The organism is Algibacter luteus, assembly GCF_900141715.1.
Lineage (GTDB): Bacteria > Bacteroidota > Bacteroidia > Flavobacteriales > Flavobacteriaceae > Arenitalea > Arenitalea lutea.
The window spans coordinates 449,875-507,545 of the sequence record NZ_FQYK01000003.1; the positions used below are offsets into that span (position 1 = coordinate 449,875).

Consider the following 57,671-nt stretch of genomic DNA (forward strand, 5'->3'; position numbering starts at 1 on the left):
TTCCTCCGTAAGGTAAACTCGCAATTTCTGAAGTTGCAGTAGCAGTTCCTGTTACTGAGTTAATAGGCGCATTTCCTAATAAAATTAATCCTCCCCAATCTCCAGCTTGTGGGTTGGTAGCGTCAGATGTAAATACAATTGGGCAATCGGCAGTTCCATTTGCTATTATCTTTGCACCTTGAGAAATGGCGATATAAACATTTGATCCTGAAGCTAAAGCCTCTATAGTCATGCAGGCAGGAATAGTTAATGTTGTTCCGCTTGCCATGATTAAAGATCCATTTAATTTATAGGTTATGTTCGCGTCTAAAGTTAAATCTTCAGTATATGTTCCAGATAAGAAAATAGTTTGAGGGTCTGTAGATCCGCCACCTGAAGTGTTGTTAGTAACACTGTTATCATTTATAATAATATCTGCAGTGTCGTCAGTAGAGCATGAGAATATCATTGAAACTAATGCTATGCCTAAGATTAATTGTTTTTTCATTGTTATCGTTTTTAATTTAATTTTTTGATTAAGTTTTATATTTAAAATGTGTATTTAAGTTGAAGTCCTATATTCATACCTCGCTTGTAATCGGTAACACCTTTTCCGTTAGCAGATACCACTAGAACATCCCCTAAATTTTGATCCTCTCTAACGTATTGAATGGTTGGATTTAATATGTTTTTAGCACTAAAGTTGATTTCGAAGTTTTCTTTGATGGTATTTTTCCAGATAAAATCTAAGGTCGGTACACTTTTTTCTACGATGTTTCCTAAGTCTCCAGAGCCCAATGCGTCAATACGATCTGAGAAATAAGAGAATACCAAATTGGCAACAGGTTGGTAGTTTTTAAATGTTGGCGAGTAGCTAATATCAGCGTTAAGCAAGAATGGCGATGCACCTTGCAATTCGTCCTCATTTCTATTGAAAGCTAAATCGAAAGTACCATCAATAGTTTCATATAAATCTTGATTGGTTTTCATGTAAGTAGCGTTAACACCAAATGATAAATTTGCGTTATCGTCTTCATCAACCAAAAGGTTTTTTCTTAATTCAATTTCAAAGCCATAAATAGTTGCTTGGTCTCCAGTACGAACATAACGTTGAGTTCCTGTGGCATCACCAACTACAACTAAATTAATTGGGTTGTCTATTTGTTTTGTGAATGCTCCTAAAGAGAAGATTTCATTTTTACTAAAGAACCACTCGTATTTTAAATCGATATTTAAGATGTCTGAATAACCCAAAACATCTGGGTTTCCACCTATTCTTGTAGAAACATCTTCGTAGACAAAGGGTGCAATTTCTTTAAATTCTGGGGTTGAAACTGTTTTACTTGCAGATAAACGCAGGTTTTGGTCATCGTTTAAGGTGTATTTAATGTTTAAACTTGGTAATATAAACGTTTCCTTTGAAGATTTTGAATCTACACCATTGTTACCCAAATTAATAACATCATAAGAAATATTTTGTTCAAAACTTTCCAATCTTACACCAGGTACAAATAACCATTTATCTCCAGCATTAATTTCGGTATCTACATAACCTGCGTAAACATTAAGGCTTCCGTTGTATGTGTTTTCAAAAAGACCTGGTCTGTTGGTGTTTGATAAAGTTGGATAAGGATTTATAACTTTAATTTCGTAAATACCATTTGATGCATCATTTAGATTTAGGTTGTCAAGATTGAAAATCGCATCGAAATTATTAACATCGGTAATTTGGTAATCACCGTCTACAATATCATAACCATATCTTATGTTATTGAATTGTCTCGTTTTATGGCGGCCATTGTACCCTAAATTAAACTTTAGTTTATCGTTAGGTTTGAAGGCTAAATTGAAACGACCATTATACTCATCGTCTTCAATTTTTTGAAAGTATCGTTGGTTATCAAAAACTACATTACTATAAAACGTTGGGTTTGTAGTTGAATCATTATCCAATGCGTATTGATAATTTTCAACACTAAAACGCTTTCTGTCAGGTTGGTCTGAAAACACTTTGTTATATCCAAATCCCCAATCCAAATCGAGCTTACCAGATTTATGGCTTCCTAATAATTGGTTTACAAACATTCTAGTTTGATCGAACTGAATGTTTTGTTGGTAGAAACCTTGATCGGTATTTAAAATAGCATCTCTATTTCTTCCGTTTCCATCAATCCCGTAATAACCTACTTCATCTGAAGAACTATTTATGAAAACTGAATTAAAACTTATGCGATTATCGCTATTTATTTTATAGCCTAAATTTGCCATAGCACTGGTGGTTGTGGCGTATTCGTATTCTTCAGAAGCGTCAAAGGCTTTCTTTTCAACTGTTGTAAAATCTACATTCTTACCAGTTCGGTATTCATAACTATTTTCAAAACTTCCAGTTACAAAAACACTTAATTTTGAGCCATTATTAAAATTGAATGAATTACCTATTGAAGCACCGTATGCTACATTAACAGGAGAATCTACATTAACCGGGTCTACGCCATGCGATAAAATAATTGCAAACGGGTTATGCGCATATCTACCATAATATCCAAAATAACCAGAACCCTCGCTTCGTACAAAGTTTTTGTTTATGGCATTGGTGTTAAATCCAGTTCCAGAAAACATATCTACAGCGAAGCTACCAGTATGTTCTTTTGACGTAATATCCACATTGCCTGCAGCAAAATCTCCGTAAAATTGGGCAGCATAGGCTTTGCTTATGGAAACGTTTTGAATAACATCCGATGAAAATAAATTTAAATCGATATTCTTTTTATTCACATCATTAGAAGGTAATGATAAACCGTTCATAGAAGAATTTAAATATCTATCGCCTAGACCACGCACATAAACATTACTTGAACCTTCTTGCTTTGAAACTCCCGAAATTTTAGCGACTGCGCCAGCAGCGTCACTAACACCTTTTCTTGATAGTTCTTGAGCACCAATACTCTGTTTTATTTCAACAGCTTTCTTTTGCTCTAATAATAAAGCTGTTTCGCTTTCTCTTTTAGTTGTAGTTGTTATTACAACTTCATCCAAAGAAGCGGCACTTGCACTCATCGCTACATTAAGTTCTGTTACTTCTCCAGCAATAATGGAAACGCTTATTTGTTGAGTTTCATAACCTACGAAGCTAAATTCTAAAATGTGAGATCCAACTTCTAAATTTTCAATTTTATAGACCCCATCAAAGTCCGATGTTGTTCCCTTTGTAGTTCCTTTTATTAATACGTTAGCAAAAGCTAAGGGCTCATCATTAAATTCTTTATCTGTTAGTGTTCCAACTAGCGACCCGGTGTTTTGCGCAAACGACATTAAAGTTGAGAACAGTACAAAAAGTAATATAAATTTCTTCATTATTTATTTTAAATTTCTTGGTGCAAAGAAACCATCATACTGTAAAATCTGTGTTACCTTAACTTTAAAGAACAGTCATAAAAGCGTTAGATTAATGTTATCAAATACAATATAAAATCTTGAGTTGTTTACATTGAATTAACATTACTATAAGTCAAAAAAGCAATGTTCTTAACACAAACTGAATTGGTATAATTAAGAGGTACAAAAAAAAGCAACTCTCATTTTACTTGAGAATTGCTTTTTAAATTAAATCTATCGTTTTGAAACGATGATTTTCAACTAACTAATTATTTAATGCTGTTGATTTTGTTTGATTATCAGCACTGGCCATCACAGAAACTAAATCTTCTAACGATATTGTATCGGCTTCTAAAATAATATTTACCGAAGTTGTGTTATGTGATGCTATTGTTATTTTGGTCTCTTTAGTTTGGTATCCTGTAAAACTACTTACTATAGTATATGTGCCTTCGTTTAAGTTTTCAAACTTAAAAAAACCTTTTTCATCACATAATATTTCGGCTCCAGTTTCTTTAATTTTAACCTTAGCAAAAATTAAAGGTTGGTTATTCGATTCAAAATCTAATAAATTACCATTTACTGTACCAGTACTTTGCGCAAACGCAACGGCTGATATTAAAATTAAAGTTATTGTTAAAATGTGTTTCATCAATTATTTTCTAATTCAAGACAAAAATACATCAGTAAGTGGTTTAAGGTGTTACCAAATCATTAAACAACTATGATTAAAATGTTACCTTAATGTTAAGCGATTTTATGTTTAATTTTTAATAGGAAATGTTATCTTGCTTCCTCATAAAATTTCACCATGAACTGGGAACAATTACTATCTTTAAAACGCTTTGGCGACACTAATAAACGCATCAGAAAAGAACAAGACGAAACCCGTTTAGGATTTGAAGTTGATTATGATCGCGTCATTTTTTCTTCAGAATTTAGAAGCCTTCAAGATAAAACCCAAGTCATTCCACTGTCTGATACCGATTTTGTGCACACGCGTTTAACACACAGTTTAGAAGTTAGCGTTGTTGGGCGTTCTTTAGGCAGATTAGTCGGGCAACGCTTGTTGCAAAAACACCCACATTTGCAAAGTGTACATGGGTATCAGGCCAACGATTTTGGAGCCATAGTTGCCGCGGCAGCATTGGCGCACGATATTGGCAACCCGCCCTTCGGTCACTCTGGCGAAAAAGCGATAGGCGAGTTTTTTATTAACGGAGCTGGTAAACAATATAAAAGTGAACTAACCGACAAAGAATACCAAGATTTATGCGATTTTGAAGGAAATGCTAATGGCTTTAGAATCCTTACCGAGAGTAGGGCAGGACGCCAAGGCGGACTCCGACTTAGCTATGCAACACTTGGCGCTTTTACAAAATACCCTAAAGAATCGCTTCCAAAAAAACCAAGTAAGCATATTGCCGATAAAAAATATGGGTTTTTTCAAAGTGAAAAAGAAGGGTTTGTTGAGGTAGCTAAAGAATTGGGTCTGAATAAACGAAGTCAAAAAGCAGAAAGTTATTCAAGGCATCCTTTAGCTTACTTAGTTGAAGCCGCAGACGATATTTGTTACACCATTATCGATTTTGAAGATGGCATTAACCTAGGTCTAATCCAAGAAGAATTCGCGCTAGAGTATCTCATAAATATCGTAAGAGATAAAATAAAAACTGAAAATTATTACGCCCTTACCACCAAACAAGATCGGGTGAGTTATTTGCGAGCCCTAGCCATTGGCACATTAATTAATGAGGCCGTTGATATTTTTATGAAAAATGAAGATGCTATTTTAAATGGCGATTTTGAATGCGCATTACTTGATAAAAGCAAATACGAAGCCCAAATAAACGATATCATTAAAATTAGTGTAGAGAATATTTACCAATCTACCGAGGTGGTCGATAAGGAAATTGCAGGTTACGGCGTCATTAACGCATTACTAAAAACCTACACAACAGCCGTAAACAACAGCTATAATAATACCGCATCAAATTACGACAAACTCATTTTAAAAGGCCTTCCAAAAAGCGTCAAAACCAACAATACTAGTTTATACAATCGCTTATCCAGTGTATGCTATCATGTGTCTTTACTTTCAGATAGCAAAGCCATTTTAGAGTACAAAAAAATAAAAGGGATTAGTTTTTAAAAAAATAAATTGGTGCGCCTGCCTGCCGGCAGGCAGGTTACCACAAGGGTCGGGCTATACGTTACAAGTCCTCGCTTCGTTCCTCGCTGTGGGCTTTTCACTGCTATCCCTAACGCATGGTTAAAATTAAATAATGAGCTTAATTTTTAACCAATTCTAACTCAATTTGCTCTAACGATTTTCCTTTGGTTTCTGGAAGTATTTTTAGCATTACAAAAAATCCAACAAACGCAATCATTCCAAATATAAAAAAGGTCGTTGCATTACCAAGAACAGATAATTCCCATGGGAAAATAAGCTGAACCATAGCACTAATAAAAGAGTTTATAAAGGCAATACAACCAATCATTAATCCTCTATATTTTATTGGAAATAATTCAGACAATAAAACCCACATAACTGGACCTAAAGAAAACGCAAAACAAGCTATAAAACCTAAAATTCCAATTAAAACTAAGGTAGCGTTCATAGATGTAGCTGCCTCTAAAATGGCACCGTCGTTTTTCAAATAAACTTGGTTGCCCAAAGTTAGCTTCATATCGTTTTTAAAGTCAATATCATTATCATATTCCTTATCTGCTAAATGCATTAATTGAGAAGATTCTTCAAACTGAAGTTGCGAAATTTTATCCGAAGTTAATTTATAAGTGGCACCACTAAAACTATAGGCACACAATAATAAACTTGCTGCAATTCCTGCTGTGCCAATTAAAAGTAATGGTCTTCTTCCCATTCTATCAATTAAATACATAGACACAAAAGTGAAAATTACCGAAATAGTACTTAGTAACACTCCAGACGAAAAGGATGCATCAGTACCAATTCCTGTTTGTTTGAAAATAGAAGTGGCATAAAAATAAACCGCGTTTATCCCTGTAATTTGTTGTAGTACACCAACAACTAAACCTACAACAAGTATAAAACGTAATGACCGTTTTAGTAAGTCTTTAATGATTACTTTATCCTTGTTTTTCTCTGCTTTAATAGCATTTTCAATAGTTGTTATTTCCAATGCACTTCGTTCTGGTCCGTGAATTTGATTTAAAACTATTTTTGCTTCGTCAATTTTATTTTTTAGGTATAACCAACGCGGGCTTTTAGGCACCAGAAATAACGCAGCGAAATACAACAAAGCAGGAATTAATTCCACACCCAACATCCAACGCCAAACATTGTCATCAGTTAAAAAAGTGCTTTCTGGTGTATTGTACTTATTAAAAAGGTAATTACTTAAAAAAGCTGCAAAAAACCCAAAAACAATATTTAATTGCTGAATCGCTACCAACTTGCCTCGATTTTCGGCTGGAGATACTTCGGCAATGTACATAGGTGCTAATACAAGTGCAGCACCAAATGCTAAACCACCAATAATACGAGCTATGTAAAGCATTTCGTAAGAGCTTGCAAAGGCCGACATAAGTGCAGACAAAGCATACAAAAAAGCCACTGCAATAAGTATTTTTTTTCTGCCCAAAATATCACTCAACCTACCTGAAATAAGCATTGCAAGCATTGCAGCGAAAGATGGTGAACTTACAACCCAACCTGTTTGCCCTTCAGTTAAGTTAAACTCTGGCGACGCATAAGACATAACTCCGGATATGATACCAGCATCAAAACCAAATAAGAACCCTCCTAATGATACTACAAAAGCTATAAATATTATTTTTTTAGACATAATAAATGGGAAGTTTAGTTGGTTAAATCAAAATTTGCAAAAAACGAAGATATTATTTTCTATCTACAAACTTTGACCGAAAGTTAATAAATTATGGTCTGGGTCAAGTATTGAAAATTCTCGTTGTCTCCATGGTTTCATTTCTAATTTACCATTTGGATGAATCGTGGTATTGTTATCTAATAAAGATTGGTAAAACGCGTCAATAGCATTCGTTCTAATATAAACTTGACCGTAATTCTTTTTAGGATTAAGTTTTTTGAATAAAAAAAAGTGAATCTGTATTTCATCCTTTTCCAACATCAAATAATCCTCATATTCGGTGTTGCCAAAAGCACTAAACCCAAGTTTGTTTATGTAAAATGCTTTAGTAACATTTAAGTTACGCATGGGCAATTTCGGGTTGATATCGGTTAGCATGATATATATCGCATTAAAGCATCAAAATAAGAATTTAATTTTGAATTGCTTTTAAATTAGAAGTATGGATTCAATAGTATGTTTTAAGCTTTCTGCATCTAATCCAATAGATTGCTGTAATACATTCACACCACCATGCTCAATAAATTCATCAGGGACACCTAAAACATTTATGGTGTTTGGGTACTGGTGTATCGCAGCAAATTCTAAAATAGCACTTCCAAAACCACCTTTTATACTATGGTCTTCAACAGTTACCACGATGTCATATGTTTTAAAAATAGAATGTAATAAATGTTCATCTAAAGGTTTTACAAAACGCATATCGTAATGTGAAACATCTAGATTTGCTATAGCTTCTGTAACATTCTTAGCCATTGTACCGATGCTTAAAACGGCAATATTTTTACCTTTTTTGAGCGAAACACCTTTACCAATTTCAATTTTAGAATAGAGTTGTTTCCAGTCTATCGTAACACCACGACCTCTGGGGTAACGTATGGCAATGGGTTGCTTTAAACCCAATTGTGCTGTGTACATAATGTTACGTAACTCTAGTTCATTTCGAGGGGCAAAAATAATGAGGTTCGGTATACAGCGTAAGTAACTCAAATCGAAAACACCATGGTGTGTGGCACCATCTTCACCTACCAATCCTGCACGGTCTAAACAAAAAATAACAGGTAGTTTTTGTAAGGCTACATCGTGGATAATTTGGTCGTAAGCACGCTGTAAAAACGTGGAATAGATATTACAGAATGGTATTAAACCTTGTGTAGACATTCCTGCCGCTAAGGTAACAGCGTGTTGTTCTGCAATACCAACATCAAACGCTCGGTCTGGAATGGCTTCCATCATGTATTTAAGCGAACTTCCTGTTGGCATTGCAGGTGTAATGCCAACAATGTTTTTATTTTGTTCTGCGAGTTCCACAATGGTATGCCCAAAAACATCTTGATATTTAGGCGCTTGAACTTCGTTTGATTTTTCTGCTAAGTCACCTGTTTTGGCATCAAATTTTCCTGGGGCATGATATTTTACTTGGTTTGTTTCAGCTTGTTTTAAGCCTTTTCCTTTGGTTGTAATTACATGAAGAAGTTTTGGTCCATCAACAGTCTTTAGTCGTTCTAATTCCGCAATAACGGTATTTAAATCATGACCATCAATTGGTCCAGAATAATCGAAATTTAAGGCTTCAAAAATATTATCTTGTTTCTGAGTGCCTTTTTTTACATTGGTTAAATATTGTTTTAAGGCACCAACACTTGGGTCTATACCAATAGCATTATCGTTTAGAATAATCAATAAATTAGCCTTGGTAACTCCGGCGTGGTTTAAGCCTTCAAAAGCCATCCCGCTGGCAATACTTGCATCGCCTATTACTGCAATATGGTGTTTGTTTTCACCTTTTAATTGAGAGGCGATTGCCATTCCTAATGCTGCTGAAATGGAGGTTGATGAATGCCCTACACCAAAAGTATCGTACTCACTTTCATCGCGTTTTGGAAAACCACTAATTCCACCAAGTTGTCTATTGGTATGAAAAATGTTTTTTCTACCCGTTAAAATTTTATGCCCGTAGGCTTGATGGCCAACATCCCAAATGAGTTGGTCTATAGGGGTGTTAAACGCATAGTGCAATGCAATGGTGAGTTCCACGACACCTAAACTAGCTCCTAAATGCCCTTCTTTGGTAGCAACAATATTAATGATAAACTCACGTAACTCTTGCGCAAGTTGAGGTAAGTCTGTTTGATTTAAAAGACGGAGTTCTTTAGGCGAGTTGATTGTATTTAATAGACTTTTTTGCACGAGACAAAAGTACAAGAATGAATTTGTATTTTTGCTATTATGATAGAACCTTTTGATGACACCTACTTTATGAAGAAAGCACTGCAGGAAGCTGAAGCCGCTTTTGAAAAAGGAGAAATACCAGTAGGAGCCGTTGTAGTGATTGAGAATAAAATAATTGCACGCGGACATAATTTAACTGAAACCTTAACCGATGTAACAGCTCATGCCGAAATGCAAGCCATAACAGCTGCTGCTAATTTTTTAGGTGGAAAGTATCTTCAAAAATGCACTCTGTACGTCACGTTAGAGCCTTGCCAAATGTGTGCCGGCGCGTTGTATTGGAGCCAGATTTCTAAAATTGTGTATGGCGCAAGAGATTTGGAACGCGGATGTATTAATTTAAAAACGAAGTTACACCCAAAAACTACGATTACTGGTGGTGTTTTAGCTGAAGAAGCCTCAACTTTGATGAAACGATTTTTTGTTGAGAAACGAAATTTAAATTAACGAATAAAGCCCGACCCTTGGGGAACGCCCTAAAACTATAATTTATTACGCTTTTGATTTTCGCGCATTTTATCAAGGTTTTCTTTGGTAAGCATATAATCTTTGAGATTTTTATCTTTCCAACGGTGGTATGAAAATAGCGGAAATACGATTAAAAACAATCCAGCAACACCAAAACCGATGAGTTTTTGTGCATAGTCTACCTGCAATGTAAAACCAAGAATGATACTGGTTAATGCTGCGATGGTGAGTATAAGGATGAGATATTTCATTTACTAAACTATTGTGTAAAATTGATAAGTTGCTGCCTGTATGCCGTTAATAGTTTTGATCGGGATATATAGCCGAAATATTTTCCGTCTTTTGTTACGGGCAAATTCCAAGCACCGCTGGATTTGAATTTATCCATAATAACATTCATATTGTCCTTATCGTAATCAATAATTCCTGCATCGGCATGCATAAGGCTTGCCGCGTCTACTTTGTCGTAGAGGTCCGAATCGAACATCATATGCCTGATGTCATCTAAACGGATGACGCCTAAAAACTCGTGATTATCGTTGACTACAGGAAAATGATTTCTAGAGGATTTAGCCACGGCATTTTTGAGTATTTCGCCAAGTTTCATTTCTGGTTTTAGTATGATGAAATTGGTTTCAATAACCTTGTCGATATCTAAAACCATCAACACGTTTTTGTCTTTGTCGTGGGTCATTAATTCCCCGCGTTCAGCTAACTTTAAGGTGTAAATAGAATGCGATACGTAATATTTTGTAATGGAAAAGGAGATAGCAGAAACTATCATTAAGGGCACAAAAAGTTCATATCCACCTGTAATTTCTGCAATAAGGAAAATGGCAGTTAAAGGTGCATGAAGTACTCCTGCCATTAAGCCCGTCATCCCAATAAGCGTGAAGTTAGATTCTGATACATGAAAATCTAAACCAATATTATTAATAATTTTAGCAAATGCATTACCTAAGGCACTTCCCATAACAAGCGTTGGGATAAAAACTCCACCAACACCACCTGCACCAAACGTAGTGGTCATGGCAATGGCTTTAAAAACAGAGATGCCTAATAAAAGTCCGATAACAATCCAGATGTTTGATAAATCGAGATCAAAAGGCGTTGTGCCTATTGCTGCAAGATGATCGCCTTTCAAAAGGTTGTTCATAATACCGTAACCTTCACCGTAAAGTGGTGGTATGAAATAAAGCATGGTGCCTATGGCTAAACCTCCAATTAAAAGCCTTACGGCCCGACTTTCAAATTGTTTAAAGAAGTTGGTTATAGAGAAAAATACTTTTGAAAAATAAACTGAGGCGAAGGCTGTTACTAAACCTAGTAACGCGTAAAATGCAATATCGTTAACCTCGAACTTATCGGTAAGTTCAAAACGTAATAATACATCGGTTCCAGTAAAAAGATAGGAGGTAACCACCGCAGAAACTGAGGCTAAAAGTAACGGAACAAGCGAGGTAAAAGCAATATCTAAGCTGAAAATTTCGATTGCAAATACAATGGCCGCAATAGGAGCTTTAAACATAGAAGCCATAGCGCCGGCTGCAGCACAACCTATTAAAAGCATACGCGTTTTGGTGTTCATATGAAATAATTGAGCCGCGTTTGATCCTAATGCGGCACCAACACTTACGGCGGGCCCTTGCAGTCCTACCGAACCACCAAACCCAGCTGTTAGGGGCGCTGTAATTAACGATGCGTAAATATTATATCTTGGAATTATACCATTCAGCTTTGAAATGGCATACAGAGTTGAGGATATACCATGACCAATGTGTTTTTTTAACCAAGTTTGCTTGATGATATAAACCAATAAAAGCCCAATTATTGGTAAAATGAAATATAATGTACTTTGGTAATCTTGAAAAATGTATAAGCTAAAGAAATACCTAATATAGTATGTTAAGTTTTTAAGAGTTACAGTTCCAATACCTGCTAAAAAACCTACCAAAATACTCAGTATGTAAACAAATTGACGTTCTGAAATGTGCTTGTATTTCCAGATTAAGAATTTGCGTAGAAGGCTTTTAAAGGTAGTTGGCATACTATAAAATTACTAAAAAATCCCGCCATAGCGGGATTTAAATTTTATGATTTTAAATTAAGTTTTAAACTTAGTTCATTTAATTGGTCATCGTCAATAGGTGCAGGAGCATCAATCATTACATCACGCCCTGAATTGTTTTTTGGGAATGCTATAAAATCGCGTATGGTTTCTTGCCCACCTAAAATAGCAACCAGTCTATCCAAACCAAATGCTAAGCCGCCATGTGGTGGCGCACCGTATTGAAATGCATCCATCAAAAAGCCAAATTGTGCTTTGGCTTCTTCAGGTGTAAAACCTAAATAGTCAAACATTAATGACTGTGTTTCTTTATCGTGAATTCTGATGGATCCACCGCCAATTTCATTTCCGTTTAAAACCAAATCGTAGGCATTGGCTTTTACAGCTCCCGGATCTGTTTTAAGTAATTCTAATTGTCCTGGTTTAGGTGATGTAAACGGGTGATGCATCGCATGGTATCTTTCGGTTTCTTCATCCCACTCTAATAACGGGAAGTCCATTACCCATAGTGGTGCAAATTCTTTAGGGTTTCTTAACCCTAAACGTTCTGCTAATTCCATACGTAAAGCACTTAATTGTGTACGCACTTTATTTTTATCGCCTGAAAGCACACAAATTAAATCACCAGGTTTAGCGTCGGTAACTTCTGCCCATTTTTCTAAATCGTCTTGGTCATAAAACTTATCTACTGAAGATTTAAAAGTTCCATCCTCATTGCAACGGCAATACACCATACCTAAAGCGCCAATTTGTGGTCGTTTTACCCAATCAATTAATTTGTCTATTTCTTTTCGTGTATAACTATTTCCTCCCGGAACAGCAATTCCAACTACCAATTCAGCATTATTAAATACGCCAAAATCTTTGTGCTGGGCTACTTCATTTAGCTCTCCAAATTGCATCCCAAAGCGAATATCTGGTTTGTCGTTACCATACAAACGCATCGCATCATCATAAAGCATTCTTGGGAATTTCTCAACCTCAACTCCGTTTACTTCTTTCAGTAAATGACGCGTTAAACCTTCAAAAGCATTTAAAATATCTTCTTGCTCAATAAACGCCATTTCACAATCTATTTGTGTGAATTCTGGCTGCCTATCGGCTCGTAAATCTTCATCTCTAAAACATTTCACAATCTGGAAATATTTATCCATACCACCCACCATAAGCAATTGCTTAAAGGTTTGTGGCGACTGAGGAAGGGCATAAAACTGACCTGCATTCATTCTAGATGGTACTACAAAATCTCGAGCGCCCTCAGGCGTAGACTTAATTAGATATGGTGTTTCTACCTCAATAAAGCCTTCTTTTGATAAATAGTTTCTAACCTCTTGAGTTACTTTGTGTCTAAAAATTAAACTGTTTTTTACTGGGTTACGACGAATATCTAAATAGCGATATTTCATTCGTAAATCTTCACCACCATCGGTTTTATCTTCAATAGTAAAGGGAGGAAGCATAGCTTCATTTAGAATGTTTAATTCCGAAACTAAAATTTCAATATCTCCAGTTGGGATATTTGGGTTTTTTGAAGCTCTTTCAATTACTTTTCCTTTCACTTGAATAACATACTCGCGTCCTAAGTTTTGGGCTTGTTCTATTAGCTCTTTTGAAGTGCGCTCTTCATCAAAAACCAATTGCGTTATGCCGTAGCGGTCGCGCAAGTCTACCCAAACAATAAATCCTTTATCTCTTGATTTTTGCACCCAACCCGATAGGGTTACTTCTGTATTAACATTTGTAGCTCTTAATTCGCCACAATTATGACTTCTATACATGATTAAATTTTAGATGCGCAAATTTAATGAAATACAACAGAGTATTAATTTTAAATATAGATTTTTTAATACAAACCATACTCAATTATAACCGGTGTGATTTGTTATTCGAATGAGTGCATTCATAATATCATATTTTTTTGAGGCTTCAACAATAATATTCTCAATTTTAATAGCGTATTTATGTCAAATTATTATATGCACGCATAACATTTTTCTAGTAAATTCTGTTTTCATTCCATAAAAAGCATATATTAGCGACAACTAACTCAAAATAATAGTAATTATGATTAAATTTTTAAACTTAAAATCTTTGATTTTATTTATGTTCTTAGGAACCTCAAGTCTTGTCTTTGGTCAGACCGTATCTGGTGTGGTTACTGATGATTCGTCGCAACCTGTCCCTGGTGTTTCAGTAGTTGTTAAAGGAACTACAACGGGAACAACCACCGACTTTGATGGAAAATACAGTTTAAATGCCAACAATGGTGACACTCTTGTGTTTTCGTACGTAGGTTATGAAACTCAGGAGGCTGTGGTTACAGGTAGCACATTAAATGTTACCTTACAATCTGGGGTTGCTCTAGATGCTGTTGTCTTACTAGGTAACAGATCTAAACCTAGAACGATTTTAGATTCTCCAGTACCTATTGATAATATTAGTGCTGAAGAATTAACAAGTGGTGGGCAACCAACTATTGAAGCGATGTTAACGTTTAAAGTGCCATCGTTTAATGCTCAGCCACAAGCTATTTCTGATGCGACAGCGCATTACGACCCAGCAGATTTACGTGGATTAGGACCTAGTAGAACATTAGTTTTGGTAAACGGGAAACGTAAAAACCAAAGTGCACAGGTTTACTTAAACAGAACACCTGGTAAAGGTGAGGTTGGAGTAGATTTAAAAAGTATACCTACAGCAGCTATTGAGCGTGTAGAGATATTACGTGATGGTGCATCGGCACAATACGGTTCAGATGCGATTGCAGGTGTAATTAATATGGTGTTAAAAAAAGACGCTCAGTTTTCGACATTTTCTGCAAAAACAGGAATTACTTCTGAGGGTGATGGTTTTAACTTTGCTACAGATTTCAATACAACCTTAGGATTTGGTGAAGGTGGATTTGTAAACCTTACTTTAGGGTATTATAACCAGAAACTTACTAATAGAGCAGGAACTCCAGGTGTTGCAGATTTACCAAGTGATGCTAGAGATTATGAAATAGAGTGGGCACAGAACAACCCAGATTTAGGAATGCACGTAGGTCAGCCAGATTTAGAAAAAGGCGATGTTTTTGTAAACATGTCGCATCCAGTTGGTGAAAATTCGGAATTTTATTCGTTCCATGGTTATACCTTGCGTACAGGTCGAAGTTTTGCATATTACAGAGCACCTTATTGGAGACGTGATGTTGCAGATGCGAACTTCATTACAACCGATGGAAATTTTCAAGGTTACCAACCAACTTTCGAAGCAAGAATTAAAGATCATATTAATTCTGCTGGTTTAAAAATGGATTTAGGTGAAGGATGGAATGCCGATGCGAGTCTTACATTTGGTAAAAACAGTGTCGATTATACCGTTAATAATTCAGTGAATAGAGATTATTTAGCTGATAATGGTACATCTCCTAGAACGTTTAATCCAGGTGGATATAGTTTAAGCAATGTTATTGGAAATTTAGATTTTTCTAAAGTGTTTTCTGATGTGGTAAGTGGATCATTTGGACTTGAATACAAAAAGGAAAAATTTGAAGCTAGAGAAGGAAATCCATTATCTTACTATGGTGCAGGATCTGATTCTTTCGCAGGTATTAAACCTGAAGAATCTGGAGAATGGGATAGAAACAACTTTGCTGCTTATGCTGGATTAGATTTCGATATCTCTGATGCATTATTATTAGGAGTTGCAGGACGTTATGAAGATTTCTCGGATTTTGGAGATAATTTTTCTTGGAAATTAAACGGGCGTTATAAATTAGGAAGTGCAGGAGCTCTTAGAGCATCTTACAGTACTGGATTTAGAGCACCAACATTACACCAACGTCATTTAACAAATAGCCAGTATATTATTGTTGCGAGTTCACCAGAACCTCTTTTACAAGGAACTTTAGCAAATAATAATCCTGCAGTTGAAGCTTTAGGTGTTCCTAATTTATTTGCAGAAACATCCAGAAACATGTCGGCAGGTATTACATATCAATTTGATAGAAATTTTTCTGCATCTTTAGACTTCTATAGCATTAATGTTGATGATCGTGTTTTATTTTCATCTCAAATTGGAGCAGATGGAGACGATACTACAACTAATCCTGTAGAGCAAATACTTGAAGATAATGGAGTTGTAGCGGTACAATTTTTTATAAACGCAGGTGATACTAAAACAACTGGTGCCGATTTAGTTTTAAATTATAGAAATATGGATTTTGGAGCTGGTAAATTACATGCTAATTTAGCGGCTAACTTTAATAAAACTACAATTGATGCAATTAATACACCAGATGCTTTAGCACAAAACGGATATGATATTTTTGCAAGAATTGAAAAAGGTTTAATTACAAGTGCAAGACCAAGATCCAAAGTAATATTAGGATTAGATTATGAGTCTGATAAAGTAAATGTTGGATTATATAATACTATGTTTGGAAAAGTTACAATAACTTCTCCTAATGGTGCAGAATTTGACCAGGAGTTATCTTCTAAAATTGCAACCGATTTAAGTTTGAGTTATAAATTTACAGATAATTTAAGTCTTACAGGTATAGTAAATAACTTATTTGATGTATATCCAGATGTAACAAAAGCATCAACAGGAACTGCGCAAGCAGGAAGCAGATTTGTTTACTCTTCTGAAGTACAACAACTAGGTCAATTAGGTACAAATTTTAGTATCGGGTTGAACTATAAGTTTTAATTAAACACAAATTTTTTGATATCAAAAAGCCCCAACATATGTTGGGGCTTTTCTTCGCTATTAATTAATCCTTTTAATATTAGAAATAAAAGGATATTGTTAAAACAACCTTAATTACAATTGTTTTATCCTTTCAAATGCTTTTAAATTTTATATTTAATCTGCAATTAACTTTTGATTTGTTGAAACTCGACTTTTAAATAACCACATTTTAAATTTCGTGACAAGATAAAATAAAATTGGGACAACTATCAACGTTAAAAAAGTTGCTACCAAAAGACCATAAATTACAGTCCATGCTAAAGGGCCCCAGAAAATCACATTATCTCCACCCATATAAATATGAGGGTTAAATTCGCTGAACAAAGTAAAGAAATTTATATTTAATCCGGTAGCTAAAGGTATTAATCCTAAAATTGTAGTAATAGCGGTTAATAAAACTGGGCGTAAACGCGCTTTTCCGCCTTTTACAATCGCTTCAACAAGATTGTCTTGTTCTAGATATTGATCTTCGTCCAGATCGTCTTTTACCTTTTGTCGGTCAATAAGTAGTTGTGTGTAATCTAAAAGGACGACACCATTATTAACCACAATTCCAGCTAGAGATATAATACCCATCATGGTCATCATAATTACAAATGAACTACCCGTTGCAACAATGCCTCCAAAAACACCAATTAAACTCAAGAAAATAGCTAACATGATAATTCCAGGTTTTGATATGGAGTTAAATTGAAAAATTAAAATAAAGAAAATTAATCCTAATCCTGTAAAAAACGCACCCATTAGAAAAGCCATTTGCTTATTCTGTTCTTCTATTTGGCCAGTGTAATCAACTTTTACACCTTCTGGTTTTTCTGTAAAACTTTGCATTTCGTGTCTAATATTTGAAACAATGGCTCCAGCATCTGTAAATCCAGGAGCTAAAGCAGAGTATAGGGTTACAACACGCTTTACATCTTTATGTTTTATTGCACTAAATCCAGAGCTATTTGATTGCTTGGTAACCGCAGAAACGGGAACTTCTTTAATTTGACCAGAGGCCATGTCTCTAAAAGTTATTTTCTGATTAAAAATAGCGCTGGTATTATATCTGTTTTCTTCGTTAAAACGCACGTAAATATCATAATCTTCCCCATCATTTTTGTAAACACCTGCTTTTGCACCAAAAATTGAGTTACGAAGTTGTTGTCCAACTTGACCCGAAGTAACGCCTAATTCTCCTGCCTTTTTTCTGTCAATAATAACCTGCATTGATGGTTTCATTTTATTAACATCTATTTTCAGCTCATCAATTCCTTGAATGTTTTTAGTGTTGATAAAATCGCGCATTTTTTCGGCTGTAGCAATTAATTCGCCATAATCTTCACCTTCTAATTCAATATTAATTGGATATCCCGCGGGAGGGCCAACAGCATCTTTTTCAACAGAAATAGCTACACCAGGATACACATCTTTTAAAGCTTCTTGTACTTTTTTAAGAAGTTCTTGACTGTCTGCACCTTCTCTGTATTTATACTCGCGCATGGTGGCTGTAATTTTTCCACGATGTGGCATTTCTGCAGCAGAACCTCCATCGGTTTGAGGATTTCCGGCGCCTTCACCAACTTGCGATACAGCACTTTCAGTAAGAAAATTGTAGCCGTCTTTTATATATTCTGGATCGTTAATGATTTTGTAAACACGCTTTTCAATATCTTTTGTAATAGCATTTGTTTTTTTAATATCTGTACCTTCAGGGTACTCTATATAAACAATGATTTGATTTGGTGTGTTATCTGGGAAGAATTCCACTTTTGTACGTTGACTGCCAACCGAAGCTCCAAAGCCCATAAAAGCAATTACCAATAAAATGGTTGTGCCTATGGCGATAAGTTGAGGTTTTTTACCACTAAGCGCATAACGTAACGATTTTTCGTAGGCACGTTCCCATTTAGGTAAAATATTATTCTGAAAACCATTTGCCCATTTTCTAAGGAATAGTCGGTATAACCAAAGCAATATTACGGTTACTATCATCAAGCTTCCTAATCCTCGGTATGCTCCGCCAAACAATAAAATAACCAAACCAAATCCGCCTAAAATCGCAGATATTTTAATGATATTTTGAAGTGGCATATTTTTATCCTCAGTCGTCATTAATTGAGAAACTAAAACCGAGTTAAAGAAAATGGCAACAAATAATGAGGATCCCAAAACTACCGATAAGGTAATTGGAAAGTAAATCATGAATTGCCCCATTACTCCTGGCCATAACCCGAGTGGAACGAAGGCAGCAACAGTTGTTAAAGTTGAAATAATAATAGGAAATGCTATCTCGCCGATTCCTTTTTTTGCGGCTTCAATTCGGCTCATGCCTTCTTCAGTCATTAAACGATATACGTTTTCAACTACAACTATTCCGTTATCTACAAGCATTCCTAGACCCATAATTAGACCAAAAAGAATCATTGTATTCATGGTGTATCCCATTAAGTTTAGTATCATGAGGGACATGAACATAGACATAGGGATGGCAAAACCAACAAAAAGCGCATTTTTAAACCCTAAGAAGAACATTAATACGGTTACCACGAGGATAATACCAAAAATGATATTGTTTATTAAATCATCTACTTGCCCAATGGTTTTTGATGATTGATCGTTAGCAATACTCACTTTTAAATCTGGAGGAAATACATTTTTAATAGCATCATCTACAATAACTTGAATCTGTTCTGCAGCTGCCACCATATTTTTTCCTGCTCGTTTTTTAACGTCGAGCATCACCACTGGATCGCCAAATTCTCGTGCATAAGTTGTTTTGTCTTCGTCTTTAAAAGTGATTGTGGCTACGTCTTTTAAATAAATAGGATTATTGTGTTCTGATTTTACAACAAAGCTTTCTAAATCTTTAGGGTCTTCAATTTCACCTAAAATTCGAATTGTTCTTCTTTGTCCGCTTGAGATTAAGTTACCTGCAGACATGGTCATGTTCTCTCTGCTTATCGTATTAATAATGTCGTCAAAGCTAACTTGAGCAGCCATCATTTTATAAATATCTACGGCAACTTCAACTTCCTTTTCTTGAGCGCCACGAATATCAACTTGCTTAATTTCTATTAAGCTTTCAATTTCATCTTCTAGATATTCGCCATATTCTTTAAGCTTATCAACAGGATAATCTCCAGAAATATTGATATTAAGAATAGGTATTTCTTCAGACATACTTAAATCGAACACGTTAGGTTCAACCTTAGCGCCATTAAAAGTTGGCCAATCCTCACTCGCAGTTTCAGAATCTACTTCATCTTTAACCTTTTGTTTAGCATTATCAACAGAAATATTTTCGTCGAACTCAACAATTACTATTGAATAATCTTCTTGAGATGTTGAGGTTATTTCTACTACATTACTTACCGTTTTTAACTTATCTTCTATAGGGTCTGTAATCAGTTTTTCAATATCTTCAGCAGTATTTCCTGGGTAAACTGAGCTTATATATATTTTAGTTTCTTTTATTTCTGGGAAACTTTCTCGCGGCATACTAAAGTAAGCGCCGGTTCCTAAAAAAAGGATTAATGTAATAAGCACATACATGGTGGTTTTATTGTTAATTGCCCATGATGAAAACGCAAACTCTTTATCTACAGTCTTTTTCTTTTTATTTTTTGTCATTGGTTTTGTTATTAGAGTTTGGGTTGCTTATTCTACAACAAGAATTTTTACTTCCTGACCATCTTTTACGCTACGTGCGCCTTCATCAATTATTTCTTCTCCATTTCGAATTCCTGATAGTACTTCAATATAATTACCCTGGATTTTTCCAGTTTCAATAAACTCGCGTTTTACAGTTGCTTTGTTATCCACCTTATCAATAATGGTGTAAACATATTGTTGCCCTTCTGCATTTTCTGAAATGATACTTTGTGGAATTAAGATGGCATTGGGGTTGGTATAATCATTAATTTTAAGCTTTGCAGTTAGGTTTGGTTTTATGTCTAAATTTTTACTAGGAATTGCAATTTCAACTTTGAAAGATCGGTTTGCTGGATTAATAAAATTTCCTGCCTGACGCACTTTGGCATCAACTTCTTTTCCTAATACTGGAAATTCTACTTTAACTTCTTTTCCTTTTATAATATCTGATATGTAACGCTCTGGGACATCTGTTTCAATATACATGTCATCAAGATTTACAATTCTAAACAATTGAGATTGCCCCGGTGCCACAACACTTCCTTGCTCTGTAATTACATCGTCAATAGTGCCTGAGAATGGCGCGCGAACTATGGTTTTACCTATTTGTTGTTGTATTTGATTTACAGCTTCCTCTTGAGCTTCGTAATTGGATTTAGCCTGCAAATACTGTATTTCGCTACCAATTTTTTGGTCCCATAAACGGGCTTGCCTTTCAAAAGTTGTTTTTGCTAAAGCGGCCTGAATTTTTACTTGAGCCAATTGTTGGCTTAATCCGCCATCATCAATTTTAGCAAGCATTTGTCCTTTGCTAACGTTTTGCCCTTCTTTTACATAAACCTGTCTTAACACACCACCGTATTCGGCAGTAATAACAACGTTTTGTTTAGTGCTTACGTTTCCTTGTAATTCAACAAAATGATCAAAAACACTTTCTTCTGCCGTAAATGTGGTTATTAATGGCACTTTTTCTTGAGGATCGAGTTCTTTTATGGAATTGTCTAATTGTTTTAACTGCATTGAAATTTCTTGCGCTGTAGCATCAAGTTCTGCTTTCTTTTGTCTGATAAGTTCTAAATTGTTGGTTTCAATAATGTCTTCAACAGTTTTTTTCTTATCATTTCCGCAAGATGCAAGTAATAGAGAAGTTAATGCAAGAGAATATATATATTTCATTTTGATTGATTTTAGTAATTAATGGTGTTTAAAACGGTTTCTAATTCAGCTTTTTTATTAATAACATCCAACATCGCTTGAAGGAATTCTTGTTGAGAACTGTAAAGTTGAGTTTGTGCTTGTCTCAATTCGAAACTCGAACTAATACCTTCAAAAAATTTGGTTTGGTTTTTTTGCTCGATACGTTCGGCAAGATTTAAGTTTTTCTTTTTGTTTTCGTAATCTTCAATAGCAAACTGGTAATCACTTTTAGCCGCAGCTATTTCAAGTTTTATACGTTGCTCGGTTTCGGTTAAATCATCTTTAGCTTTTTCAAGATTTATTCTTGCACGTTGCGTTGATGCACTTCGCATGCCAGAACTAAAAATTGGAATACTCATGTTTATACCTACTAACGATGACCCAAACCAGTCTTGATCACTATCAGTGAATGTAAACGTATTGCTGAATGCCGAATACCCGCCGTTTATAAATGCTGAAAGTCGAGGTAAAGCTTTGCTCTTTTCGAGTTTTAACAAAAGTGATTTGGAGACCTCATCGTTTTTGGCAATTTTATAATCAATGGTGTTTTCAATGTTTCCTTCGCTTTCCAATAAATTAATGCTTATGTATTGTGCTGTAAGGTTTTCAAGCGCATCCGTTAAAAATGTTTTTGCATTTATATCTAAACCAAGAGTCATGTTTAGCATTTGATAAGCTAAAGTTTTTAATCTTTTAGTTTTATTTAAGTTACTCTCTACACCTGATAGTGTAATTTGTAATTGCTCCACACTTTCTTCTTCTTCTAGACCATTTTCATAAATTTTTGTTGTTTCGTCAAGATTTTTTTGAAGAATACTAATATTACGCTCTAATATTTTTACACTTTCTTCAGCCAAAAGCACATTGCCATAAGCATTAATTACAGCTTTTCTAACTTCTAAATCGGTCTTTTCTTTGGCGTTTTTAGAAATTTCTAGAAATACTTTGGCCGACTGAAGCCCAACTAAATAAGAACCATCAAAAATTAACTGATCTATTTTAGCAAAGGCCGTAACACTTTGTTTTGTTAAAAAAATTACTTCTGAAAACTCACCTTCGTTTCCTCCAAAAAATTCGGCAGGAATTAAAGAAACTTGTTGTTTTAAAAAATTTTGATAATCTATGTTTGCGCTAAGTTGTGGTAAACCTGTTGCGGTTGTTTCCCACTTTTGTTTCTCAGCTGCTTTAATATCTAAGGCTGCATTTTTAGCACTTCTGTTATTTTCTAAGGCAAAATCTATGGCTTCTTGTAATGAAAAACTTTGGCTGCTTTCTTGCGAAATCATTACAATGGAACATAGTAAACTAAAAAATAGTATTAGTTTTTTCTTCATTTTATGATTGATTTGATGTTAAGTAAGTGTTTAATATTTGTAATCCTTTGTCAGTAACTATGGCTCTTAAATGGTATTCTAAATAGCTTTCCATTAAATATTCCATGGTGTAAATTTCTAAAGGGAAAATGGTGTTGTCTTTAATTCCCGTCATGCCATTAAAGTACATTCTAGAAATAAAATCGACGTTAATATTAGATCTAAACAAGCCTGTGTCAATACCTTTTTGTAAGCTTGATTTTACAGAGTCATGCATTTTAGCAAATTGCTGAATTTTTAGAGCTTCGTATATTTTTGGGTAATATTTTTTAAGTTGAAATTGTGGGGAAGATTTTTCACTTTTTAAATGATGCATTACAAACATTTTAATGTCGTAAAGCTCTTCAATCGGGTTTTTTGATGCAAAACAAATACAATCAATACCATCACAAATGTTTTCAAAAAGGGTAAAAGTTACCGCTTCAACCAGTTTGGTTTTATTAGCAAAGTGCACGTAAATAGTTTTTTTCGAAATGCCCATTTCTTGAGCAATATCGTCCATTGTAACGCTTTTAAAGCCTAGTGTAAGGAACATTTCGGCTGTTTTTTCTATAATCTTTTCTCTCATAAGTGGTGCAAATATAACTTAGGAAACTACAAAAACAAAAAAAGTTTCCTAAGTTTTAATGTTTTTTTAACATATCCTAAACATTGTTGTTTTTAATTATGCTGAATTACTCTATTTTTGTTTGATGCTATCAATAGAAAAATACCAACAAGAGTTTACAGCTTACTTAAAAGCATACTCTACTGTAAAAGAGCCGAAAAATTTATACGAACCAATAGATTATATTTTAGCTTTAGGAGGCAAAAGGCTCAGACCAGTTTTAACGTTAATGACTACCGATGTTTTTAATGGCGACTATCAAGAAGCTTTAAATGCCGCTTTAAGTATTGAAGTTTTTCATAATTTTTCGTTAGTACATGATGATATTATGGACGATGCACCGTTAAGACGCGGACATAAAACTGTTCATGAAAAATGGGATGTAAATACAGGAATTTTATCTGGAGATGCCATGTTAATTATGGCTTATCAGTTATTTGAAAATTATGACGTGAATACCTTTCAAGCTTTAGCAAAGTTATTTAGTAAAACGGCTTTGGAAGTTTGTGAAGGTCAACAATATGATGTGGATTTTGAAACGCGAAACGATGTTACCATTCCGGAATATTTAAAAATGATAGAATACAAAACTGCAGTTTTAGTTGGTGCTGCTATGAAAATGGGAGCCATAATTGCAGGAGCTTCTATAGAAGACCAACATAGTATTTACGAGTTTGGTAAAAACCTTGGGATTGCTTTTCAACTACAAGACGATTATCTGGATGCTTTTGGCGACCCAAAAACGTTTGGAAAGCAAGTAGGAGGAGATATTATTGAAAACAAAAAGACCTATTTGTATTTAAAAGCGTTGGAGTTTTCAAATGACAATGATAAAGTAAAACTAGCCCAACTTTTTGCATCACATCCGCAAAATACTGATTCAAAAATTAAAGAAGCGAAAGCATTGTTTGTTGCTTCAGGTTCTGCAGAAGAAACAAAACAAGCTATTAAGAATTATACGAGTAATGCATTTAAAGTTTTAGAAACTTTAAATATTTCTGAAGAAAAAAAGATGCTGTTAAAAGCATTTGGTAATAATTTAATGAACAGAACCGTTTAATGCAGTTTCCTACAACTTTTAATGATTTAATTGAAGAAGCGAATCAATTAGACCTATACAAGAAATTAATTCAACAGTTAAATAAAGATTTGCTTTTGGCTAATATCGATTTAGATTTTCATGAAGAAATTCTTCCAACAAGCTTAAAACTTATGCTTCATGAAACTATTTATAAACTGATTCAAGAGAAATTTACCGAATACTTGAACTTGCTTTACATAATTGATGTATCAGAAAAGCAAGTGAAAGCTCTAGATGGAGACGATATGGTGAAGCTAGCAGAGGAGGTTTCTTTTTTAATTTTGAAACGTGAATGGCAAAAAGTTTGGTACAAGAACAAATTTAATTAAGACAAATTAGTCTTAATTAAAAATATTTTATATTTTTGTATCATATTAATACATTATATGTTTTCTAAAGCTTGCGAATACGGTATAAAAGCATCAATTTTTATTGCTATCAATTCTTATGAAAGTAAGCTTGTTAGCCCTAAAGAAATAGCAAAGGAAATAGATTCTCCGCAAGCATTTACTGCTAAAATTTTACAGGCCTTAGTAAAACATGATATTGTAAATTCCATAAAAGGTGCTTATGGTGGATTTGAAATTGATAAAAATAAAATCGCTAAAGTTAAACTGGCTCAAATTGTAAATGCTATTGATGGCGATGCTATCTATAATGGCTGTGGTTTGGGTTTACATAAATGTGATGAGGCACATCCTTGTCCTGTGCACGATAAGTTTAAAAGTGTAAGAGAAGAGTTAAAATTTATGCTAGAGAATACGAGTTTAGAAGAATTAGCACTTAACATTAAGTCTGGGGCTTCATTTTTAAAGGTCTAAAAAAATTTGAATATAAATAGGATAAAATTATCCGAATTAAATAATTAGTTATGGTAACAATACAAAAAGATTCAGAAAAACAAATTGGGCAATTTGTAGCCGAAGATTATAGAACAGCAGCAGTTTTTTCTAAGTATAAAATAGATTTTTGCTGCAATGGGAATAGAACGATTCAAGAAACTTGCGAAAAAAAAGGAATTGATAGCAATGATTTATTAGATGAGCTGCAAAGCGTTTTAAGTAATAAAGGTGAACAATCAATAGATTACAAATCGTGGCCATTAGATTTATTAGCTGATTATATTGAAAAAAAACACCATCGATATGTAGAAGAAAAAATTCCTGTATTGCGTCAGTTTTTAGATAAACTATGTCGCGTACATGGGGAGCGCCATCCAGAATTATTAAAAATAAACCAACTTTTTACAGCATCGGCAGGTGAGTTGGCAGCACATATGAAAAAAGAAGAATTGATTCTATTTCCGTTTGTTAAGAAAATGGTATCTGCAACATTAAACACAGTGACTGTAGCGGCGCCTCAATTTGGGACAGTTAAGAACCCAATTGAAGTGATGATGCAAGAACATGATAATGAAGGTGAACGTTTTAGAGAAATAGCTGCATTGACTGATAATTATAATCCACCAGCTGATGCATGTAATACGTATCGCGTAACCTTTGCCATGTTAGAAGAATTTGAAAAAGATTTGCACTTACATATCCATTTAGAAAATAACATTTTATTCCCTAAGGCCATAAAACTAGAGCAACAATTTAGTTAATAGCATTAATTTTGTTCGCAGAATTAATCTAGTTTTATAAATCCTAAAATTCCAGAAAGGGTAACTTTTCTGGAATTTTTAATTATATTTTAAAATATTCAAAATATTTTGCTATCAGATTTTTTAAAGTTGTTGTTTTTTGCTTTAATTCATTTGCATTTACTACATCTTTAATTTCTGTTATTTCTTCTAAAATGGGCACAAGAACCACATGGAGTTGGTCGTGTGCTTCTCCTTTCATATCGCAACTTTTTATAATATAACTGGTTTCTTTTGAAAGTGCATCACCCAATAAATTACCATCTGAAGTTGTATTACTTTCCAAAATGGAATCCATACGCTGCATACCAATATGTGTTTCTTTGTTAGCTATCCATTTTTCACCGTTATTTAAAATGAGCTCTAAATTATCTGCTGTTGAAATAGCTTCAGTTTTCGTTTCGTTTTTGCAACCTAAAGTGGTTATAAAAATGAGTATTAAAGTTAAGGTTATTGTTTTCATCTGTTAAAATTATAAAACCAATTAATGCCTCAAAAATCTTTTCTTTTCGATTTAAGTACTATTCTAATTACTGGCAATGCTACCCAAATTAATAAAGCAAAAAGAGAAATAATAAGCCCAAAGTTGGTGCCGAAAAATTGCTTAAATACGGCGCCAGTATAACCTAATAACGCTGAAATATCTAACTTTAAAAGAATGAGTGTTCTTGATAAATCTATAGGGTTTAGCATTGTACCGATTAATGAAACTTTATCGAGTGGGTAATCTTCAAACAGTATAAGCGACATTAAAAATAACCCGTCATATATAATGGCTAAGAATAACCACATAAGTATGGCATAACCAAAACCTTTAATTCTATTTTCATTAGAAAGTGCAATGTTAAACGCCAAAGCACTAAAAATGAAGGTTAAAAACATACCAACAATTAATAATAATGAAAAGTCCCAAATGGCGTTAGATTTGAATAAACCATAAGCAATAAAAGGAAGTCCTAAACCTAGAATTAAACTCATAGACAAAGAGATGGCCACACCTAAATATTGTCCTAAGAAAATAGAAGATCGCTTTAAGGGTTGAGCTAATAATAACTCGGTAAATTCTTTTGAGTTATAATAGTACATAACACCAAAAATAGTACCGATAAGTGGAACCAATACAATTATGACATTCATTAGTGTTATTACCGCTTTAGATAAATCGTTATTAAGAAATAAGAGCACAATACCTAATAGCAAATAAAATGCAAAATAGACATAGCTCCAACTGCTTCGCATTAAATCAAAAAAGCTGTATTTTAAAATTTTAAACATGGTTTTCGGTTAATATGTTAGCAATAGCATGCTCAAAATCTTGTTGTTTTGTTTTCGTCTTCAATTCAGAAATACTGCCTTTAAAGTACATTTTACCTTCTAGAATAAAAACAATTTCGTCTGCAACTTCTTCTACAAAACTCATAATATGAGATGTAATTATAATGGTTTTACCTTTTGCTTTTTCCGCTTGGATTAATTCTTTTAGGCGTATTAATGAAATGGGGTCTAAACCAGTAGTTGGTTCATCTAGAATTATAATAGGGCTATTAAACATAAAGGTTAAAACAATATTTACTTTTTGTTTAGTACCACCAGATAAAGTACCTAGCTTTTTGTTAAGAAAAGGTTCAAGTTTAAATGTTTCGATTAAATCTTTATCCACTTCAGTATGGCCTCTTAAGTCTTTAATCATTTTGATTAATTCATTAACTTTTAGATTACTTGGAAAATTAGCAATCTGAGGTAAATAATCTATTTTATGTCTGTAATCTGAGTTGTTCTTAATATTTGATTCAAAGACTTTGATGGTTCCTTCATCTGGAATCACCATGCCAAGAATAGTTTTTATAATCGTCGTTTTTCCTGAACCGTTAGGGCCAAGAACTGCAAAAATACCACCTTCTTTAATTGAAAGATTGATACCATTAAGCACATCATTTTTGCCAAATTTTTTATATAAATTGGTTATTTCTACCATGTAACCAGTGTCATTAAAGGTTGATTGTCAATAAGATTTTCTGGTGTGAAAACCGGTGATACTTTTTCAGAAAAATCTATAATATCTATAAAAAGACTGCGCAATAATACAATGCTTTCCGGAGTCCTATTTACCAAGTATGAAAATAATTTAACAGGTCTGTATGGGATGTCTCCAATACCATTTTTATCTAAATCATAACCAGTATAATTACTCCAATAGTTATTTTCAAACTTGTTGCTATTTAAGTTTCCTGAATAGGATAAATCAAAAGAATTGTACAAGAAATTATTTTTTGAATAGATATTATCATAACAAGCACCATGAACTTTTATAGCATATCCATTATTTTTAAAGGTGTTTGCTGTGTACGTTATGCGATTGGTACCATCGGCATTAATGCCAATCGTGTTGTCTTCAAAAATATTATGTTTTAATTCGGCATCATTGATTTCTTTTAGTAAGATCCCATAGGATGCTGTCCCCCAATTTTTTTTAAAAACATTGTTGAACATTTTTATTTTTTTCGAAAACATTACTGCGACTCCGGCACCATTAGCTTCAAATGTGTTGTTTTCATAGGTGTTCTCATTAGAGAACATAAAATGCAATCCGTAGCGCATATTTCCAGTAGAGTAATTGTTTGAGATATAACTGTTACTCCCAAATTCTAAGTATATCCCGTCACGCATACGTCTAACATCATTATTAGTAATGTTTACATTTTCACAATGCCAGAGGTGAATGGCATTGCCGGAATCTGCTTCTGCCTTTCCTTCACCAGAAATAGTATTATTGTGCACCAATCCATCTTTAGATTTTTGAATTAAAAAACCAAAAAATGCATTTTCTACAGTAATATTTTCAATTACAAAATCATAGGACTTAAAGAGTAAAATAGCAGCGTACTCTTTGGTATAGCTAATTTCGATATTTTTAATTATTAAGTTTTTAATAACAATATCGGTGGCTTCAACTGAAAAGCCATAACCATTTTGTTGTGTGTCTATTATTGTGCCCTCCTCACCAGTAATATGAAGTGATTTTTTGTAGATAATTATGTTAGATTCTTTATAGAGACCCTTTTTAATGAAAATATGGTCTCCACTTTTCGAGCTATCAACTGCCGTTTGTATGCGGTTAAAATCACAACCTGCTTCGCAAACTGTAATTGTTTTTGCTGCTGCAAAATAAGTTGTGATTAAAAACAACAGAATACAAAGGCGTATTTTCATACTACGAATTTAGTTTAACTTTTTAAAAATACCATTCCAATCATAAAATTGTGCGGAACCATCATTGATAATTGATTTTGCTTCCTCTAAGGAATCAAAACCCGTAAGATTAGCTCCCATAGGACTGGTAATTTGTTCACTTATGGCATAACTTGCAGATTTAGCATCTGTCATAACACCTGGTTTACGATAATTCGTAATTAGTAAATTACTATTTTCAATAAGATCTTGTTTGTCTTCTAAAAACCGAATCATACACTCAATGGCGTCAAACTTAAATTGTTTGCCTTTTTGCGTAACCATTTGGGCTGCGTGTGTTTTTGTTACTATTGTCATTTTACAATACTGACACATGTCTGTCCCATAATTAATTGGCTCAGGTTTTTTACTGCATGCTAGCACTGAACAAAAGATTAATAAAAGGCAAAAACGTTTCATGCTTTTAAAGATTTTACTTTTTTATTTCCCATCCAAAAGGCAACAAAAGTTAAAAACATACCGAACCCCATCATGTAGGCACCAATACTTGGATACGAATGTGCTACGAAGTTAAGAATATGTTTTGTGCCAAATAATGGCGGTTTATAACTTAGTGGATTACCATCTGCATCTGTCATTTTCATTATGGCTTTAGGGTCTAAATTAGTTCCGTAATCTATCATCCAAGCATTAAAATCGTACATACCCAGAATACCTAAAACACACATTAATATTAACCAAGCTAAAAACCATTTAGGTGAGATACTTTTAAACAAACCTAATAAACCAATTATGATTCCTAAAATAGCCATCCCTCCAATAACCTTTGGGAAAGTACTAAATTCCCACATTTCATCGGCTTTTGGAAGTTTACGCATACCAATATAATGGTTAAGACCATCAATATTTTGTAAATCATGTTTTTCTTTTCCTTGAAGTCCATCGAGATGTATATTCATACCTATACCACTCGGGTATTGCGGTGCTTCTAACTCTATACTCCATAAGGGAAATACAAATAGCCCCAGTAAAAGCGCAGAGCCTATTATCATTATTATACTTGCAGATTTCATATAACTTTAATTTAAAGAAATGGGCGAGTTATCTCTACTCGCCCAAATTTGAGTTAAATAACATTTTTTAACACTAAAACTATTTAACTACTTCCTTATTATTCATCATCCAATGTATACTTTATAGGTGTGTTAGAATTAGCGGCAGATACTCTAATATATCCTTGCATCTCTTGGTGTAATGCAGAACAAAAATCTGTACAATAGAATGGCCATACACCTTCGCGCTTTGGTTCCCAAATGATTGTTTTGGTTTGCCCTGGCATTACTAAAATTTCAGAAGTATTGGCACCTATAATTGAGAATCCGTGTGGTACATCAAAATCTTGTTCTAAGTTAGTCATGTGCAAGTAGACTTTGTCGCCAACTTTAACACCTTCTATATTATCGGGTGAGAAGTGACTACGAATCATGGTCATACTTATATGAACTTCTTTACCATTACGAGTAACTGTAGCTTCGCTTTCGCTTTTAGCAGCATATGGATGCTCATTTTCTGATAACTCATAGTACTTTTTGCTTTTCTCTTTTATAAGGTCGGCTCTAATACCAGCCGCATAGTGAGGTTCACCATGAGTTGGAAAATCAGAAAGTAATTCCATTTTATCTCCAGAAATATCATATAACTGTGCAGAGTGCTCTAACTCTGGTCCAGTTGGTAAGTAACGGTCTTTGGTTATTTTATTCATCGCTACCATATATTTACCAAATGGTTTTCTAGAATTTCCTCCAGGAATCATTAAATGCCCTACGGAATAGAATGTAGGTTGTCTATCTAATATTTCCCAAGTACCTAATTTCCATTTTACCACTTCAGATGAAATAAAGAAGGTTGTATATGCATTTCCTTTTCCATCAAACTCAGTGTGTAAAGGACCTAAACCTGGTTGTTTTACAACTCCAGCAATGGTGTTTTCATAGCTTAAAACAGGAATGCCGTAAGCATCAGCTACAAAATCCTTGTTTTCTATGGCTTTAAGAACTTTTTCAAATGAATACACACTCAAATCTGTAGATAATTTTCCACTACCAATAATATATTCACCGGAAGGATCAACATCGCATCCATGTGGTGATTTTGGAATAGGAATATAGAAAACAGCACCTTCAACTTCTACTGGGTTTATAGAAATCACACCTTCTTTCATGGTAGATGTAGCAGTGTGTGTTTTTTCATCATAAACATTATGTGCATAAGTACCAGCAACTTTTTTGCCACCACCGTTTTTTACATATTCTACAACTTTTTTCCAATTTACAGCTGCGATATAATCTTTATCATTTTGAGAGGCATTTACTTCCATAAGCGTGTTTGCCTCTTCAGTGTTATAACTTGTAAAGAAGAACCAACCATGAGATTTATTTCGTCCTGGATGTGCTAAATCATAGTTAAAACCAGGCATGTTTAATTGAAATTCTAAATTCATTCTGCCATTATCTGCAATACTTACAAATGAAAGGGGTCCTTTAAATTGTCCCTTCATTTCACTTATAGGCATATCACGCTGTGGGTTAGGAACCGCAAAACGAGTTCCGGCAACGATATATTCAGTATTTTCAGTTACAAATGAAGAGGCATGATTACCAGCACTATTTGGTAGCTCTATAATTTCTTCAGTTTCAAAAGTTTCTAAACTAATACGCGCGATACGTGGCGTGTTATTTTCATTGATAAAAATCCATCGCCCATCTAATTCACCATTGGTCTGCGAAATATCTGGATGGTGAGCATCTCCCCAAGGTACAAAACCAAAAGAAGTATTTAACATAGGTTTGGTTTCTTCAGAATATCCGTAACCAGAAGTTGGAAATTGAGAAAATACAGGAATTTCCTTTAACATGCGTCCACTTGGAAGACCAGCGACAGTAATGTTACCACTATAACCTCCTGAAAAGAAAGCATAGTACTCATCATGTTCACCTGGTGCCACATATACTTTTTCAGCTTTGCTTGATGACATGGCGCCAGAGTTACTATTACTATTGTTATTGCCACAATTTGTCATTAAGATAAGTGCAGCAACACCCAATAAATATTTACCTATTGTATTCATATAATTTAGATTTTATTAGTTGTTTTTTAATCTTTCGGGAGGATAACATCTTCTGTAACATGTACCCATCCATTACTTACGTTAACAGTTCCAATAATTTTAACACCATCTACATAAATATCTCCATCTTTCTCAGTAACCTCTAGGTACTTACCAGAAGCCATATAAAGTTTTCTATTTTTCACTGCATTTTTCTTAAGTGTTTCAATTGGATAATTTGCAGGCGCGACATGATGTGTTAGAATAAAAGCTAGTTTACTTTTATTTTCAGGCTTAAGTAAATCGTTAAGCGTTGCCTCATCTATTTTAGCAAATCCCGCATTATTGGGCGCAAAAACTGTTAATGGGCCAACATTTACTAACGCATTTTCTACTTCTGCGGCTTGTACTGCAGCGACCAAAGTTGAGTGATCTTTCGATGCAATTGCCAATTGCAGTGCATTTGGAGTGCCTCCTTCGTCCTCAATGAAAGCTTGTCCAGTTTTTTCGTTGGATGCTTCATTAGTGGTCGTGTCATTTGAATTTTCAGCTGTTTTGGCATTGTTATTACAAGCAATAAAGCATACTGAAAGGACAATTAATAATAATGATTTGATTAGTGTTTTCATTGGTTTGTATTTAGTTATAATTGAGGTCTAGAGTGTTCTAAAATATTCTAAAACGGCTCTAGCATCTTCTTCTGATAAATTTTGGTTTGCCATGGGAGATCCATTAAATTCAATTAATAAGGCTTTGGCCAGCGGATCTTTTTGAACCATTTCGTCAGGATTTAGAATCATATTCATAACCCATTCTGGAGCTCTTCGATTCAAAATGTCTTTTGGAGATGGACCTATAAATTTTTTGTCTGGTCTGTGGCAAGCGGTACACATTTTTTTAAAAACATCGGCACCATGGGCTGCCATTTCTTGATCCACTGCATCTAAAGTCAATGACTTAATAGGCCCAATGCCTTTATTGCTTAAGTCAACTTGTTTAGAAGCAGGAACTGCGGATTCAGTGGTTTTGGTTTGTTCTGTTGAAGCTTTCTTTTCATAAGAAAAACCTTCTTTCTTCTTTTCTTCTTTTCCACCACAACCTATTAATATGATGGCAAATAGAATGGCAAATAGTTTTAGTGTAGTTTTCATTTATCAAATTTTTAATTTGTAGGATGAAATTGCCAACAATTATAGATACTGAAATTTAAATGTATTGCAGACAGTTTCATTTTTACGGTTTTAATAAAACAAAACTATGTAGTAATCAAATTATATAATATGATAAAAATCATATTTAAGACAAAAACATCTTTTTTATTTTAACCTTTATTTTACTAATATTGAATATGATTTCAAATTCTTCAAAATATGCCATAAAAGCACTACTGTATTTGGCAACACACTCAAGTATCGATAATAAAATTATGGTGAAAGATATTGCGAAGCCTATAAACGTTCCGAAGGCTTATATAGCGAAGCTATTACAGCAATTAGTTAGAGAAAATTTGATTTCTTCTGCGCGAGGGCCAAAAGGTGGATTTTATCTGGATGAAGACAATTTGAACAAAACAGTAATTAATATAATAAGCGTAATTGATGGTGAAGATAATTTGAATTCTTGTATGTTAAGTTTAAATGAATGTAATGAAAATAAACCCTGTCCGTTACATTATGTGTTGAGCGCTTCAAGAAATAAAATTATAAAAACACTAAATAATAAAACTATAAATGAGCTGGCTTTAGAAGTAAAGTTGGGAAAAGCATTTTTGCCACTTTAAAAATAAAACCTAACAAATGGCGCCCAAGGATTGGCATAAATACTTCTTTCATCATCGTATAAAACATCATATCTCACGCCAAATGTAACGTTTCCGCTTCGGTAACCTGCCCCGAAATACAATGCAGGAATCCAATAGTTGTCGTTAGAAATATTCAAATTATTATCATAGCGACGGTTAACATTTAATTGTTCAAATTCTGTTGAAATTTGAATACTTTGAATAGGATTAAATAACCCTATTAAACTTCCACCTAAAATTGTAGACTTGTAGGCATTCTTTTGACTATTAAACGTAGCATTTAGCCCGATTCCTAACGAAACATTTTGGTCTATATCATAAATTGCGCTTGGTGCAATGGTGGCACTGAAAAATTCGTTAGCAAAATTGAGACCTAATCCACCACCAAATCTTACGTGGTTCCAAAAATCGCTTTTTGATTCTTGTGCGAATATTAATTGGTTACTAAATAATGCTAGAATTGATAGAACTATAACCTTTTCGTAAATCGAAAGAATTAACTTCATGCTTTAATAATTTGATAAAAATTTAACGAATAATTGAATTTTTTATTAATCGTGATCTTCATGATTATAAATATAGTTAAAGAAACATCAAGTTTTAGTAAAAGTTGTATTTTTGCCTCATATTTTGACTAACCTACATGGGAATATAAAATACAATGGATAAATTTTCATTTTTAAACGCGGCACATACAGCATTTTTTGCCGATTTATACGAGCAATATCAACAAAACCCAGACGCCGTAGAACCTAGTTGGCGAGCCTTTTTTCAAGGGTATGATTTTGGAAGTGAAAACTACGGATTAGAAGGCGAGATAATTGAAGGTGTTTCTACTCAAATACCAGAACAAGTTCAAAAAGAGTTTAACGTAGTAAAGCTTATCGATGGATACAGAATGCGAGGACATTTGTTTACCAAAACAAATCCTGTTCGAGACCGTAGAACATACTCACCAACTTTAGATATTAGCAATTTCGGACTTACGGAACAAGACCTAGATACCGTTTTTAATGCCGGAGAAATTTTAGGAATTGGTGCGAAAAATTTACGCGAAATTATTGAACATTTAGAGCGTATTTACTGCAGTTCAATTGGTATTGAATATATGTACTTGCGAAACCCAGAGGTTATTAAATGGTGGCAAGACCAACTGAATAAAAATGATAATCAGCCAAATTTTTCGGCTGAAACTAAAAAATATATTCTTTCAAAACTTAACCAAGCCGTAACTTTTGAAAACTTTTTGCAAACCAAATATGTAGGACAAAAACGCTTTTCATTAGAAGGAGGCGAGTCATTAATTCCAGCTTTAAGTAATGTTCTTTTTTATGCTGTTGAACGATATGGTGTGAAAGAATGTGTGTTAGGAATGGCACATAGAGGACGTTTAAGTACACTTGTTAATATATTTAGAAAACCAGTAAATGAATTATTTAGCGAGTTTGATGGTAAAGATTTTGAAGACGAAAATATAGATGGCGATGTAAAATACCATTTGGGCTTAACACTTGATAAAACTTACCAAAACGGTAAAAATATCAAGATGAATTTAGTGCCGAACCCGTCGCATTTAGAAACAGTTGCACCTGTAGCCGAAGGGATTACAAGAGCCAAAATAGATAGTGATTACAATGGCGATGACTCTAAAATCATTCCAATTATTGTGCATGGTGATGCTGCTATTGCGGGCCAGGGAGTGGTGTACGAAGTGGCTCAAATGAGCCAATTAAATGGTTACAAAACAGGAGGAACGATTCATATTGTTGTAAACAATCAAATTGGTTTTACTACAAATTATCTTGATGCACGTTCTAGTACCTATTGTACGGATGTAGCAAAAGTAACTTTGTCTCCAGTATTGCATGTTAATTCTGATGATGCTGAAGCTGTTGTACATGCTGTTGAATTGGCATTAGAGTATAGAATGCGTTACAAAAAAGATGTGTATATTGATTTATTAGGTTACAGAAAATATGGTCATAATGAAGGAGATGAACCTAGATTTACACAACCTAAACTATATAAAAACATAGCAAAGCATCCTAATCCGTTTAAAATTTATGTTGATAAGCTCATAGCTGAAAATACCATTGACAAAGCATATGCAGAAAAAATAGTAGAAGAGTTTAAGGGTACCTTAGAAAGAGAATATGAAATTGCTAAAAAAGCCGATTCTTCTAAGGTAAGAGAGTTTATGCAAGAACGCTGGACAGGTTTTGAACGCAAAGGACTTGATGCCATTCTAAAAAAAGAAGACACAGCTTATGCTAAAGATAAATTAGAACATATTTCTAAAGTGGTTTCTACAGTTCCTAAAGGAGTTAAATTTGTTCGTAAAGCTGAAAGAATTCTTGATGGACGTGCGAAAATGGTTTTTGAATCTGACACTTTAGATTGGGGAATGGCTGAAACTTTAGCTTATGGAAGTTTATTAGAAGAAGGTTTTAACGTGCGTATTTCAGGGCAAGATGTTGAGCGCGGGACTTTTAGCCACAGACACGCTATTTTGCGTGACGAGATTTCAGAAGATCGTATCAATTTATTAAATACGAACCCTGAAAACAAAGGTGAAATGTACATTTTCAATTCATTTTTGTCCGAGTATGGTGTGCTAGGTTTCGATTATGGTTATGCCATGGCAAACCCGAATACGCTAACCATATGGGAAGCGCAATTTGGTGATTTTAGTAACGGTGCTCAAATTATTTTCGATCAGTATTTATCAGCGGCAGAAGATAAATGGAAATCTCAAAACGGTATTGTTGTTTTATTACCACATGGATATGAGGGGCAAGGTTCAGAGCATTCTTCAGCAAGAATGGAACGTTTTCTTCAATTGTGTGGAAACGATAATATGATTGTGGCCGATTGTACAACTCCTGCAAACTTTTTCCATCTATTACGCCGTCAAATGAAACGCAATTTTAGAAAACCTTTAATTGTTTTCACACCTAAAAGTTTATTACGTCATCCTAAAGCGGTTTCTTCAATTAAAGACCTCGCTTCAGGACAATTTAATGAGGTTATTGACGATGACATAAATCCTAAAAATGTCAAAAAACTAGTATTCTGTACAGGTAAATTCTATTATGATTTGCTTGCTGAAAGAGAAGAATCTGCTCGCGATGATGTTGCATTAGTTAGAATAGAACAATTATTCCCACTTCATCTTGAAAAAATTCAAGAAGTGATTGACAAGTATCCAAATGTTAAAAAGTATATTTGGGCACAAGAAGAACCGAAAAACATGGGTGCTTGGAGTCACATGTTACAACGAATGGATTTAGTAAAATTAGAAGTATGTTCAAGACCATACAATTCTGTTCCAGCTCCAGGTTCTGGAACAAGAGATAAAAGAAGACAAAAACGCGTAATAAACGCAGTGTTTGATAAAGAATAACAAAAGATTACAATTTAAGATACCATTAAAATTATAGAAAATGATTTTAGAAATGAAAGTGCCTTCACCAGGTGAATCTATTACAGAAGTAGAAATAGCAACATGGTTAGTTGAAGATGGCGATTATGTAGAAAAAGATCAAGCCATTGCTGAGGTAGATAGCGATAAAGCAACCCTTGAGTTGCCTGCCGAGGCTAACGGAATAATCACTCTTAAAGCCGAAGAAGGTGATGCTGTTGCTGTTGGTGCAGTAGTATGTTTAATTGATACGAGTGCAGAAAAACCGGAAGGAAGTGATGCGCCTCAAACAGAAGAAAAGAAATCTGAAGCGCCAAAAGCTGAAACTCCAAAAGCACCAGCTGAAGCTAAAACGTATGCAACGGGAACGGCAAGTCCTGCTGCTAAAAAGATTTTAGCTGAAAAAGGAATGGATGTGAGTGCAATTTCTGGAACAGGGAAAGATGGTAGAATAACTAAGGATGATGCTGTTAAGGCTGTGCCTTCTATGGGAACACCTACAGGTGGTAATAGAGGAACTTCGCGAACTAAAATGTCTATGCTTCGTCGTAAAGTTGCTGAACGATTAGTTGAGGCTAAAAATACAACGGCGATGCTTACTACTTTTAATGAAGTAGATATGTCTCCTATTTTTGCACTAAGAAGTGAATATAAAGAGACCTTTAAAACCAAACATGGTGTAAGTTTAGGCTTCATGAGTTTCTTTACCTTAGCTATTGTTAGAGCTTTAAAAATGTATCCCGCGGTAAATTCTATGATTGATGGGAAAGAAATGCTTTCATATGATTTCTGCGATATAAGTATTGCTGTTTCCGGACCAAAAGGATTAATGGTACCCGTTATTAGAAATGCTGAAAACTTAAGTTTTAGAGGTGTAGAATCTGAAGTAAAACGACTAGCGCTTCGTGCAAGAGACGGACAAATTACCGTTGATGAAATGACTGGAGGCACCTTTACAATTACAAACGGTGGTGTGTTTGGTAGTATGTTATCTACGCCAATTATTAACCCACCTCAAAGTGGTATTTTAGGTATGCATAACATTGTAGAACGTCCTGTAGCTATTGATGGTAAAGTTGAAATAAGACCTATTATGTATGTTGCTCTTTCTTACGACCATAGAATTATTGATGGAAAAGAAAGTGTTGGCTTTTTAGTGGCTGTTAAAGAGGCATTAGAAAACCCAATAGAATTACTAATGGATAATGATGTTAAAAAAGCATTAGAATTGTAAAGTAATTATTCAATATAAATAAAAAAAGGTGTTACAAATTTTGTAACACCTTTTTTATTTTAATAGGATTATAGGACTAAGACTAACTAAATAAAGAACATAATAATGTTTACGATAATTACTATCACAACTAAAGCGGTTAATCCAATGATTAGATATTTGTTTATGACATTATTTTCTTTTTCCATTTGAGACTTTAACATGGTTTTGGAATTAAGTTAAAAATAAAAACTCTGCACCATTACAGTGCAGAGCACCTAAAAAATTCTCTCTCAAAAGAATTAATTAATAGCACTATAAATATACGGCGTATTGTCTTACAAAAAAATACGCACTTCTACGTATTTTTATCGATTATAAAAACTATATAAAAGCAGGAGGCTCTAAATTCTAAGAATCCAGAGCCTCCAAATAATTCTCCCTAAGAACTAATTAATAGCACTGTAAAGATAATTAAAATTACACGTATAAAAAATACGCACTTCTACGTATTTTGTAAAAAATCTTTATTAACGTTGGCCCAAATAGACAATGAAGTTGGTTTTTTGTCTAACTCAAGTTTATGCACAATGTTACTGCGGTGTTTGTCCACAGTTCGTACTGAGATTGATAATTCATCGGCAATTTCTTGACTTGTTTTGCTTTCAGAAATCAGTTTAACTATCTTTAATTCAGATTTTGTTAAACATTCAAGCGTTTCTGGTTTTTTATTAATATTACTTACGTTTAGGTATGATGCTATCTCTTCACTAAAATAGGGTTTACCATTAACAACATTACTAATACAATTTTCAATTTCTTCTACAGCGAACTCCTTTAAAATATATCCGTAAACATTAAAGGCTTTGGCTTGATCGTAAAGTTCTTCTTCTTTATCAAAAGTAATTAGAATAACTTTTGTTGGGATGTTATTTTTTTTACAAGCTTCAGCAATTTCTAATCCTGTTTTATAAGGCATTCTTATATCAAGAATGGCAATTTCAGGTTTAAGTTTTACAATTAAATTGTAGGCTGCGTTTCCATCTTCTGCACTACCAATAATATTATAGCCTTTAGATGTTAAAAAGTCTGTTAGACCTCGTAACATTAAAGGATGGTCATCAGCAATAACAATGGATGTACTCATAATAACTTTGGAGAGAGAATTTACTATTAATTAATATTTACAGTTTTAAATATAGATATTTCTTTTCGTAATCTATAATAGCTTTAGCTTTTTTTAAAATATCTGCTCCTATAATGCCATCAACAGGTTTAGAATTGTGGTTTATAAGTGCTGTATTAACATGGGTAAGATTAAACAAAACCAAAACAACTTTGTTGCTGCTCCATTTTCCAATCTTCACTATATTTTTTTTCGATGTTTTAGTTTCCATATCAATGGCTCCTGCACCTGCCGCTTTAATTAATGAATCTTCTGCTTGAAGTTTAAATGTTTCAATGCCTTCAAATCCAACGCAAGAACTCGATGCACCAGTATCTAAAATAAATAATCCTTTCTTACCATTTATAGTCGCTTTTATTTCAAAATGATTTGTTTTGGTAAGATGTAATTTAATTTTAGTATAATCTTTTTGCTCCAAAAATTGTTGCAATGTTTCCATCTCTTAAGTTTTTATCAAATATAATCCTATAAAACAATTATTTTTACCAAATAGTTTAATATAAAATTTCGAATTTGATTATAACTGATACTCACACCCATTTATATAGTGAAGCATTTGACGAAGATAGAGACGACATGATTAATCGTGCAATTGCTTTAGGCATTTCAAGATTTTTTATACCAGCTATTGATTCATCGTATACAGATGCTATGTTAAGGCTGGAGCAAAAGTATCCTGAACAAATTTTTTTAATGATGGGGTTGCATCCAACGCACGTTAAAGATGATTTTCAAGAGGAGTTAAAACATGTTGAAGAGATGCTCTCGAATCGAAAATTTTATGCAGTAGGTGAAATAGGAATTGATTTATATTGGGACAAATCCACCTTAGAAATCCAAAAAAAAGCATTCAAACTTCAAATTCAGATGGCTAAGACATATAAATTACCAATAGTTATTCATTGTAGAGAAGCGTTCGATGAGATATTTGAAGTTTTAGAAACAGAAAGAAGCGCTGATTTATTTGGTATATTTCATTGCTTTACTGGTAACTTAGAACAGGCTCATAAAGCTATTTCATTTAATATGAAACTTGGCATTGGAGGGGTTGCAACCTTTAAAAATGGTAAAATTGATCAGTTTTTAAAGCAAATAGATTTAAAACATATTGTTTTAGAAACTGATGCGCCTTATTTGGCACCAGTACCTTACAGAGGTAAGCGAAATGAAAGTGGTTATATTATAAAGGTATTGGAAAAATTATCGGAACTTTATCAATTGCCACAGGATACAATAGCAGAAATAACAACGAAAAACTCAAAAGATGTTTTTAAAATTTAAACTAAAATGAAACCCAAAACAAGCATTCTGCTTATTTACACAGGAGGAACTATTGGTATGGTTAAGGATTTTAAAACCGGATCATTAAAAGCATTTAACTTTAAAAATCTTTTAGATAGTATTCCCGAGTTGAAATTGTTAGATTGTAAAATTGATACGGTTTCTTTCAAAGAACCAATTGATTCAAGTAATATGAACCCGAAAAATTGGTTGCAAATTGCTGAATTAATAGAGGTTAATTATGAAAACTTTGATGGTTTCGTGGTACTTCATGGTAGTGATACTATGAGCTATACTGCCTCAGCCTTAAGTTTTATGTTGGAAAACTTAGCAAAACCAGTTATTCTTACAGGTTCACAACTTCCTATCGGTGATTTACGAACGGATGCAAAAGAAAATTTAATTACTTCAATTCAATTGGCATCATTACAAAAGAAAAACAGACCGGTTATTAAAGAGGTTGGTTTATATTTTGAATACAAATTATATAGAGGAAATAGAACTATAAAATTAAATGCTGAACATTTTCAGGCATTTGCATCATTTAATTATCCAGAATTGGCAGAATCTGGTGTTCATCTCAAAATTAATCACGAATATTTATTTAAACCTAACCTTAAGAAGAAATTTAAAGTCAATAAAAGATTAGACAATAATATTGCAGTTATAAGATTGTTTCCAGGAATTTCTAAAAGTGTTTTAGTAAGCATATTAAACACTAAAAACTTAAAAGCAATAATAATTGAAACTTTTGGTGCTGGAAATTGTACTACAGAAAAATGGTTTATTAATCTAATAAAAGATTCCATTTTAAAAGGAATACATGTCATAAATATTACGCAATGTGCTGGTGGAAGTGTCATTATGGGGCACTATGAAACGAGCACTGCATTGAAAAAGATAGGCGTCATTTCTGGTAAAGATCTTACAACGGAAGCAGCTGTAGCCAAATTAATGTATTTTTTAGGGGATAATATTTCTAGTAACACCTTCAAAACCAAATATGAAGCTCCTGTTTGCGGAGAAATGCATTAAAATTAACGCGTAAAATTTTAACCTTCAAAGTTTTTTTTGTTATTTGAGCCTCTGTAATTATTAAAAAATATAAAGAGAGGTGGCCGAGTGGTCGAAGGCGCACGCCTGGAAAGTGTGTATACCTCAAAAGGGTATCGAGGGTTCGAATCCCTTCCTCTCTGCTGTTATTTTTTTGTTTTTAATTACTTTATTTTTTATATCTTTAACACTTTAACTAATAAAATTAAGATCGAGAACATGAAAAGATTATTTTCTATCCTTGCCATAACAGTGATGGTGGCATTCGGAACTGCTAATGCAACGACAATTGCTAACACTAGTACAGCCGTAACAACAGTTACAACTATGACACAAGAAGACGCAGCACCTGCTGAAGAACTTGGATTTCATCAAGAATTAAAAAAGAGGTTTATTGAAGGAGGCCCAGGATTCATGGGAATTGTATTATTATGTTTAATTCTTGGATTAGCAATTGCTATAGAAAGAATTATCTTTTTAAATTTATCTACAACTAACACAAAGAAGTTAACTCAAGATGTAGAAGATGCATTATCTTCTGGAGGAGTTGAAGCTGCTAAAGAAGTTTGTAGAAACACAAAAGGTCCTGTTGCTTCTATTTACTATCAAGGTTTAGATAGAACAGATGAAGGTCTTGAAGCTGCCGAAAAAGCTGTTGTTGCCTACGGTGGAGTTCAAATGGGACAATTAGAGAAGAATGTATCTTGGATTTCATTATTTATCGCCCTAGCACCAATGCTTGGTTTCATGGGAACGGTAATTGGTATGATTCAAGCCTTTGATAAAATTGAAGCTGCTGGAGATATGCAACCATCTCTTGTTGCAGGTGGTATTAAAGTAGCACTTTTAACAACTGTATTTGGTTTAGTAGTGGCTATTATACTTCAAATTTTTTACAATTATATTATTGCTAAAATTGATAGTATTGTTAACAATATGGAAGATGCTTCTATCACGTTAATGGATCTATTAATTAGAAACAAAAAGTAATAATTTAAAAAACTAAAAAATTATGGGTTTACATAAAATTTTAAAAATTGTAGCTTTTGCTTTAGCTATTATTGGTGCGGTATTTGCGCTAATAATTATGGCTGGAGACGAAGAGACAGCTCAAAACATGAGCGGTAACATGCTTTATATAGCTTATGCAGTATTAGGTATTGTGTTGTTGTTAGTTCTGCTTTTTGTAATCAAAGGATTGTTTGCTGGAGATATTAAGAAGACGTTAATGACAGTTGGTGCATTTGCAGCAGTAGTTATCATATCTTATGTTATTTCATCAGGGACAGATTTAAATTTACAACCTTTTAATGATAAAGGCTTAGGCATAACAGAATCTGTTTCAAAGAACGTAGGCGCGGGATTATACACCTTTTATATACTAGCAGCGTTAGCAATTGGCTCTATGCTATATGGTGGAGCTAAAAAAATGTTAAATAAATAAAATTATGGCAAAAAGAGCAGCACCAGAAGTAAATGCAGGCTCAATGGCCGATATTGCTTTCTTACTATTAATATTTTTCTTAGTAACAACTACTATTGAAGTTGATTCAGGTATTAATAGAAAGCTTCCACCTATGGAAGAGTCTGATGAAGATGTGATTATCAAGCAAAAAAATATTTTTACTGTATTATTAAACGGTAGAGATCAATTACTTGTTGAAGATAATATCATGGAGCTGAAGGACTTAAGAAAGGCAGCCAGAGAGTTTTTAGATAATGGCGGGGACGGATCTTGTTCATACTGTAAAGGAAAAAAAGATCCTTCATCTTCGGATAATCCAGACAAAGCCATTATTTCTTTAAAGAACGAACGTGAAACATCTTATAAAATGTATATAGCTGTTCAAAATGAATTAGTAGCAGCATACAACGAATTAAGAGATGCTAGAGCCCAAGCATTATATGGGCAAGCATTCACGGAAATGGAAGCTAATTATAAAGATGTTAACTGGCCAGGGAATAAAGAAAAGTTGAAAGAGAAAATTGATCAAATTAAACTTGATTATCCTCAGAAACTTTCAGAAGTACAATAATTTAAAATTTAACATTAATAAATATGTCTAAATTTAAAAAGAAAAAGGGAGGAGAAATCCCTGCAGTAAATACAGCGGCATTACCAGATATTGTATTTATGTTATTATTCTTTTTTATGGTAGCCACAGTAATGAGGCAGAATACCTTAAAAATTCAAAATAATTTACCTTTTGCGGATCAGGTTGAGAAACTTGATAAAAAGGATTTGGTAATGTATATCTATGCTGGAAAACCTAGTCAAAATTATAAGCAGTTTGGAACTGAAGCCAGAATCCAGCTAAACGATGATTTTGCTAGTGTTAATGATATTGCAGCTTTTATCGCTCAAGAACGTGCTTCAAAACGTGAAGAATTAATTCCATTTTTAACTACTGCTTTAAAAGTAGATAGTGATGCCAACATGGGATTGATTGGTGATATTAAGCAAGAACTGCGTAAAGTTAATGCACTTAAAATAAATTACACTACCAAAAAAGGAAGTGTATTTGGAAGAGATTAATTTTATAAACTTAATTTTATACAAAGGCGTTTTGATTTATCAAAACGCCTTTTATTTTTCAATTCAATGACTATTTTAGTTATTATTGTGATGTTATTTTTATAGTCTAATAATTTATATTGTAAAATGAAATATCTTTTTTTGGTTTTAATTTGGTTTTCTGGCGTCGTTTTAAGCAATGCGCAAGAAAATAATACTAAGGAAATTGATTCATTATACAAAGAAGATCATTTCTATGCAGGTGTAACATATAACTTATTAGATAACAAACCTACAGACCTTAACCAAAGTGGTTTTTCGTTAGGTTTTCATTTAGGGTATATAAAAGATATGCCAATAAATAAAAATAGAAATGTAGCCATAGGAATAGGATTGGGGTATTCTACAAATTCTTTTAATCAAAATCTTCTTGTTAATAAAGATAGTACTGGTGATTTTGTTTACAGTATTATAGAAGATGATCAAACTTATACTAAAAATAAGTTTTCTAGTCATTTAATTGAAGTTCCTATAGAATTTAGATGGAGGACTTCTACTCCTTCTGAATATAATTTTTGGCGAATTTATACTGGTTTTAAATTTGGTTATGCTGTAATAAATTCGTCTAAATACGAAGGCGATTTAGGACGCTTAAAATATACTAATAATAGAGATTTTAACAATTTTCAATATGGATTAACCATGAGTGCTGGTTATAACACATGGAATTTTCATATTTACTATCCATTAAACTCGATATTTTCTAAAGATGTTATAGTAGAAGGGAAACAGTTAAACTTAAATGTGATTAAAATTGGTTTAATGTTCTATATTTTATAACCAATAATTCACTAAAATTAGTTGCGGAAGAATTCCAATAAAAACTCCAATTATCAATTCAATCGAAGTATGTGCTTTTAGATGAAGTCTAGACGTTGCAATTGCGCCCATGATTATAGACATTAAAGCTAGTGTACCATTAATGTTAATACTAAAATGGATACTTAGTGCTATAAAAAACATAAATACGCCTGAAATAGCAATCATATGAATACTCGCTTTAAACTTTAAAATAGCAAGTATTAGGCAGGCCATATTAGATATTAGAATACCGATAAAGAAAAAATAAAGCTCTATTGCCTGCGATGGTGTTAAAATACGTTGTAAAACAATTAGAATTACAATTCCATTTAAAATAAGTGGATAAATTCTTTCTTTTGTAGATTTTAGGTTTATTGTATTAACAATCCCAATTGTTTTTAGTAAAAAATACAATAAAATTGGAAGTATAATAGTGAGTATAAAAAGCGAGATTACTTTAGCTTGAATAATATCTAAAGGAATATATCTTGGAGATTTAGAAAAGTAAAAGATAACGCCTAATAATGGCATTATTAGTGGGTGAAAAATATATGAAATACTTCTAAGCAGCTTATCCATCATATTTTTTTACGTAACCGTGCTACAGGGATATCGAGTTGCTCCCTATATTTGGCAACGGTACGTCTAGCAATAGGGTAACCTTTTTCTTTTAAAATGGAAGCTAAATTTTCATCTGTTAATGGTTTTTTCTTGTTCTCTTCTTCAATAACAGTTTCAAGAATTTTTTTAATTTCTCTAGTTGAAACATCTTCTCCTTGATCGTTTTTCATTGATTCAGAAAAGAATTCTTTAATTAATTTGGTGCCATAGGGTGTGTCTACATATTTACTATTTGCTACTCTTGATACTGTTGAAACATCCATATTAATTTCATCTGCAATATCTTTAAGAATCATGGGCTTTAGGTTACGCTCGTCGCCAGTTAGAAAATATTCTTTTTGATAATGCATAATAGCACTCATAGTAACAAAAAGGGTTTGCTGGCGTTGTTTTATGGCTTCAATAAACCATTTGGCTGCATCTAGTTTTTGCTTAATAAAAAGCACTGCATCTTTTTGAGATTTAGATTTGTCTTTCGAGTCTTTATAACCTTTAAGCATATTATTGTATTCTCTCGAAACATGCAACTCTGGTGCATTTCTGCCGTTTAGTGTTAATTCTAATTCTCCTTCAACAATCTTTATCGCAAAATCTGGAACTACATGTTCTACTATTCTATTGTTACCTGCGTAAGAGCCACCTGGTTTAGGGTTTAAATGTTCTATTTCTGAAATGGCTCCTTTTAATTGTGTTTCGGAAATATTAAATTTCTGAAGTAATTTTTTGTAATGCTTTTTTGTGAACTGATCAAAGGCATTATCAATAATGTTAATTGCCAATTCTGTATCTACCGTTTTTTCTTTTCTATGAAGTTGAATACTTAAACATTCTTTTAAATTTCGAGCACCTACCCCGGCTGGGTCAAGTTGATGTACTATTTTTAAAACTTTCTCAATTTTTTCTTCAGTGGTATAAACGTTTTGCGTAAAGGCCAAATCGTCCATAATATCGGTTAGTTCTCTTCTGATATAACCACTCTCATCAACACTTCCTACAAGAAACTCAGCGATTTCGCGTTCATCTTCAGAAAGTCTGTATGTGTTTAATTGATTTATTAAATGCTGGGTAAATGATGTTCCCGCCGCATAAGGCATGGTTCGTTCTTCATCATCACTACTATAATTATTGGCTTGTGTACGATAATCTGGAATTTCATCATCGCTCAAATATTCATCAACATTAATATCTTCGGTATTTATGGAATCGTTATTATCATACTCATCATTCGAGTTATCGAAATCTGAATCTAACTCGTTTTGAGATTCTTCCTTACCACCTTCCAATGCCGGGTTTTCTTCTAATTCTTGCTTTAAACGTTGTTCAAAAGCTTGCGTTGGCAGCTGAATCAATTTCATTAATTGAATTTGCTGCGGCGACAGTTTTTGAGATAATTTAAATTGTAAATGTTGTTTAAGCATATATTATAAATAGGTTGCTACTCAAAGATAAAAAAAGGGAACTGTAAACCAAAGTTCAATTTTATAATGATTTTTGCTAGAATTCTGCATTTTGTGGTGTTCTTGGGTAAGGTATAACATCTCTAATATTACCCATACCTGTGGCGAACATGACTAATCTTTCAAAGCCTAAACCAAATCCAGAATGCACTGCGGTACCATATTTCCGTAAATCTAAATACCACCAAAGGTCTTTTTCTGGAATATTAATAGCAGCCATTCTTTCTTTTAAAATATCTAAACGCTCTTCACGTTGCGCACCACCAACAATTTCTCCAATTCCTGGGAATAAAATATCCATAGCGCGAACCGTTTTACCATCATCATTTAAACGCATGTAAAATGCTTTGATGTTAGCAGGGTAGTCAAACAATATAACAGGACATTTAAAATGCTTTTCTACAAGATAGCGTTCATGTTCACTTTGTAAATCCGTACCCCATTCATTAATTAAAAACTTAAATTTCTTTTTCTTGTTTGGTTTAGAATTTCGTAAAATATCGATTGCTTCAGTATAACTAACACGTTTAAAGTTGTTTTCTGTTACAAATCTCAACTTTTCTATTAAAGTCATATCGCTACGTTCTGCCTGTGGTTTTCTTTTTTCTTCATCCTGAAGTCGATTATCAAGAAAATCTAAATCCTCTTTATTGTTGGTTAAGATATATTGTATTACAAACTTCATGAAGTCTTCGGCTAAATCCATATTACCGGCCAAATCCATAAAAGCCACTTCTGGTTCAATCATCCAGAATTCTGCTAAATGACGCGATGTGTTTGAGTTTTCAGCTCTAAATGTTGGTCCGAAGGTGTACACTTTACCTAAAGACATGGCATAAGTTTCTGCTTCTAACTGTCCAGAAACGGTAAGATTGGTTTCCTTTCCAAAGAAATCCTTTGAATAATCTATATTTCCTTCTTCATTTTTCGGTGGATTTTGAAGGTTTAGATTGGTGACCTGAAACATTTCACCTGCACCTTCAGCATCGCTTCCTGTAATGATTGGAGCGTGCATGTAGTAAAAGCCATTATCGTTAAAGTATTTATGTATGGCGAAAGAAAGCGCCGAACGTAAACGCATAACCGCACTAAAGGTGTTAGTACGCGTACGTAAATGGGCATTTTCTCTTAGAAACTCGAATGAATGTTTTTTAGGTTGAATAGGGTAGGTTTCTGGATCAGAATCTCCTAGAACAATTAATTCTTTAACTTGAATTTCAACTTTTTGCCCTTGACCTTGGCTTTCAACAAGCTCTCCTTTTACATGAATAGCAGCTCCTGTTGTTATTCTTTTTAACAACGCTTCATCAAAATTTTCAAAATCGACAACACATTGGATATTGTTTAACGTAGATCCATCATTCAATGCTATAAAACGATTTGCTCTAAAGGTTCTTACCCAACCTTTAATTTCTACTTCTGGGATAATAATATCTTCTGATAATAATTCTGAAACAGTTTTCAATGTCACTCTAATTTTAAATTAATAGTGTAAATATAACGGTTTCATTCATCAAAATTCAATTTCTAAATTCCAAAAATTCTCGAAAACAGAAAATTTATGATGGTTTTAATAGAATTGGAATTTAGTCGATTGTTTCGTCCTCTTCGGGTATAATATTAATGGTTGGTTCTCTAAGTACCTGTTTGTTCGCAATGCTACGTTCTAGTGAAAGTAAAAGTGATGGCAATAGCAAAAGGTTAGATAACATTGCAAAAAGTAATGTGGCTGAAACTAAAGCTCCTAGAGCAACTGTACCTCCAAAACTTGAAATTGTAAACACCGAGAAACCAAAGAATAACACTATTGATGTGTAAAACATACTAACACCAGTTTCGCGTAGCGCGCCATAAACCGAAACCTTAATTTTCCATTTATTCGCTTGAAGTTCTTGTCTATATTTTGCTAAAAAATGAATAGTGTCATCAACAGAAATACCAAAAGCGATGCTAAACACTAAAATAGTTGATGGTTTAATAGGAACACCTAAATAACCCATTAATCCGGCAGTTACTAATAATGGTAATAAGTTAGGGATAAGCGATATGATTATCATTCTTCCGGAACGAAACATATATGCCATAAAAAGGGCAATTAAAAAGATGGCTAATGATAATGAAATCACTAAGTTTTTAACCAAATATTTTGTGCCTTTTTGAAATACTAAGGCTTTACCTGTCATGGTGATATTGTAACGATCTTTCGGAAAAACTTTATCAATTTTAGTTTGAAGGTTTTCTTCTATACGTTCCATTTTGTCTGTGCCAATATCTTTCATAAAGGTAGTGATACGCGCGTATTGCCCTGTACTATCTACGAAATTTTTAAGTAAATCTACATTAGACGATGAGTTTTTGGCGTAGGATAAAATGAAACTATTTTCTTGAGAAGTTGGTAACTGATAAAACTTGGTGTTGCCATTGTAATAAGCTTGTTTAGAGTATTTAACTAACCCGACTACAGAAACTGGTTTTGAAAGCTCAGGTGTTTCAATTATTAAATCTTCCAGTTCGTCCATTCGCTTCAGTGTAGATAATTTCATTACCCCTTTTTTGCGTTTGGTGTCCACCATTATTTCTAACGGCATAATACCATTAAATTCTTCTTCAAAAAATCGAATGTCATTTACGAATTCTGAATCTTGAGGCATATCTTCAATTAAACTACCTGAAATTTTAATCTGATAAATACCAATAATACTTACAACAAGTAAAAGAACAGAAACAATGTAAATAGCAATACGTTTTTGTTTTACCATGCTTTCCATCCAATTTACAAACCCACCAATCCAACGTTTATTTAGATGTTCTAAATGGCGGTCTTTTGGGTAAGGTAAAAAGCTGTATATTATTGGAATGATAAGCAAGCATAAGATAAATATGGCTAAAATACTTAGTGAAGCTACGATACCAAACTCCTTTAAAAGTTTGCTTTCAGTAAGTATAAATGTTGCAAAACCCGATGCGGTAGTTACATTAGTCATTAATGTAGCATTACCAATTTTAGTAATAACACGTTGTAAAGACTTTACTTTATTACCATGTAATTTTACTTCGTGTTGATATTTGTTAATTAAGAAAATACAGTTAGGGATTCCAATTACAATAATTAAAGGTGGTATAAGCGCTGTAAGAACGGTAATTTCATAGTTTAATAATCCTATAATACCTAAGGTCCACATCACACCAATACAAACAACTATTAATGAAATAAAGGTGGCTCTAAACGATCTAAAAAAGAAAAAGAAAATAATTGATGTTACTAGCAGTGCAGCAATAATGAACATACCAATTTCATCTACGATATTTTGAGAATTTAGAGTTCTAATGTATGGCATCCCAGAAATACGCACATCTAAATTTCTGGCTTCTTCAAAGCTTTTTATTTGGGGTTGTAATATATTGGTAACAAAATCTTTTCTGGCGGAAGTATTAACTATATCTTTTTTTAGATAAATTGCTGTACGGATGGTTTTTGTTTCTTTATTAAACAAAAAGTTATCGTAGAAAGGATATTTTTCAAAGAGCTCATTTTGTAATGTTTCAATTTGAGCTACCGAGCTAATAGAATCTTTAATAAAAGGCTCTAATTTAAATTTTTGGTTATCTGAATCTTTTATTAATTTTTGAAGATCTTTAATTGAAATTACAGTTTCAACAGCCTCATTGTTTTTAAAATCGTCTGATAATTTATTCCAAGCATTTAAATTTTCAACTGAAAATAAGGTGCTATCCTTTACTCCAAGAACAATCAAGTTGCCCTCTTCACCAAATGTTTTTAGAAAATCGTTATAGATGATATTTACCTCATGGTCATCAGGTAATAAATTGGCTTCAGTATAGGTAAAACGCATGTTCTCCCATTTCTGAGCTAAAAGAAAAGTAGCGATTGCAATACCTACAAGAATAGCAATTTTATTACGTAAAATTAATCTTGCGGTAACGTCCCAAAAATCCTTTGTAAAAAGTTTTAACATGCTTTAGATAAAAGTTGGGCAAAGGTAGAAAAAACAAGTATAATACCTCATAATGAGACGTTAAATGTAAATTTAAAAGCAATATTATCGCCAAACTCGGGTAAATGGTATGCACCATAACGATAAGTAAAACTTAACCCGAAACCAAATAACAGTTTATTTAGTTCAAAACCAGATTCGGTATAACCTTTTTTTAATGACCCAAAAGTTACGTTTTGGTGTTTTTCTGGGCTCTTCATATCTCCGATGGCAAAACGCGAAATTAATACCAATTGTGGTTTAAAACGTTCAGAAATATTAAAAGGTTTTATAAAATGTTTTAATTGTAGGGTAGCAAATTTATCAGAGAAGAATTCGTTAAAATACATGGTTTCAAAACTATTTAAACCGGCCACCGAAAATCGCTGTAAAATAGTTTCTTTAGTAATATTGTTTGGATATGCATGATATAGATGAGTTAAAGGTGTGCTTCCTCTAGCGATACCTGAAACTAAAGTAATTTCTGAAAACGAATGGTCTTTGTTCCCTATTTTTTGTATGGTTCTAAAATCTAGTTTAGAAAACCCAAAGTCGCTTCCAAAAACATCTTTAAAGCTTTTAGTGTACTGAAATGTGAATTTTGGATATTCATTTTTAAACGCATCAGAACCATTTTCAAAAGGACTCCATTGTAAAGCAATTTTGGCGGTGCTTAAATGAAAAGCATCAAGCGTAGTCGTATTATTTACTGCGTAACTATAATTATAAGTTGGATTTATGTTGCTTACAGCAAATTCAGTTTCTGAAATTAAATTTGGTGTAATTTCATGTTCTAATGCTATCGATTTTGTGATGTGTTTGTGAAATAAATCGATATTTAATAAACGTGGTTCAAAAAACTGAAAAAAGCGCTTATCCGTTAAAAATTTGGTGCTTCCCGTTTCTTGTAAATCATCAGTATAAGATAGATTTAACCAAGTTTTAGTTTTTTCTGCTAATCGTATTCCGCCACCAAAACTATATTTAAATCGGTGATCTATAAAACCATAAACCAAATAGGTGTTAAAGCGGACTTTCTCTGAAAAAGTATTGTTAGTTTCTCCCCCAAGGCCAGTTCTAATACCTTCGTATTGATTGAATTTTATAAGATATCTTAAGTCTATGTTGAAGTACTTTGAAGGTAAATATCCGTTGCCAATACTCTGTAATAGTTCTTTCTTCTTAATAGAGTCTTGCTTTGGTTCTATTGTTTTTTCATCAATAGTTTGCGCAAATATTAGAGGCGAGCACATTAAAAAAAAGAGAATAGAATAACGTTTAAACATTTGCAATGTGCCCTAAATACTAGATGAATTATAAAAAAGGCGACTAAAATGTCGCCTTGATATTATACGGTCATAATTTCCTTTTCTTTATTGTCGAAAAGATCATCAACTTTTTTAACGAATTTGTCGGTCATTTGTTGCACATCTATTTCGGCATTTGCTTTTAAATCTTCTGACGCTTCATCTATTTTTTTAATGTCGTTATTAGCATCTTTACGCGCTGCTCTAATACTTACTTTAGCATCTTCTGCTTCAGCTTTAGCTTGTTTTGCGAGATCACGACGACGTTCCTCAGTTAGAGGCGGAACGTTTATAATTATAGTTTCTCCATTATTCATAGGGTTAAACCCAAGGTTGGCATATGCAATACCACGTTCAATTTCTTGAAGCATGCTTTTTTCCCAAGGTTGAACCGTAATGGTTCTACCATCTGGGGTATTTACATTAGCAACTTGACTTAGAGGTGTTTGAGAACCATAATAATCTACCATAACACTTCCTAACATGGCAGGACTTGCTTTTCCAGCTCTAATATTAACAAACTGTTTTTCTAAATGCTTAATAGCATTATCCATTGCTTCTTTTGTAGAATCTAATATAAATTGTATGTCTTCGTTCATGTTTTAAACTTTTATTTCAAATTATATATAAGCTGTCAAAAATTACGCCAATTTTTAAACATTAACAACTGTTCCTATATTTTCACCTGAAATTACTTTAAGTAAGTTTCCTTTTTTATTCATATCAAAAACAATAATTGGAAGTTTATTTTCTTGACTCAGCGTAAAGGCAGTTGTATCCATAACTTTCAATCCTTTTCTCAAAACATCATCAAAGGATATGTTATTAAATTTAATCGCCTTGGCATCTTTTTCAGGATCGGCATTATAAATACCATCAACTCGAGTGCCTTTTAAAATAACGTCGGCTTCAATTTCAATAGCTCGTAATACTGCAGCAGAATCGGTAGTGAAATACGGGTTCCCAGTACCTCCGCCAAAAATAACAACACGACCTTTTTCTAAATGGCGCATGGCTTTTCTTCTTATAAAAGGTTCTGCTACTTCATTAATTTTAATGGCAGATTGTAATCTTGTAGGTAAACCAGCATCTTCTAATGCGCCTTGAAGTGCTAATCCATTAATTACAGTTGCTAACATACCCATATGATCCCCTTGCACACGATCCATGCCTTTGCTGGCTCCTGCAACACCTCTAAATATATTACCACCACCAATTACAATGGCAACTTCTACACCAAGGTCTGTGATTGTTTTTATATCCTGAGCGTATTCTGCTAATCGATCTGGGTCAATACCATATTGTCGGTTGCCCATTAAAGCTTCACCAGATAGTTTAAGTAGTATTCTTTTATATTTCATCAGTTTGTTTTTGTTAATTTATGGTCTGATGTCATTCACCAAAACAGATTAATTTAATTCTAATATAATTGTAGTGGCTCATTTCATAAGTTATTTACTGAGGTTGAGCAAAGCTACATAATTTTTTTATTTTTTGAATTTATATGAAACCTGATTTTTAGAATAAAAAAAACCACCATATTTTAAAAATATAGTGGTTTTAAATTTTGGTAAAATTCCTTTAATAGAAATATATTATCCTACTGATGCACGTTTGAAACCTGAGATTTCAACATCGCCGTATGTAGCAACGTATGCTGCAACACTTTTCTTTTCATCTTTAATGAATGTTTGATCAAGTAAACATTTCTCTTGATCTAAAGTAGTGTTATCAGAAATAAAACGCTCCATTTTTCCTGGTAAAATTCTGTCCCAGATTTGTTCTGGCTTACCTTCAGCTTTTAATTCAGCTTTTGCTTCTTCTTCAGCTTGCGCTAAAACTTCAGGAGTTAATTGAGCCATAGAAATGTATTTTGGTACATTTTTAAGCGTTTTACCTAAACGACCTAACTCGATATTATCTTTTTCAATTACTGCAATTCTTGCTTCGGTTTCTGAAGCTACAAAAGCAGGATCAAAATCTTTATAAGATAAAGTAGTTGCTCCCATAGAAGCTACTTGCATTGCAACATCTTTAGCTAAAACATCAGCATTATCAACTTTCGCAGTTAATCCTACTAAAGCAGCAATTTTGTTAATATGCACATAAGCACCAACGTAAGTCGCTGATAATTTTTCGAAAGAAGTGATATCTAGTTTTTCACCAATTACACCAGTTTGTTCAACTAATTTATCGGCAACTGACATACCACCAAAATCTGCAGCTAAAAACTCTTCTTTAGTGTTACAGTTTAATGCGATATCAGCTAATTGATTTGCTAAGGCTAGAAAGTTTTCGTTTTTTCCAACAAAGTCAGTTTCACAACCTAAAACGATTGCAACACCTTCAGTTTGGCTATCATTTATTTTTGCAACAGCAGCACCTTCAGAAGAATCTCTATCGGCTCTTTTCTCTGCAACTTTTTGTCCTTTTTTACGTAAAACTTCGATAGCTTTATCAAAATCACCACCAGCTTCAACTAAAGCTTTTTTGCAGTCCATCATTCCTGCACCTGTTGCTTGTCTTAATTTGTTAACTTCAGCAGCTGTAACTTTTACTGTAGTACTCATAATTATTATAATTTAAAAAAGTCGTTCAATAAATTTTCAAAAAAGAAAAGAACTAAACGACTTATTTGTGTTTTTATTAATGTTTTTTATTCTTCTTCTTCAGCAACGGCTTTTTTAGCTGGTGCTTTTTTAGCTTTTGGAGCTTTAGGCGCTTCTTCTTTTGAAGATGCTGCAGCTTCTTTTTCAGCTTTACGTTCTGCTAAACCTTCAGAAATAGCAGATGTTACGTGCGTTAAGATTTTGTCTATTGATTTAGAAGCATCATCATTTGCAGGAATAACATAATCAACCTGACGTGGGTCAGAGTTAGTATCAACCATTGCAAAAATTGGAATGTTTAATTTTTGTGCTTCTTTAATAGCAATATGCTCACGCTTAATATCTACAACAAATAAAGCTCCTGGTAAACGTGTCATATCGGTAATAGAACCTAAGTTTTTTTCTAACTTAGCTCTTAAACGATCAACTTGTAAACGTTCTTTTTTAGAAAGTGTCATGAAAGTACCGTCTTTCTTCATTCTATCAATAGAAGCCATTTTTTTAACAGCTTTTCTAATAGTAACAAAGTTAGTTAACATTCCACCTGGCCATCTCTCTGTGATGTAAGGCATGTTAATTTCTCCTGCTTTTTCAGCAACGATATCTTTTGCTTGCTTTTTTGTTGCAACGAATAAAATTTTGCGTCCTGAAGCTGCAATTTTAGCAAGTGCTGCTCCGGCTTCATCAATTTTAGCCGCTGTTTTGTAAAGGTTTATAATATGGATGCCGTTACGCTCCATATAAACGTAAGGTGCCATATTTGGGTCCCACTTACGTGTAAGGTGTCCGAAGTGTACACCTGCTTCAAGTAATTCTTTTACTTCTACTGCCATTTTGTAATAGTTTACGTTCTGTTGAATTAGCAATGTTCCATTTGGCTCTAGGCTCTTGGCTTCATTTAGATGCTAAACTAAATCCTGTCTTTTTATGGACTAGGACAACAATAACTGTTTTATAATTTTGTTTTGTGTTGAAAGTGAATTCAACTGAAATATTAACGTTTAGAGAACTGGAATTTCTTACGAGCTTTCTTCTGACCGAATTTCTTACGCTCTACCATTCTTGGGTCTCTTGTTAATAATCCTTCTGGTTTAAGAATCAATCTGTTCTCAGCATCTAATTCGCACATTGCACGAGAAATTGCTAAACGAACAGCTTCTGCTTGTCCAGTAATACCACCTCCATATACATTTACTGTAATATCAAAGTTGCTGTCATTGTTAGTCATAACTAAAGGTTGTTTTACTTTGTACTGTAAAGTAGCAGTCGTAAAATAATTAGCTAAGTCTTTTTTATTAATCGTAATGTTTCCTTTTCCTGAAGAAACATAGGCACGAGCAACAGCCGTCTTTCTACGGCCAATTTTGTGAATTACATCCATTATTTGAATTCGTTTAAGTTAATTACTTTTGGTTTTTGCGCTGCATGAGCATGCTCTGAACCAACAACAACTGTTAGGTTACGGAATAATACTGCACCTAATTTGTTTTTAGGTAGCATTCCTTTAACTGATTTTTCAACTACTCTTGCAGGGTCTTTACCATACAATTCTGTAGCAGTTAAACTTCTTTGACCTCCTGGATATCCGGTATGACGAATGTAAGACTTGTCAGTCCATTTGTTACCTGATAAGGTGATTTTTTCAGCATTGATAATGATAACATTATCTCCGCAATCAACATGAGGTGTGAAGTTAGGCTTGTGTTTACCTCTTAAAAGTTTTGCAACTTTAGAAGCTAAACGACCAAGCGCTTGACCTTCAGCATCAACCAAAACCCACTCCTTATTTACA

53 protein-coding genes and 1 tRNA gene (2 of these 54 only partly in view) are annotated in these 57,671 nt (G+C 33.5%); 18 read left to right on the plus strand and 36 right to left on the minus strand.

All coding sequences use genetic code 11. The features are described from left to right. The 3 genes from BUA46_RS08135 to BUA46_RS08145 form a co-directional block, all read right to left on the minus strand. Window positions 1-487 carry the 5' portion of a hypothetical protein gene (locus BUA46_RS08135; protein WP_019386751.1) on the minus strand. 686 nt of this gene lie to the left of the window's left edge, so the window shows 487 of its 1,173 coding nt (coding positions 1-487); its start codon is at window positions 485-487; its stop codon lies off the left edge, out of view. 41 nt (window positions 488-528) lie between these two features. Further along, entirely contained in the window at window positions 529-3,333 is a 2,805-nt protein-coding gene (locus BUA46_RS08140) for a TonB-dependent receptor (RefSeq protein ID WP_035106047.1), read from the minus strand. 286 nt (window positions 3,334-3,619) lie between these two features. After that, on the minus strand, window positions 3,620-4,006 hold the full coding sequence (locus tag BUA46_RS08145; protein WP_019386749.1) for a carboxypeptidase-like regulatory domain-containing protein: 387 nt from the start codon (window positions 4,004-4,006) through the stop codon (window positions 3,620-3,622). Window positions 4,007-4,165: 159 nt separating this feature from the next. Here BUA46_RS08145 and BUA46_RS08150 point away from each other — a divergent pair, with 159 nt between their 5' ends. Further along, window positions 4,166-5,506: a deoxyguanosinetriphosphate triphosphohydrolase gene (locus tag BUA46_RS08150; protein WP_019386748.1), complete on the plus strand. Its 1,341-nt coding sequence runs from the start codon at window positions 4,166-4,168 to the stop codon at window positions 5,504-5,506. 139 nt (window positions 5,507-5,645) lie between these two features. On the opposite strand, the gene BUA46_RS08155 is transcribed toward BUA46_RS08150, so the two are convergent. The 3 genes from BUA46_RS08155 to dxs form a co-directional block, all read right to left on the minus strand. Next, the gene (locus BUA46_RS08155) at window positions 5,646-7,184 is read right to left on the minus strand and encodes a sugar porter family MFS transporter (RefSeq protein ID WP_019386747.1); all 1,539 of its coding nucleotides are present in this window, start codon (window positions 7,182-7,184) and stop codon (window positions 5,646-5,648) included. 63 nt (window positions 7,185-7,247) lie between these two features. After that, on the minus strand, window positions 7,248-7,604 hold the full coding sequence (locus BUA46_RS08160; RefSeq protein ID WP_019386746.1) for a bleomycin resistance protein: 357 nt from the start codon (window positions 7,602-7,604) through the stop codon (window positions 7,248-7,250). 51 nt (window positions 7,605-7,655) lie between these two features. Further along, window positions 7,656-9,416, minus strand: a complete 1,761-nt coding sequence (gene dxs, locus BUA46_RS08165) for a 1-deoxy-D-xylulose-5-phosphate synthase (protein ID WP_019386745.1) — start codon at window positions 9,414-9,416, stop codon at window positions 7,656-7,658. A gap of 39 nt (window positions 9,417-9,455) precedes the next feature. Here dxs and BUA46_RS08170 point away from each other — a divergent pair, with 39 nt between their 5' ends. After that, window positions 9,456-9,905, plus strand: coding sequence for a nucleoside deaminase (locus tag BUA46_RS08170; protein ID WP_019386744.1), 450 nt, complete (start codon window positions 9,456-9,458; stop codon window positions 9,903-9,905). Between the two features lie 35 nt (window positions 9,906-9,940). Here the strand turns inward: BUA46_RS08170 and BUA46_RS08175 are convergent, their stop codons facing one another. From BUA46_RS08175 to aspS, 3 genes are read right to left on the minus strand one after another with little or no spacing between them, the layout of a single operon-like run. Beyond that, on the minus strand, window positions 9,941-10,177 hold the full coding sequence (locus BUA46_RS08175; protein WP_019386743.1) for a hypothetical protein: 237 nt from the start codon (window positions 10,175-10,177) through the stop codon (window positions 9,941-9,943). Between the two features lie 8 nt (window positions 10,178-10,185). Beyond that, entirely contained in the window at window positions 10,186-11,973 is a 1,788-nt protein-coding gene (locus tag BUA46_RS08180) for a chloride channel protein (RefSeq protein ID WP_019386742.1), read from the minus strand. A 44-nt stretch (window positions 11,974-12,017) separates the two neighbouring features. Beyond that, complete coding sequence (gene aspS / locus BUA46_RS08185; RefSeq protein ID WP_019386741.1) at window positions 12,018-13,772, minus strand: aspartate--tRNA ligase; 1,755 nt, start codon at window positions 13,770-13,772, stop codon at window positions 12,018-12,020. 286 nt (window positions 13,773-14,058) lie between these two features. Here aspS and BUA46_RS08190 point away from each other — a divergent pair, with 286 nt between their 5' ends. Then, the gene (locus tag BUA46_RS08190) at window positions 14,059-16,686 is read left to right on the plus strand and encodes a TonB-dependent receptor (protein ID WP_019386740.1); all 2,628 of its coding nucleotides are present in this window, start codon (window positions 14,059-14,061) and stop codon (window positions 16,684-16,686) included. Window positions 16,687-16,842: 156 nt separating this feature from the next. Here the strand turns inward: BUA46_RS08190 and BUA46_RS08195 are convergent, their stop codons facing one another. From BUA46_RS08195 to BUA46_RS08210, 4 genes are read right to left on the minus strand one after another with little or no spacing between them, the layout of a single operon-like run. Further along, the gene (locus BUA46_RS08195; protein WP_019386739.1) at window positions 16,843-20,343 is read right to left on the minus strand and encodes an efflux RND transporter permease subunit; all 3,501 of its coding nucleotides are present in this window, start codon (window positions 20,341-20,343) and stop codon (window positions 16,843-16,845) included. Window positions 20,344-20,370: 27 nt separating this feature from the next. Next, window positions 20,371-21,540 carry an efflux RND transporter periplasmic adaptor subunit gene (locus tag BUA46_RS08200; protein ID WP_019386738.1) on the minus strand — a complete coding sequence of 390 codons (1,170 nt, stop codon included), beginning with the start codon at window positions 21,538-21,540 and terminating at the stop codon, window positions 20,371-20,373. Window positions 21,541-21,551: 11 nt separating this feature from the next. Then, the gene (locus tag BUA46_RS08205) at window positions 21,552-22,895 is read right to left on the minus strand and encodes a TolC family protein (protein WP_026009958.1); all 1,344 of its coding nucleotides are present in this window, start codon (window positions 22,893-22,895) and stop codon (window positions 21,552-21,554) included. Window position 22,896: 1 nt separating this feature from the next. Then, window positions 22,897-23,502 (minus strand): TetR/AcrR family transcriptional regulator, encoded by a 606-nt coding sequence (locus tag BUA46_RS08210; RefSeq protein ID WP_019386736.1) that lies wholly within the window; start codon window positions 23,500-23,502, stop codon window positions 22,897-22,899. Between the two features lie 124 nt (window positions 23,503-23,626). Here BUA46_RS08210 and BUA46_RS08215 point away from each other — a divergent pair, with 124 nt between their 5' ends. From BUA46_RS08215 to ric, 4 genes are read left to right on the plus strand one after another with little or no spacing between them, the layout of a single operon-like run. Continuing rightward, the gene (locus tag BUA46_RS08215; protein ID WP_019386735.1) at window positions 23,627-24,601 is read left to right on the plus strand and encodes a polyprenyl synthetase family protein; all 975 of its coding nucleotides are present in this window, start codon (window positions 23,627-23,629) and stop codon (window positions 24,599-24,601) included. Then, window positions 24,601-24,951 (plus strand): hypothetical protein, encoded by a 351-nt coding sequence (locus BUA46_RS08220; protein ID WP_019386734.1) that lies wholly within the window; start codon window positions 24,601-24,603, stop codon window positions 24,949-24,951. The genes BUA46_RS08215 and BUA46_RS08220 overlap by 1 nt, the downstream gene beginning before the upstream one ends. Before the next feature lie 57 nt (window positions 24,952-25,008). Continuing rightward, a complete protein-coding gene (locus BUA46_RS08225; RefSeq protein ID WP_019386733.1) occupies window positions 25,009-25,443 on the plus strand; it encodes an RrF2 family transcriptional regulator in 435 nt (144 codons plus the stop codon). Between the two features lie 50 nt (window positions 25,444-25,493). Further along, complete coding sequence (gene ric, locus BUA46_RS08230; RefSeq protein ID WP_019386732.1) at window positions 25,494-26,225, plus strand: iron-sulfur cluster repair di-iron protein; 732 nt, start codon at window positions 25,494-25,496, stop codon at window positions 26,223-26,225. A gap of 82 nt (window positions 26,226-26,307) precedes the next feature. Here ric and BUA46_RS08235 read toward each other — a convergent pair whose 3' ends face one another. The 9 genes from BUA46_RS08235 to BUA46_RS08275 form a co-directional block, all read right to left on the minus strand. Further along, the gene (locus BUA46_RS08235) at window positions 26,308-26,727 is read right to left on the minus strand and encodes a hypothetical protein (RefSeq protein ID WP_019386731.1); all 420 of its coding nucleotides are present in this window, start codon (window positions 26,725-26,727) and stop codon (window positions 26,308-26,310) included. A gap of 29 nt (window positions 26,728-26,756) precedes the next feature. After that, a complete protein-coding gene (locus tag BUA46_RS08240; protein ID WP_019386730.1) occupies window positions 26,757-27,539 on the minus strand; it encodes a nitrous-oxide metabolic protein NosY in 783 nt (260 codons plus the stop codon). Continuing rightward, window positions 27,532-28,239, minus strand: coding sequence for an ABC transporter ATP-binding protein (locus tag BUA46_RS08245; RefSeq protein WP_019386729.1), 708 nt, complete (start codon window positions 28,237-28,239; stop codon window positions 27,532-27,534). The genes BUA46_RS08240 and BUA46_RS08245 overlap by 8 nt, the downstream gene beginning before the upstream one ends. Further along, complete coding sequence (locus BUA46_RS08250) at window positions 28,233-29,474, minus strand: nitrous oxide reductase family maturation protein NosD (protein ID WP_026009957.1); 1,242 nt, start codon at window positions 29,472-29,474, stop codon at window positions 28,233-28,235. Before BUA46_RS08250 ends, BUA46_RS08245 begins: the two co-directional genes overlap by 7 nt. A gap of 9 nt (window positions 29,475-29,483) precedes the next feature. Beyond that, a complete protein-coding gene (locus BUA46_RS08255; protein WP_019386727.1) occupies window positions 29,484-29,912 on the minus strand; it encodes a nitrous oxide reductase accessory protein NosL in 429 nt (142 codons plus the stop codon). Next, entirely contained in the window at window positions 29,909-30,526 is a 618-nt protein-coding gene (locus tag BUA46_RS08260; protein WP_026009956.1) for a hypothetical protein, read from the minus strand. Before BUA46_RS08260 ends, BUA46_RS08255 begins: the two co-directional genes overlap by 4 nt. A gap of 98 nt (window positions 30,527-30,624) precedes the next feature. Then, window positions 30,625-32,580 carry a Sec-dependent nitrous-oxide reductase gene (gene nosZ, locus BUA46_RS08265; RefSeq protein WP_019386725.1) on the minus strand — a complete coding sequence of 652 codons (1,956 nt, stop codon included), beginning with the start codon at window positions 32,578-32,580 and terminating at the stop codon, window positions 30,625-30,627. A 26-nt stretch (window positions 32,581-32,606) separates the two neighbouring features. Then, a complete protein-coding gene (locus BUA46_RS08270) occupies window positions 32,607-33,188 on the minus strand; it encodes a fasciclin domain-containing protein (protein ID WP_019386724.1) in 582 nt (193 codons plus the stop codon). A gap of 27 nt (window positions 33,189-33,215) precedes the next feature. Continuing rightward, on the minus strand, window positions 33,216-33,710 hold the full coding sequence (locus BUA46_RS08275; protein ID WP_019386723.1) for a c-type cytochrome: 495 nt from the start codon (window positions 33,708-33,710) through the stop codon (window positions 33,216-33,218). Window positions 33,711-33,907: 197 nt separating this feature from the next. On the opposite strand from BUA46_RS08275, the gene BUA46_RS08280 reads away from it, so the two are divergent. Beyond that, entirely contained in the window at window positions 33,908-34,339 is a 432-nt protein-coding gene (locus tag BUA46_RS08280) for an RrF2 family transcriptional regulator (RefSeq protein ID WP_019386722.1), read from the plus strand. Here the strand turns inward: BUA46_RS08280 and BUA46_RS08285 are convergent. After that, window positions 34,336-34,866 (minus strand): hypothetical protein, encoded by a 531-nt coding sequence (locus tag BUA46_RS08285; RefSeq protein WP_019386721.1) that lies wholly within the window; start codon window positions 34,864-34,866, stop codon window positions 34,336-34,338. The two genes, BUA46_RS08280 and BUA46_RS08285, sit on opposite strands and share 4 nt — an antisense overlap. 155 nt (window positions 34,867-35,021) lie before the next feature. Here BUA46_RS08285 and BUA46_RS08290 point away from each other — a divergent pair, with 155 nt between their 5' ends. Both BUA46_RS08290 and odhB read left to right on the plus strand, forming a co-directional pair. Beyond that, a complete protein-coding gene (locus BUA46_RS08290; protein WP_019386720.1) occupies window positions 35,022-37,763 on the plus strand; it encodes a 2-oxoglutarate dehydrogenase E1 component in 2,742 nt (913 codons plus the stop codon). Between the two features lie 40 nt (window positions 37,764-37,803). Further along, a complete protein-coding gene (gene odhB, locus BUA46_RS08295; RefSeq protein WP_019386719.1) occupies window positions 37,804-39,015 on the plus strand; it encodes a 2-oxoglutarate dehydrogenase complex dihydrolipoyllysine-residue succinyltransferase in 1,212 nt (403 codons plus the stop codon). 484 nt (window positions 39,016-39,499) lie between these two features. Here odhB and BUA46_RS08300 read toward each other — a convergent pair whose 3' ends face one another. Next, the gene (locus tag BUA46_RS08300; protein WP_019386718.1) at window positions 39,500-40,141 is read right to left on the minus strand and encodes a response regulator; all 642 of its coding nucleotides are present in this window, start codon (window positions 40,139-40,141) and stop codon (window positions 39,500-39,502) included. Between the two features lie 37 nt (window positions 40,142-40,178). Then, a complete protein-coding gene (locus tag BUA46_RS08305) occupies window positions 40,179-40,619 on the minus strand; it encodes a retropepsin-like aspartic protease family protein (RefSeq protein WP_019386717.1) in 441 nt (146 codons plus the stop codon). Window positions 40,620-40,693: 74 nt separating this feature from the next. On the opposite strand from BUA46_RS08305, the gene BUA46_RS08310 reads away from it, so the two are divergent. The 8 genes from BUA46_RS08310 (at window position 40,694) to BUA46_RS08345 (ending at window position 45,869) form a co-directional block, all read left to right on the plus strand. Continuing rightward, entirely contained in the window at window positions 40,694-41,461 is a 768-nt protein-coding gene (locus BUA46_RS08310; protein WP_019386716.1) for a TatD family hydrolase, read from the plus strand. Between the two features lie 6 nt (window positions 41,462-41,467). Next, entirely contained in the window at window positions 41,468-42,496 is a 1,029-nt protein-coding gene (locus tag BUA46_RS08315; RefSeq protein WP_019386715.1) for an asparaginase, read from the plus strand. A 73-nt stretch (window positions 42,497-42,569) separates the two neighbouring features. Beyond that, window positions 42,570-42,657 (plus strand) — tRNA-Ser (locus tag BUA46_RS08320). A 76-nt stretch (window positions 42,658-42,733) separates the two neighbouring features. After that, a complete protein-coding gene (locus BUA46_RS08325) occupies window positions 42,734-43,504 on the plus strand; it encodes a MotA/TolQ/ExbB proton channel family protein (RefSeq protein WP_019386714.1) in 771 nt (256 codons plus the stop codon). A 22-nt stretch (window positions 43,505-43,526) separates the two neighbouring features. Continuing rightward, window positions 43,527-43,958: a hypothetical protein gene (locus BUA46_RS08330; protein WP_019386713.1), complete on the plus strand. Its 432-nt coding sequence runs from the start codon at window positions 43,527-43,529 to the stop codon at window positions 43,956-43,958. Between the two features lie 4 nt (window positions 43,959-43,962). Then, window positions 43,963-44,550 carry an ExbD/TolR family protein gene (locus tag BUA46_RS08335; protein WP_019386712.1) on the plus strand — a complete coding sequence of 196 codons (588 nt, stop codon included), beginning with the start codon at window positions 43,963-43,965 and terminating at the stop codon, window positions 44,548-44,550. A 23-nt stretch (window positions 44,551-44,573) separates the two neighbouring features. Continuing rightward, entirely contained in the window at window positions 44,574-45,050 is a 477-nt protein-coding gene (locus tag BUA46_RS08340; protein WP_019386711.1) for an ExbD/TolR family protein, read from the plus strand. 126 nt (window positions 45,051-45,176) lie between these two features. Next, window positions 45,177-45,869, plus strand: a complete 693-nt coding sequence (locus BUA46_RS08345; protein ID WP_019386710.1) for a porin family protein — start codon at window positions 45,177-45,179, stop codon at window positions 45,867-45,869. Here BUA46_RS08345 and BUA46_RS08350 read toward each other — a convergent pair. The 11 genes from BUA46_RS08350 to rplM all read right to left on the minus strand — a co-directional run. After that, entirely contained in the window at window positions 45,864-46,472 is a 609-nt protein-coding gene (locus tag BUA46_RS08350) for a hypothetical protein (protein WP_050981758.1), read from the minus strand. The genes BUA46_RS08345 and BUA46_RS08350 overlap by 6 nt on opposite strands. Continuing rightward, window positions 46,469-47,929, minus strand: a complete 1,461-nt coding sequence (gene rpoN, locus BUA46_RS08355; RefSeq protein ID WP_019386708.1) for an RNA polymerase factor sigma-54 — start codon at window positions 47,927-47,929, stop codon at window positions 46,469-46,471. Before rpoN ends, BUA46_RS08350 begins: the two co-directional genes overlap by 4 nt. Before the next feature lie 76 nt (window positions 47,930-48,005). Next, a complete protein-coding gene (asnS, locus tag BUA46_RS08360; RefSeq protein ID WP_019386707.1) occupies window positions 48,006-49,433 on the minus strand; it encodes an asparagine--tRNA ligase in 1,428 nt (475 codons plus the stop codon). 121 nt (window positions 49,434-49,554) lie between these two features. Continuing rightward, on the minus strand, window positions 49,555-51,945 hold the full coding sequence (locus BUA46_RS08365) for an efflux RND transporter permease subunit (protein WP_019386706.1): 2,391 nt from the start codon (window positions 51,943-51,945) through the stop codon (window positions 49,555-49,557). Window positions 51,946-51,992: 47 nt separating this feature from the next. Further along, window positions 51,993-53,216, minus strand: coding sequence for a DUF5686 family C-terminal domain-containing protein (locus tag BUA46_RS08370; protein WP_019386705.1), 1,224 nt, complete (start codon window positions 53,214-53,216; stop codon window positions 51,993-51,995). A 95-nt stretch (window positions 53,217-53,311) separates the two neighbouring features. Further along, window positions 53,312-53,869, minus strand: coding sequence for a ribosome recycling factor (frr, locus tag BUA46_RS08375; protein ID WP_019386704.1), 558 nt, complete (start codon window positions 53,867-53,869; stop codon window positions 53,312-53,314). A gap of 54 nt (window positions 53,870-53,923) precedes the next feature. Continuing rightward, window positions 53,924-54,631, minus strand: coding sequence for a UMP kinase (gene pyrH, locus BUA46_RS08380; protein ID WP_019386703.1), 708 nt, complete (start codon window positions 54,629-54,631; stop codon window positions 53,924-53,926). Window positions 54,632-54,865: 234 nt separating this feature from the next. Next, window positions 54,866-55,840, minus strand: a complete 975-nt coding sequence (tsf, locus tag BUA46_RS08385) for a translation elongation factor Ts (protein ID WP_019386702.1) — start codon at window positions 55,838-55,840, stop codon at window positions 54,866-54,868. Between the two features lie 86 nt (window positions 55,841-55,926). Continuing rightward, entirely contained in the window at window positions 55,927-56,712 is a 786-nt protein-coding gene (gene rpsB, locus BUA46_RS08390; protein WP_019386701.1) for a 30S ribosomal protein S2, read from the minus strand. 161 nt (window positions 56,713-56,873) lie between these two features. Continuing rightward, a complete protein-coding gene (rpsI, locus tag BUA46_RS08395; protein ID WP_019386700.1) occupies window positions 56,874-57,260 on the minus strand; it encodes a 30S ribosomal protein S9 in 387 nt (128 codons plus the stop codon). After that, window positions 57,260-57,671, minus strand: partial view of a 50S ribosomal protein L13 gene (gene rplM / locus BUA46_RS08400; RefSeq protein WP_019386699.1) — the 3' portion only. It continues 44 nt past the right edge of the window; 412 of the gene's 456 nt are visible here — the last part of the coding sequence; its start codon lies beyond the right edge, outside the window; it ends in the stop codon at window positions 57,260-57,262. The genes rpsI and rplM overlap by 1 nt, the downstream gene beginning before the upstream one ends.

Excerpts from the sequence above, each read along its gene's own strand:
- BUA46_RS08140 (WP_035106047.1), bottom strand. The coding sequence starts at position 3,333 with ATGAAGAAATTTATATTACTTTTTGTACTGTTCTCAACTTTAATGTCG.
- BUA46_RS08145 (WP_019386749.1), bottom strand. The coding sequence starts at position 4,006 with ATGAAACACATTTTAACAATAACTTTAATTTTAATATCAGCCGTTGCG.
- BUA46_RS08150 (WP_019386748.1), top strand. The coding sequence starts at position 4,166 with ATGAACTGGGAACAATTACTATCTTTAAAACGCTTTGGCGACACTAAT.
- BUA46_RS08155 (WP_019386747.1), bottom strand. The coding sequence starts at position 7,184 with ATGTCTAAAAAAATAATATTTATAGCTTTTGTAGTATCATTAGGAGGG.
- BUA46_RS08160 (WP_019386746.1), bottom strand. The coding sequence starts at position 7,604 with ATGCTAACCGATATCAACCCGAAATTGCCCATGCGTAACTTAAATGTT.
- BUA46_RS08170 (WP_019386744.1), top strand. The coding sequence starts at position 9,456 with ATGATAGAACCTTTTGATGACACCTACTTTATGAAGAAAGCACTGCAG.
- BUA46_RS08175 (WP_019386743.1), bottom strand. The coding sequence starts at position 10,177 with ATGAAATATCTCATCCTTATACTCACCATCGCAGCATTAACCAGTATC.
- BUA46_RS08180 (WP_019386742.1), bottom strand. The coding sequence starts at position 11,973 with ATGCCAACTACCTTTAAAAGCCTTCTACGCAAATTCTTAATCTGGAAA.
- aspS (WP_019386741.1), bottom strand. The coding sequence starts at position 13,772 with ATGTATAGAAGTCATAATTGTGGCGAATTAAGAGCTACAAATGTTAAT.
- BUA46_RS08190 (WP_019386740.1), top strand. The coding sequence starts at position 14,059 with ATGATTAAATTTTTAAACTTAAAATCTTTGATTTTATTTATGTTCTTA.
- BUA46_RS08195 (WP_019386739.1), bottom strand. The coding sequence starts at position 20,343 with ATGACAAAAAATAAAAAGAAAAAGACTGTAGATAAAGAGTTTGCGTTT.
- BUA46_RS08200 (WP_019386738.1), bottom strand. The coding sequence starts at position 21,540 with ATGAAATATATATATTCTCTTGCATTAACTTCTCTATTACTTGCATCT.
- BUA46_RS08205 (WP_026009958.1), bottom strand. The coding sequence starts at position 22,895 with ATGAAGAAAAAACTAATACTATTTTTTAGTTTACTATGTTCCATTGTA.
- BUA46_RS08210 (WP_019386736.1), bottom strand. The coding sequence starts at position 23,502 with ATGAGAGAAAAGATTATAGAAAAAACAGCCGAAATGTTCCTTACACTA.
- BUA46_RS08215 (WP_019386735.1), top strand. The coding sequence starts at position 23,627 with ATGCTATCAATAGAAAAATACCAACAAGAGTTTACAGCTTACTTAAAA.
- BUA46_RS08220 (WP_019386734.1), top strand. The coding sequence starts at position 24,601 with ATGCAGTTTCCTACAACTTTTAATGATTTAATTGAAGAAGCGAATCAA.
- BUA46_RS08225 (WP_019386733.1), top strand. The coding sequence starts at position 25,009 with ATGTTTTCTAAAGCTTGCGAATACGGTATAAAAGCATCAATTTTTATT.
- ric (WP_019386732.1), top strand. The coding sequence starts at position 25,494 with ATGGTAACAATACAAAAAGATTCAGAAAAACAAATTGGGCAATTTGTA.
- BUA46_RS08235 (WP_019386731.1), bottom strand. The coding sequence starts at position 26,727 with ATGAAAACAATAACCTTAACTTTAATACTCATTTTTATAACCACTTTA.
- BUA46_RS08240 (WP_019386730.1), bottom strand. The coding sequence starts at position 27,539 with ATGTTTAAAATTTTAAAATACAGCTTTTTTGATTTAATGCGAAGCAGT.
- BUA46_RS08245 (WP_019386729.1), bottom strand. The coding sequence starts at position 28,239 with ATGGTAGAAATAACCAATTTATATAAAAAATTTGGCAAAAATGATGTG.
- BUA46_RS08250 (WP_026009957.1), bottom strand. The coding sequence starts at position 29,474 with ATGAAAATACGCCTTTGTATTCTGTTGTTTTTAATCACAACTTATTTT.
- BUA46_RS08255 (WP_019386727.1), bottom strand. The coding sequence starts at position 29,912 with ATGAAACGTTTTTGCCTTTTATTAATCTTTTGTTCAGTGCTAGCATGC.
- BUA46_RS08260 (WP_026009956.1), bottom strand. The coding sequence starts at position 30,526 with ATGAAATCTGCAAGTATAATAATGATAATAGGCTCTGCGCTTTTACTG.
- nosZ (WP_019386725.1), bottom strand. The coding sequence starts at position 32,580 with ATGAATACAATAGGTAAATATTTATTGGGTGTTGCTGCACTTATCTTA.
- BUA46_RS08270 (WP_019386724.1), bottom strand. The coding sequence starts at position 33,188 with ATGAAAACACTAATCAAATCATTATTATTAATTGTCCTTTCAGTATGC.
- BUA46_RS08275 (WP_019386723.1), bottom strand. The coding sequence starts at position 33,710 with ATGAAAACTACACTAAAACTATTTGCCATTCTATTTGCCATCATATTA.
- BUA46_RS08280 (WP_019386722.1), top strand. The coding sequence starts at position 33,908 with ATGATTTCAAATTCTTCAAAATATGCCATAAAAGCACTACTGTATTTG.
- BUA46_RS08285 (WP_019386721.1), bottom strand. The coding sequence starts at position 34,866 with ATGAAGTTAATTCTTTCGATTTACGAAAAGGTTATAGTTCTATCAATT.
- BUA46_RS08290 (WP_019386720.1), top strand. The coding sequence starts at position 35,022 with ATGGATAAATTTTCATTTTTAAACGCGGCACATACAGCATTTTTTGCC.
- odhB (WP_019386719.1), top strand. The coding sequence starts at position 37,804 with ATGATTTTAGAAATGAAAGTGCCTTCACCAGGTGAATCTATTACAGAA.
- BUA46_RS08300 (WP_019386718.1), bottom strand. The coding sequence starts at position 40,141 with ATGAGTACATCCATTGTTATTGCTGATGACCATCCTTTAATGTTACGA.
- BUA46_RS08305 (WP_019386717.1), bottom strand. The coding sequence starts at position 40,619 with ATGGAAACATTGCAACAATTTTTGGAGCAAAAAGATTATACTAAAATT.
- BUA46_RS08315 (WP_019386715.1), top strand. The coding sequence starts at position 41,468 with ATGAAACCCAAAACAAGCATTCTGCTTATTTACACAGGAGGAACTATT.
- BUA46_RS08325 (WP_019386714.1), top strand. The coding sequence starts at position 42,734 with ATGAAAAGATTATTTTCTATCCTTGCCATAACAGTGATGGTGGCATTC.
- BUA46_RS08330 (WP_019386713.1), top strand. The coding sequence starts at position 43,527 with ATGGGTTTACATAAAATTTTAAAAATTGTAGCTTTTGCTTTAGCTATT.
- BUA46_RS08335 (WP_019386712.1), top strand. The coding sequence starts at position 43,963 with ATGGCAAAAAGAGCAGCACCAGAAGTAAATGCAGGCTCAATGGCCGAT.
- BUA46_RS08340 (WP_019386711.1), top strand. The coding sequence starts at position 44,574 with ATGTCTAAATTTAAAAAGAAAAAGGGAGGAGAAATCCCTGCAGTAAAT.
- BUA46_RS08345 (WP_019386710.1), top strand. The coding sequence starts at position 45,177 with ATGAAATATCTTTTTTTGGTTTTAATTTGGTTTTCTGGCGTCGTTTTA.
- BUA46_RS08350 (WP_050981758.1), bottom strand. The coding sequence starts at position 46,472 with ATGATGGATAAGCTGCTTAGAAGTATTTCATATATTTTTCACCCACTA.
- rpoN (WP_019386708.1), bottom strand. The coding sequence starts at position 47,929 with ATGCTTAAACAACATTTACAATTTAAATTATCTCAAAAACTGTCGCCG.
- BUA46_RS08365 (WP_019386706.1), bottom strand. The coding sequence starts at position 51,945 with ATGTTAAAACTTTTTACAAAGGATTTTTGGGACGTTACCGCAAGATTA.
- BUA46_RS08370 (WP_019386705.1), bottom strand. The coding sequence starts at position 53,216 with ATGTGCTCGCCTCTAATATTTGCGCAAACTATTGATGAAAAAACAATA.
- frr (WP_019386704.1), bottom strand. The coding sequence starts at position 53,869 with ATGAACGAAGACATACAATTTATATTAGATTCTACAAAAGAAGCAATG.
- pyrH (WP_019386703.1), bottom strand. The coding sequence starts at position 54,631 with ATGAAATATAAAAGAATACTACTTAAACTATCTGGTGAAGCTTTAATG.
- tsf (WP_019386702.1), bottom strand. The coding sequence starts at position 55,840 with ATGAGTACTACAGTAAAAGTTACAGCTGCTGAAGTTAACAAATTAAGA.
- rpsB (WP_019386701.1), bottom strand. The coding sequence starts at position 56,712 with ATGGCAGTAGAAGTAAAAGAATTACTTGAAGCAGGTGTACACTTCGGA.
- rpsI (WP_019386700.1), bottom strand. The coding sequence starts at position 57,260 with ATGGATGTAATTCACAAAATTGGCCGTAGAAAGACGGCTGTTGCTCGT.